This window comes from Marinicauda sp. Alg238-R41 (genome assembly GCF_947331485.1).
GTDB lineage: Bacteria > Pseudomonadota > Alphaproteobacteria > Caulobacterales > Maricaulaceae > Marinicauda > Marinicauda pacifica.
This window is the reverse complement of the sequence record NZ_CAMZOJ010000001.1, coordinates 1712827-1763586: the sequence shown is the minus strand read 5'-3', so window position 1 is coordinate 1763586 and position 50760 is coordinate 1712827. Positions and strand designations below refer to the sequence as shown.

The 50760-nt window shown below is 64.3% G+C and carries 74 protein-coding genes, 2 tRNA genes and 1 pseudogene (2 of these 77 cut by a window edge); 30 read left to right on the top strand and 47 right to left on the bottom strand.

The features are described from left to right. Together PGP17_RS08525 and PGP17_RS08520 are read right to left on the bottom strand one after the other, a co-directional pair. Window positions 1-560, bottom strand: the 5' portion of a protein-coding gene (locus tag PGP17_RS08525; protein WP_270374991.1) for a hypothetical protein. 37 nt of this gene lie to the left of the window's left edge; only the first 560 of its 597 coding nucleotides appear in the window; it begins with the start codon at window positions 558-560; its stop codon lies off the left edge, out of view. Further along, complete coding sequence (locus PGP17_RS08520; RefSeq protein ID WP_270374990.1) at window positions 557-3166, bottom strand: tape measure protein; 2610 nt, start codon at window positions 3164-3166, stop codon at window positions 557-559. The genes PGP17_RS08525 and PGP17_RS08520 overlap by 4 nt, the downstream gene beginning before the upstream one ends. A 92-nt stretch (window positions 3167-3258) precedes the next feature. On the opposite strand from PGP17_RS08520, the gene PGP17_RS08515 reads away from it, so the two are divergent. Beyond that, on the top strand, window positions 3259-3609 hold the full coding sequence (locus PGP17_RS08515; protein ID WP_270374989.1) for a hypothetical protein: 351 nt from the start codon (window positions 3259-3261) through the stop codon (window positions 3607-3609). Between the two features lie 221 nt (window positions 3610-3830). Here the strand turns inward: PGP17_RS08515 and PGP17_RS08510 are convergent, their stop codons facing one another. The 4 genes from PGP17_RS08510 to PGP17_RS08495 all read right to left on the bottom strand — a co-directional run bounded on the left by PGP17_RS08510 (window position 3831) and on the right by PGP17_RS08495 (window position 6018). After that, window positions 3831-4331, bottom strand: a complete 501-nt coding sequence (locus tag PGP17_RS08510) for a hypothetical protein (RefSeq protein WP_270374988.1) — start codon at window positions 4329-4331, stop codon at window positions 3831-3833. Beyond that, window positions 4331-4984 carry a hypothetical protein gene (locus PGP17_RS08505; protein ID WP_270374987.1) on the bottom strand — a complete coding sequence of 218 codons (654 nt, stop codon included), beginning with the start codon at window positions 4982-4984 and terminating at the stop codon, window positions 4331-4333. Before PGP17_RS08505 ends, PGP17_RS08510 begins: the two co-directional genes overlap by 1 nt. 101 nt (window positions 4985-5085) lie before the next feature. Then, a complete protein-coding gene (locus PGP17_RS08500; RefSeq protein WP_270374986.1) occupies window positions 5086-5460 on the bottom strand; it encodes a S24 family peptidase in 375 nt (124 codons plus the stop codon). A 339-nt stretch (window positions 5461-5799) separates the two neighbouring features. After that, on the bottom strand, window positions 5800-6018 hold the full coding sequence (locus PGP17_RS08495) for a hypothetical protein (RefSeq protein WP_270374985.1): 219 nt from the start codon (window positions 6016-6018) through the stop codon (window positions 5800-5802). Here PGP17_RS08495 and PGP17_RS08490 point away from each other — a divergent pair. Beyond that, the gene (locus PGP17_RS08490) at window positions 6017-6304 is read left to right on the top strand and encodes a hypothetical protein (RefSeq protein WP_270374984.1); all 288 of its coding nucleotides are present in this window, start codon (window positions 6017-6019) and stop codon (window positions 6302-6304) included. The two genes, PGP17_RS08495 and PGP17_RS08490, sit on opposite strands and share 2 nt — an antisense overlap. Before the next feature lie 4 nt (window positions 6305-6308). On the opposite strand, the gene PGP17_RS08485 is transcribed toward PGP17_RS08490, so the two are convergent. The 34 genes and pseudogenes from PGP17_RS08485 to PGP17_RS08325 all read right to left on the bottom strand — a co-directional run bounded on the left by PGP17_RS08485 (window position 6309) and on the right by PGP17_RS08325 (window position 29495). Then, window positions 6309-6443: a hypothetical protein gene (locus tag PGP17_RS08485; RefSeq protein WP_270374983.1), complete on the bottom strand. Its 135-nt coding sequence runs from the start codon at window positions 6441-6443 to the stop codon at window positions 6309-6311. Between the two features lie 20 nt (window positions 6444-6463). Then, entirely contained in the window at window positions 6464-6913 is a 450-nt protein-coding gene (locus PGP17_RS08480) for a gene transfer agent family protein (protein ID WP_270374982.1), read from the bottom strand. A 4-nt stretch (window positions 6914-6917) separates the two neighbouring features. Then, window positions 6918-7364 carry a phage tail tube protein gene (locus PGP17_RS08475; RefSeq protein ID WP_270374981.1) on the bottom strand — a complete coding sequence of 149 codons (447 nt, stop codon included), beginning with the start codon at window positions 7362-7364 and terminating at the stop codon, window positions 6918-6920. Window positions 7365-7470: 106 nt separating this feature from the next. Next, complete coding sequence (locus PGP17_RS08470) at window positions 7471-7881, bottom strand: DUF3168 domain-containing protein (protein WP_270374980.1); 411 nt, start codon at window positions 7879-7881, stop codon at window positions 7471-7473. Beyond that, entirely contained in the window at window positions 7865-8122 is a 258-nt protein-coding gene (locus PGP17_RS08465; protein WP_270374979.1) for a hypothetical protein, read from the bottom strand. Before PGP17_RS08465 ends, PGP17_RS08470 begins: the two co-directional genes overlap by 17 nt. Further along, the gene (locus tag PGP17_RS08460) at window positions 8123-8533 is read right to left on the bottom strand and encodes a hypothetical protein (protein WP_270374978.1); all 411 of its coding nucleotides are present in this window, start codon (window positions 8531-8533) and stop codon (window positions 8123-8125) included. It lies immediately after the preceding gene. Beyond that, complete coding sequence (locus PGP17_RS08455) at window positions 8533-8904, bottom strand: hypothetical protein (protein WP_270374977.1); 372 nt, start codon at window positions 8902-8904, stop codon at window positions 8533-8535. The genes PGP17_RS08460 and PGP17_RS08455 overlap by 1 nt, the downstream gene beginning before the upstream one ends. A 1-nt stretch (window position 8905) precedes the next feature. Beyond that, window positions 8906-9265 (bottom strand): DUF4054 domain-containing protein, encoded by a 360-nt coding sequence (locus PGP17_RS08450; RefSeq protein WP_270374976.1) that lies wholly within the window; start codon window positions 9263-9265, stop codon window positions 8906-8908. Continuing rightward, window positions 9265-9603, bottom strand: coding sequence for a hypothetical protein (locus tag PGP17_RS08445; RefSeq protein ID WP_270374975.1), 339 nt, complete (start codon window positions 9601-9603; stop codon window positions 9265-9267). Before PGP17_RS08445 ends, PGP17_RS08450 begins: the two co-directional genes overlap by 1 nt. A gap of 92 nt (window positions 9604-9695) precedes the next feature. After that, window positions 9696-10649 carry a DUF2184 domain-containing protein gene (locus PGP17_RS08440; protein WP_270374974.1) on the bottom strand — a complete coding sequence of 318 codons (954 nt, stop codon included), beginning with the start codon at window positions 10647-10649 and terminating at the stop codon, window positions 9696-9698. Between the two features lie 51 nt (window positions 10650-10700). Then, on the bottom strand, window positions 10701-11138 hold the full coding sequence (locus PGP17_RS08435) for a structural cement protein Gp24 (RefSeq protein ID WP_270374973.1): 438 nt from the start codon (window positions 11136-11138) through the stop codon (window positions 10701-10703). A 3-nt stretch (window positions 11139-11141) separates the two neighbouring features. Next, window positions 11142-12257 carry a DUF2213 domain-containing protein gene (locus PGP17_RS08430; protein ID WP_270374972.1) on the bottom strand — a complete coding sequence of 372 codons (1116 nt, stop codon included), beginning with the start codon at window positions 12255-12257 and terminating at the stop codon, window positions 11142-11144. A 716-nt stretch (window positions 12258-12973) separates the two neighbouring features. Beyond that, window positions 12974-13597 carry a hypothetical protein gene (locus PGP17_RS08425; RefSeq protein WP_270374971.1) on the bottom strand — a complete coding sequence of 208 codons (624 nt, stop codon included), beginning with the start codon at window positions 13595-13597 and terminating at the stop codon, window positions 12974-12976. Beyond that, on the bottom strand, window positions 13594-14175 hold the full coding sequence (locus tag PGP17_RS08420; RefSeq protein WP_270374970.1) for a hypothetical protein: 582 nt from the start codon (window positions 14173-14175) through the stop codon (window positions 13594-13596). Before PGP17_RS08420 ends, PGP17_RS08425 begins: the two co-directional genes overlap by 4 nt. Before the next feature lie 68 nt (window positions 14176-14243). Then, a complete protein-coding gene (locus tag PGP17_RS08415; protein ID WP_270374969.1) occupies window positions 14244-14774 on the bottom strand; it encodes an acyltransferase in 531 nt (176 codons plus the stop codon). Continuing rightward, window positions 14771-15376, bottom strand: coding sequence for a hypothetical protein (locus PGP17_RS08410; protein ID WP_270374968.1), 606 nt, complete (start codon window positions 15374-15376; stop codon window positions 14771-14773). The genes PGP17_RS08415 and PGP17_RS08410 overlap by 4 nt, the downstream gene beginning before the upstream one ends. Beyond that, window positions 15373-16179 (bottom strand): minor capsid protein, encoded by an 807-nt coding sequence (locus tag PGP17_RS08405; protein ID WP_270374967.1) that lies wholly within the window; start codon window positions 16177-16179, stop codon window positions 15373-15375. The genes PGP17_RS08410 and PGP17_RS08405 overlap by 4 nt, the downstream gene beginning before the upstream one ends. Window positions 16180-16181: 2 nt before the next feature. Beyond that, on the bottom strand, window positions 16182-17522 hold the full coding sequence (locus PGP17_RS08400; RefSeq protein ID WP_270374966.1) for a DUF1073 domain-containing protein: 1341 nt from the start codon (window positions 17520-17522) through the stop codon (window positions 16182-16184). After that, window positions 17523-18821 carry a DNA-packaging protein gene (locus PGP17_RS08395; protein ID WP_442915123.1) on the bottom strand — a complete coding sequence of 433 codons (1299 nt, stop codon included), beginning with the start codon at window positions 18819-18821 and terminating at the stop codon, window positions 17523-17525. It abuts the gene before it with no gap. Beyond that, window positions 18760-19293 carry a terminase small subunit gene (locus PGP17_RS08390; protein ID WP_270374964.1) on the bottom strand — a complete coding sequence of 178 codons (534 nt, stop codon included), beginning with the start codon at window positions 19291-19293 and terminating at the stop codon, window positions 18760-18762. Before PGP17_RS08390 ends, PGP17_RS08395 begins: the two co-directional genes overlap by 62 nt. A gap of 259 nt (window positions 19294-19552) precedes the next feature. Continuing rightward, window positions 19553-19825 carry a hypothetical protein gene (locus tag PGP17_RS08385; RefSeq protein ID WP_270374963.1) on the bottom strand — a complete coding sequence of 91 codons (273 nt, stop codon included), beginning with the start codon at window positions 19823-19825 and terminating at the stop codon, window positions 19553-19555. Then, window positions 19822-19995 carry a hypothetical protein gene (locus PGP17_RS08380; RefSeq protein WP_270374962.1) on the bottom strand — a complete coding sequence of 58 codons (174 nt, stop codon included), beginning with the start codon at window positions 19993-19995 and terminating at the stop codon, window positions 19822-19824. Before PGP17_RS08380 ends, PGP17_RS08385 begins: the two co-directional genes overlap by 4 nt. 288 nt (window positions 19996-20283) lie before the next feature. Further along, a tRNA-Thr gene (locus PGP17_RS08375) sits at window positions 20284-20359 on the bottom strand. Between the two features lie 569 nt (window positions 20360-20928). Next, window positions 20929-21810 (bottom strand): hypothetical protein, encoded by an 882-nt coding sequence (locus PGP17_RS08370; RefSeq protein WP_270374961.1) that lies wholly within the window; start codon window positions 21808-21810, stop codon window positions 20929-20931. A 52-nt stretch (window positions 21811-21862) separates the two neighbouring features. Beyond that, on the bottom strand, window positions 21863-22348 hold the full coding sequence (locus tag PGP17_RS08365; protein WP_270374960.1) for a hypothetical protein: 486 nt from the start codon (window positions 22346-22348) through the stop codon (window positions 21863-21865). A 526-nt stretch (window positions 22349-22874) separates the two neighbouring features. Further along, window positions 22875-23066 (bottom strand): annotated as a pseudogene (locus PGP17_RS14965) (helix-turn-helix domain-containing protein); the annotation flags it as partial. Window position 23067: 1 nt separating this feature from the next. After that, entirely contained in the window at window positions 23068-23439 is a 372-nt protein-coding gene (locus PGP17_RS08360; protein WP_270374959.1) for a hypothetical protein, read from the bottom strand. Between the two features lie 331 nt (window positions 23440-23770). After that, the gene (locus tag PGP17_RS08355; protein ID WP_270374958.1) at window positions 23771-25246 is read right to left on the bottom strand and encodes a DnaB-like helicase C-terminal domain-containing protein; all 1476 of its coding nucleotides are present in this window, start codon (window positions 25244-25246) and stop codon (window positions 23771-23773) included. 148 nt (window positions 25247-25394) lie between these two features. Continuing rightward, entirely contained in the window at window positions 25395-25970 is a 576-nt protein-coding gene (locus PGP17_RS08350) for an MT-A70 family methyltransferase (protein ID WP_270374957.1), read from the bottom strand. Then, window positions 25967-27544, bottom strand: a complete 1578-nt coding sequence (locus PGP17_RS08345; protein ID WP_270374956.1) for a GP88 family protein — start codon at window positions 27542-27544, stop codon at window positions 25967-25969. The genes PGP17_RS08350 and PGP17_RS08345 overlap by 4 nt, the downstream gene beginning before the upstream one ends. Then, window positions 27541-28044 carry a hypothetical protein gene (locus PGP17_RS08340; RefSeq protein WP_270374955.1) on the bottom strand — a complete coding sequence of 168 codons (504 nt, stop codon included), beginning with the start codon at window positions 28042-28044 and terminating at the stop codon, window positions 27541-27543. The genes PGP17_RS08345 and PGP17_RS08340 overlap by 4 nt, the downstream gene beginning before the upstream one ends. Then, a complete protein-coding gene (locus tag PGP17_RS08335; protein ID WP_270374954.1) occupies window positions 28044-28583 on the bottom strand; it encodes a hypothetical protein in 540 nt (179 codons plus the stop codon). The genes PGP17_RS08340 and PGP17_RS08335 overlap by 1 nt, the downstream gene beginning before the upstream one ends. A gap of 64 nt (window positions 28584-28647) precedes the next feature. Further along, window positions 28648-29121, bottom strand: coding sequence for a hypothetical protein (locus PGP17_RS08330; protein WP_270374953.1), 474 nt, complete (start codon window positions 29119-29121; stop codon window positions 28648-28650). Between the two features lie 137 nt (window positions 29122-29258). Next, window positions 29259-29495 carry a hypothetical protein gene (locus PGP17_RS08325; protein ID WP_270374952.1) on the bottom strand — a complete coding sequence of 79 codons (237 nt, stop codon included), beginning with the start codon at window positions 29493-29495 and terminating at the stop codon, window positions 29259-29261. A 103-nt stretch (window positions 29496-29598) separates the two neighbouring features. Between PGP17_RS08325 and PGP17_RS08320 the strand changes: the two genes are divergently transcribed. The 25 genes from PGP17_RS08320 (at window position 29599) to PGP17_RS08200 (ending at window position 42005) form a co-directional block, all read left to right on the top strand. Continuing rightward, a complete protein-coding gene (locus PGP17_RS08320; RefSeq protein WP_270374951.1) occupies window positions 29599-30219 on the top strand; it encodes an XRE family transcriptional regulator in 621 nt (206 codons plus the stop codon). Window positions 30220-30325: 106 nt separating this feature from the next. Next, window positions 30326-30589 (top strand): hypothetical protein, encoded by a 264-nt coding sequence (locus PGP17_RS08315; protein WP_270374950.1) that lies wholly within the window; start codon window positions 30326-30328, stop codon window positions 30587-30589. Then, the gene (locus PGP17_RS08310) at window positions 30589-30816 is read left to right on the top strand and encodes a hypothetical protein (RefSeq protein WP_270374949.1); all 228 of its coding nucleotides are present in this window, start codon (window positions 30589-30591) and stop codon (window positions 30814-30816) included. The genes PGP17_RS08315 and PGP17_RS08310 overlap by 1 nt, the downstream gene beginning before the upstream one ends. Next, a complete protein-coding gene (locus PGP17_RS08305) occupies window positions 30813-31124 on the top strand; it encodes a hypothetical protein (RefSeq protein ID WP_270374948.1) in 312 nt (103 codons plus the stop codon). Before PGP17_RS08310 ends, PGP17_RS08305 begins: the two co-directional genes overlap by 4 nt. Beyond that, window positions 31121-31369, top strand: coding sequence for a hypothetical protein (locus tag PGP17_RS08300; protein ID WP_270374947.1), 249 nt, complete (start codon window positions 31121-31123; stop codon window positions 31367-31369). The genes PGP17_RS08305 and PGP17_RS08300 overlap by 4 nt, the downstream gene beginning before the upstream one ends. Continuing rightward, a complete protein-coding gene (locus PGP17_RS08295) occupies window positions 31366-31668 on the top strand; it encodes a hypothetical protein (RefSeq protein ID WP_270374946.1) in 303 nt (100 codons plus the stop codon). Before PGP17_RS08300 ends, PGP17_RS08295 begins: the two co-directional genes overlap by 4 nt. Before the next feature lie 131 nt (window positions 31669-31799). Beyond that, the gene (locus PGP17_RS08290) at window positions 31800-32048 is read left to right on the top strand and encodes a hypothetical protein (RefSeq protein ID WP_270374945.1); all 249 of its coding nucleotides are present in this window, start codon (window positions 31800-31802) and stop codon (window positions 32046-32048) included. A gap of 91 nt (window positions 32049-32139) precedes the next feature. After that, a complete protein-coding gene (locus tag PGP17_RS08285) occupies window positions 32140-32556 on the top strand; it encodes a hypothetical protein (protein ID WP_270374944.1) in 417 nt (138 codons plus the stop codon). After that, complete coding sequence (locus tag PGP17_RS08280) at window positions 32553-33065, top strand: zinc-finger-containing protein (RefSeq protein WP_270374943.1); 513 nt, start codon at window positions 32553-32555, stop codon at window positions 33063-33065. The genes PGP17_RS08285 and PGP17_RS08280 overlap by 4 nt, the downstream gene beginning before the upstream one ends. Continuing rightward, window positions 33058-34254: a hypothetical protein gene (locus tag PGP17_RS08275; RefSeq protein ID WP_270374942.1), complete on the top strand. Its 1197-nt coding sequence runs from the start codon at window positions 33058-33060 to the stop codon at window positions 34252-34254. Before PGP17_RS08280 ends, PGP17_RS08275 begins: the two co-directional genes overlap by 8 nt. 3 nt (window positions 34255-34257) lie before the next feature. Beyond that, window positions 34258-34533, top strand: a complete 276-nt coding sequence (locus tag PGP17_RS08270; RefSeq protein WP_270374941.1) for a LexA family protein — start codon at window positions 34258-34260, stop codon at window positions 34531-34533. Then, window positions 34530-35519, top strand: coding sequence for a PD-(D/E)XK nuclease-like domain-containing protein (locus PGP17_RS08265; protein WP_270374940.1), 990 nt, complete (start codon window positions 34530-34532; stop codon window positions 35517-35519). Before PGP17_RS08270 ends, PGP17_RS08265 begins: the two co-directional genes overlap by 4 nt. A 24-nt stretch (window positions 35520-35543) precedes the next feature. Then, a complete protein-coding gene (locus PGP17_RS08260; protein WP_270374939.1) occupies window positions 35544-36566 on the top strand; it encodes a hypothetical protein in 1023 nt (340 codons plus the stop codon). Then, on the top strand, window positions 36563-36913 hold the full coding sequence (locus PGP17_RS08255; RefSeq protein ID WP_270374938.1) for a hypothetical protein: 351 nt from the start codon (window positions 36563-36565) through the stop codon (window positions 36911-36913). The genes PGP17_RS08260 and PGP17_RS08255 overlap by 4 nt, the downstream gene beginning before the upstream one ends. After that, window positions 36910-37131: a phosphoglycolate phosphatase gene (locus PGP17_RS08250; protein WP_270374937.1), complete on the top strand. Its 222-nt coding sequence runs from the start codon at window positions 36910-36912 to the stop codon at window positions 37129-37131. Before PGP17_RS08255 ends, PGP17_RS08250 begins: the two co-directional genes overlap by 4 nt. Then, on the top strand, window positions 37128-37379 hold the full coding sequence (locus PGP17_RS08245; RefSeq protein WP_270374936.1) for a hypothetical protein: 252 nt from the start codon (window positions 37128-37130) through the stop codon (window positions 37377-37379). The genes PGP17_RS08250 and PGP17_RS08245 overlap by 4 nt, the downstream gene beginning before the upstream one ends. Beyond that, the gene (locus PGP17_RS08240; RefSeq protein WP_270374935.1) at window positions 37376-37969 is read left to right on the top strand and encodes a J domain-containing protein; all 594 of its coding nucleotides are present in this window, start codon (window positions 37376-37378) and stop codon (window positions 37967-37969) included. The genes PGP17_RS08245 and PGP17_RS08240 overlap by 4 nt, the downstream gene beginning before the upstream one ends. Window positions 37970-38031: 62 nt before the next feature. Beyond that, window positions 38032-38628 (top strand): hypothetical protein, encoded by a 597-nt coding sequence (locus PGP17_RS08235; protein ID WP_270374934.1) that lies wholly within the window; start codon window positions 38032-38034, stop codon window positions 38626-38628. 165 nt (window positions 38629-38793) lie between these two features. Next, window positions 38794-39102, top strand: coding sequence for a hypothetical protein (locus tag PGP17_RS08230; protein ID WP_270374933.1), 309 nt, complete (start codon window positions 38794-38796; stop codon window positions 39100-39102). After that, the gene (locus PGP17_RS08225; protein WP_270374932.1) at window positions 39099-39347 is read left to right on the top strand and encodes a hypothetical protein; all 249 of its coding nucleotides are present in this window, start codon (window positions 39099-39101) and stop codon (window positions 39345-39347) included. The genes PGP17_RS08230 and PGP17_RS08225 overlap by 4 nt, the downstream gene beginning before the upstream one ends. Beyond that, window positions 39344-39703, top strand: coding sequence for a hypothetical protein (locus tag PGP17_RS08220; protein WP_270374931.1), 360 nt, complete (start codon window positions 39344-39346; stop codon window positions 39701-39703). Before PGP17_RS08225 ends, PGP17_RS08220 begins: the two co-directional genes overlap by 4 nt. Next, window positions 39700-40065, top strand: a complete 366-nt coding sequence (locus PGP17_RS08215; protein WP_270374930.1) for a hypothetical protein — start codon at window positions 39700-39702, stop codon at window positions 40063-40065. Before PGP17_RS08220 ends, PGP17_RS08215 begins: the two co-directional genes overlap by 4 nt. Next, on the top strand, window positions 40062-40625 hold the full coding sequence (locus tag PGP17_RS08210) for a hypothetical protein (protein ID WP_270374929.1): 564 nt from the start codon (window positions 40062-40064) through the stop codon (window positions 40623-40625). Before PGP17_RS08215 ends, PGP17_RS08210 begins: the two co-directional genes overlap by 4 nt. Before the next feature lie 85 nt (window positions 40626-40710). After that, on the top strand, window positions 40711-40914 hold the full coding sequence (locus PGP17_RS08205; RefSeq protein WP_270374928.1) for a hypothetical protein: 204 nt from the start codon (window positions 40711-40713) through the stop codon (window positions 40912-40914). Beyond that, on the top strand, window positions 40905-42005 hold the full coding sequence (locus PGP17_RS08200) for a tyrosine-type recombinase/integrase (RefSeq protein ID WP_270374927.1): 1101 nt from the start codon (window positions 40905-40907) through the stop codon (window positions 42003-42005). Before PGP17_RS08205 ends, PGP17_RS08200 begins: the two co-directional genes overlap by 10 nt. Before the next feature lie 69 nt (window positions 42006-42074). Here PGP17_RS08200 and PGP17_RS08195 read toward each other — a convergent pair. Continuing rightward, window positions 42075-42150 (bottom strand) — tRNA-Lys (locus PGP17_RS08195). A 331-nt stretch (window positions 42151-42481) separates the two neighbouring features. Here PGP17_RS08195 and PGP17_RS08190 point away from each other — a divergent pair. Further along, window positions 42482-43207: a PRC-barrel domain-containing protein gene (locus tag PGP17_RS08190; RefSeq protein ID WP_270374926.1), complete on the top strand. Its 726-nt coding sequence runs from the start codon at window positions 42482-42484 to the stop codon at window positions 43205-43207. A 57-nt stretch (window positions 43208-43264) separates the two neighbouring features. Here the strand turns inward: PGP17_RS08190 and tgt are convergent, their stop codons facing one another. Continuing rightward, window positions 43265-44398, bottom strand: coding sequence for a tRNA guanosine(34) transglycosylase Tgt (gene tgt / locus PGP17_RS08185; protein ID WP_270374925.1), 1134 nt, complete (start codon window positions 44396-44398; stop codon window positions 43265-43267). A 35-nt stretch (window positions 44399-44433) separates the two neighbouring features. On the opposite strand from tgt, the gene PGP17_RS08180 reads away from it, so the two are divergent. Continuing rightward, window positions 44434-45981, top strand: a complete 1548-nt coding sequence (locus tag PGP17_RS08180; RefSeq protein WP_270374924.1) for an acyl-CoA carboxylase subunit beta — start codon at window positions 44434-44436, stop codon at window positions 45979-45981. A 426-nt stretch (window positions 45982-46407) separates the two neighbouring features. On the opposite strand, the gene queA is transcribed toward PGP17_RS08180, so the two are convergent. Then, window positions 46408-47475, bottom strand: a complete 1068-nt coding sequence (gene queA, locus PGP17_RS08175) for a tRNA preQ1(34) S-adenosylmethionine ribosyltransferase-isomerase QueA (protein WP_442915142.1) — start codon at window positions 47473-47475, stop codon at window positions 46408-46410. Window positions 47476-47576: 101 nt separating this feature from the next. On the opposite strand from queA, the gene PGP17_RS08170 reads away from it, so the two are divergent. Beyond that, on the top strand, window positions 47577-48533 hold the full coding sequence (locus PGP17_RS08170; RefSeq protein ID WP_270374922.1) for an endonuclease/exonuclease/phosphatase family protein: 957 nt from the start codon (window positions 47577-47579) through the stop codon (window positions 48531-48533). 37 nt (window positions 48534-48570) lie between these two features. Here PGP17_RS08170 and PGP17_RS08165 read toward each other — a convergent pair whose 3' ends face one another. The 4 genes in view from PGP17_RS08165 to gyrA are tightly spaced (at most 27 nt apart) and all read right to left on the bottom strand, a layout consistent with a single transcriptional unit that may run on beyond the window. Next, the gene (locus PGP17_RS08165; RefSeq protein ID WP_135943441.1) at window positions 48571-49023 is read right to left on the bottom strand and encodes a peptidylprolyl isomerase; all 453 of its coding nucleotides are present in this window, start codon (window positions 49021-49023) and stop codon (window positions 48571-48573) included. Window positions 49024-49026: 3 nt separating this feature from the next. Then, window positions 49027-50061, bottom strand: a complete 1035-nt coding sequence (locus tag PGP17_RS08160) for a peptidylprolyl isomerase (RefSeq protein ID WP_270374921.1) — start codon at window positions 50059-50061, stop codon at window positions 49027-49029. Then, on the bottom strand, window positions 50058-50552 hold the full coding sequence (gene coaD / locus PGP17_RS08155) for a pantetheine-phosphate adenylyltransferase (RefSeq protein ID WP_135943439.1): 495 nt from the start codon (window positions 50550-50552) through the stop codon (window positions 50058-50060). Before coaD ends, PGP17_RS08160 begins: the two co-directional genes overlap by 4 nt. Window positions 50553-50579: 27 nt before the next feature. Beyond that, window positions 50580-50760: the 3' portion of a DNA gyrase subunit A gene (gyrA, locus tag PGP17_RS08150; protein ID WP_442915141.1), read on the bottom strand. Its footprint extends 2567 nt past the window's final position; the window shows 181 of its 2748 coding nt (coding positions 2568-2748); its start codon lies beyond the right edge, outside the window; its stop codon occupies window positions 50580-50582.

Below are 50760 nucleotides of genomic sequence, written 5' to 3'. Positions count from 1 at the left end.
CTGACGAAGCGGCGGCGGCGGGCAAAGCTCATGCCGTCGAAATCCACAAAGCCTTCGATCTTCGGCGCAGCGATCTCGACCACATCGTTATCTGCCGGGCTCACCCGCATGGGCGTGTTGAAGGCCAGCGTTGCCGTCCCGGTTCCGCTGGCAGTCACCTGAGAAGCGAGTTGATAGACGTACCGCTTGCTTGCCGTGATGATCGAGATGAAAGCCCCTTGCGGGATCACCATACCGTTCGTCACGCCATCAATGTCCAGCGACGTGCCGAGCTGCGAACCGCCCGCTACCAGCGGCGCTCCCTCGGACCCGGAAATGAGCGAGCCCTGATCGATGACCCAGCGGTGGCCGTCTCCGGTATTGTCGTTCAGCTCGGCGATCCACTTCAACGCATCAATCTGCGTCATCGCGTGCAGAGATACGTCGAACGCCCAGACCTTGCCGAGCTGGTTGATATTGCCACGCGGCAAGCCCTGGGAATCGCGGGCGCGAGACGGGCGCGGCGTCAGGCGCGGGGTCCAGTCCTCCACACACCCGGTCGGCAGGTCGATAAAGCTCATCGGCCAAGGCTCCGGGTCTGGCGCTTGCGCAGGCTGGCGAGGTCAGCGCGGTTCTGTTTGATTGCAGTCACCGATGCCTGAGCTGCCATGGGGCCGGCAATGTCGCGGACACGAAGATCGAACATCTGTCCCTCCACCGCTTCCAGCTTGATCGTGATCGGACCCATGCGGGCGGGGCGGTTGTCTGAAAGCGCTTTCAGCGCGCCGTTTGGAATGATCGTTCCCGAGGTCTTCGGGATGAACGGTTCCGGCCCCTTCTCCCCGACCATGTAGGCCGTGCCCGCCGTCACCGGCCCGCCACGCGCCTTGCCCGGTAGAGGCTTGCCGCCGCCCGCAATTGCCGCCGCAAACTTCGCCACAGTGCCGACCTTGCCCCCGCCGCCACCGGAAGCGACAGCCGCCGCCATGGCCTGTGCGGCCGCGAGACCTGCTGCCGTGATCGCCTGTCCCATCGCCGCCGCAGCCGTCGCACCGGACGTGGTGATAGCCGCACCCATTGGAGCCGCTGCAGCCGTACCCTTGGCCGCACCTTCCGCCGATGCCTTGGCAATATCAGCCGGCGCATCGAAAAACGCGTCGAAAAGCTGTTCGCCCAGCCTGCGGAACGCCTCGTCTGCAATGGTGCCGAAGCTGTTGGACAGGAAGTTCTTCAGATCCCCGGACAGGGCCGCGCGGATGCCATCGGAGAAGGATCGGGCGAACACGTCACGCATCTCGCCGTAGCGGCGGGCGGTCTCTTCCGCATTGACCTCACGGGTGGCGCGATCGCGCGCGGAATCCGCATCGAGGCCGCCCTCATCCTGATAGCGTCGAGCGCGTTCGCGAATGGCCTGCTGCGCCTCAAGCTCGCGCGTAAGATCGCGAGCGCCGGAAAGGGATGCCACGCGGATGCGATGCTCGAGGCTCGCATTTTCCAGGGCGCGTTGCTGTGCCTGTACGCGGGCGCGTTCGAGAAGGGCAATGTCGGCCATCGCCTGCGCCAGCGCCTCTTCGGTCGCGAGGCCTGCGTTTTGATAGGCGAGGATGCGCTCGCGAAGCTCCTCCTGAAGCTCAAGCTGCCGGGCCTGAGCGAAGTTCTCGCCGGTCTGTGCAGCCTCCAGCTCCGCGGCGCGCGAGAGCTCGCGGACCTCGCGCGCGATCAGCTCGGAACGCGCCTCGGCAAAGCTAGCCTGGTCGCGTTCGGCCAGCGCGCGGGCCTGAGCGCGCTCATATCCGGCCTTTTCGTAGGTCGCAGCGCGGGCCAGGGTATCGAGCTGATCCTCCAGCGCCTGTACATGATCGTGATCGGCGCGGGCCTGCGCTTCGGCCAGTTCGTTCTGGAGGCGGATGCGTTCGCGGCGGTCTTGGTTTTCGGGCGATGTCTCTGGAGTGAATGACGCACCCGCATCGTCAGCGGATTCCTCTACCCTGCGCAGCTCCTCTCGGATTTGTTCGGCCGCCTCGCGAAGGGGGCCAAGCAGCCGCAACAGGCGCTGCTGCATCGCCTCTTCGTCACCAGCGAAGTTCCCGAATATCGTTTCCCAGCCAATTCCCTCTTCGTTCAGCTGGTCCTCAATCTGCTCGACAACATCATTGCCGAGGATCAGCCGCGCCCGGTCAACGCGACCGCCCGCATATTGTGAGCGAACCCTGCTGCGATCCTGCGCGAGCCGCTCCACTTGACCTGCCAGCTCCCCGACAAGCGATAGCTGAGTGCGCAGTTCTTCCTCGGTGCTCCCAAGGTCCAGTCCGACGCGGCGAGCTCGCAGGCCCTCGGCAACATCGCGAAGTATCGCGGCTAGTCCTGTGGTGACACCTAGCTGATCGTCCACGGCCTTGAGCGCGGCCACGAACTCGTTTCCGAACGCCTGAGAGGCGCGCCCTACAGTATCGTCCAAGTCCGCAAGCTCGCCGTTGAGTTCCTGCGCAGAAGCGAGCAGCGCGTTCGCCACGATGTCCGCAGTCAGCTCACCCTTTTCCGCCATCTCGCGAAGCTCGCCGGTCGTCTTGCCAAGGCGGTCTTCGAGCACGCGCATCACGCGCGGCATGGCTTCCATCACGCTTCGCAGCTCCTCACCTCGAAGCTCGCCGGACGCGAACGCCTGAGACAGCTGGATCGTGGAAGAAGCGGCCTCCTGCTGCGTCGCACCCGAGATGATTGCTGCGGCACCAACCGAGCGTGCGATGCTTTCCATCTGACGCGCGTTGAGGTTCAGCTTCTCTTGTGCCGGCGCCAGGCGGGCGAAGATCTCGGCCATGCTCTCGAAGCCGACGCCCATTTCGGTGGCCGCGCCACGCAGCCGTTCCGTGGTCTCCGCAGCCTCCTCCGCACTGTCGCTGTAGAGGCGGATGCGAGATTCGACGAGCGTGATCTGATCAAGGGTCTGGATAAGCTCGCGCCCGCCCATGGCGGCGAAGAATGTGACGGCCGCTGCAGTCGCGAACCGCAGGCCGCCCGCAACCCCCTGCATGGCCTTCCGGCTATTGTTCTCTGTGCGGCGGGCCGAACCTTCGATGCGGCGCATGTTGCGATCAAACTTGGTCTCCGCCCGATCAAAATTTCGGACGTGATCATCGATCTTGGCTTGCAGCTCCACGACAACTTTGTCCGCTGTGAAAGCAGCCATTGGCGCACCTCATTACAAAATCTCGGGTAGTTTTTGACTTGCGCACCTGGCGCGCATGGGGCAGCGTCTGCGCCCATTGAATGGAGGCAGCGGTGCGAATACTGGTCTTGCTATTGCTCTTGGCGGCGTGTTCGGAGCCGAACCGCCCCGCCGACGGGGCCTATGTTTCGCCTGGAGAGTTCGTTGAGTGGAACTTGGTCGAACTGCACGTGGATCAGGCGAGCCGCGAAGACGGAGCCCCGTGGCGCGTTTCCGGCCGCATCATCAACGGGTCTGGTCTTGACATTGAAACGCGCATCGATTGTGCGCTGGATGAGCAACCACCCGTTGGAAGTGTCGAAATAGTCGCGGCCGATGGCAAGACTGTCCGGTGGAGTCTATCCATCCCGACCGCCCGCGACGGCATTGTCTCTTGCGGCATGGCCGAACTAGATGACGCATAAAAAGAGGCCGCCCCCGAAAGAGCGGCCTCCCCTTGACTGACCATGACATGCCCGGCCGGGCCATACCTGACCTCACCATGACCGCCATAACTTGCCGTGCCGTGCTTCGACTTACCTCACCATGACCGCCTGGCCGAGCCTCGCCTCACCGCTTCTGACCCCGCCATTCCTAGACCGCCGTGTACGACTACCTTGTATCCCGCCGTCGAACGCGGTGTAGATCAGGCCGCTTTCTGGCCTGTCGTTTTTTCGATCTTAGCAATAATCGTCTCAATTTGCGAGACGTTCACGCCAGCCATTTCGGCCGCGCCGCGATAGCGGTTCAGCCACGACCGGAGCGAGACCGCGCCCTGGCGCAACAGCTCAGACCTGTCTCCGGTGTCGTGAGGGTCAAACGACGTATATCCGCCCCCGCCTTTGCGTCCCGCCACTGGCGAGATCAACGCCGGGAACTCCCGCGTCGCTACCTTCATTCTCGTGGAGCGCGCCGAAGAAACCTGCGAAACGATACGCAAGCCGCTCGCCATCTGGCGCGCAAGATCGATGCGATATTCCCGCGCCGCCTCCGCGTCGTCCTTTCCAAAGAACCAGCCGTAGGCTTCATGGTCGGGCTGGCCGGAGAGCCAGTCCACGAACTCGCCGGGAACGAACTGATTCCGGCCCGTAGCGCCGAGATAGCCGTCGATGATGCGTTGACGATCCGCCTTTGTGAATTTCGCCATTATGCGACCCTCCGCTGGCGCTCTTCGTTCAGGACGGCCATAAGCTCCTCAGTGTCGAGATCGGCCAGCTCGGGTTCGTCCATTGCCGCCTTTTGAACCGCACGGCCCTCAGCGGTGATTTCGTCCCAGACCTCCTGAAACTCGCCCAGATCTTCACCGGCGACGGTGAAGGTGCCGAATGCGCCCCGGCCTTTCTCCTGGCGGAAGTCGCCGATGCCGCAGATGGCACCAGCATTCTGGAGCAGACTCGCCACGGCGTAAGTGCTCAGCGCCGGCATGACGAACGCGACTTCCACCTCAGCACACCAGCGTGGGAGGTAGGCCCGCGTGCGCACGTCCGGGGTCCGGTTCACATCGGAGTTCCGAACCACGTCCATTTTCAGGTACGGCTTGCCCCACACCGGAATGTAGCGCTGCGGCATAAAGATCAGCCGCTGAACGCTGGTCTTTTTCACGCCCTCGGTTTCAAGCGCCGCCGTCGCCATCGCTGACTTCACACCGGGCGCGGGGAAACACAGGAGCGTTTCGCCCTGCTCCTGGGTGTGAACGCTGGAGCGATATTCGGTTTCGGGGTCGTGCTTGATCTCGCGCCTCTGAGCGGCGGTTTTCTTGCCTCCGCCGATGAGCAAGGACCGCTTGGCCTTCGCGCTCATGGCGTTGAAATAGAGCGGCGTGGCGCCGATCAGACGGAGCTTGATCCTGCCCTGCTTGAGCGGGGAGATTTCAAGCGTTTCGGATGCCTTCTTCGCGACCATCAGGACACCGCCTTTCGGATGAGGTTCTCATCGCGGACGACGACATCGGCAACGACGATTCCAAGCACGGCGGTTTCGAACTCCTCGCGGGTGAGGAAATAGTCGCTGTACTCCTTGCGGTCGGTCATCACGTGAATGCGCCCGTCGAGGCGGCCTTCAACGCGGCGGACGACAGCCGCCCCGTTCATTTCCAGCACGTAGAGCGTCGGGTAGTGATACTGCTCGGTCGGAACCACCATCACGTAATCGCGACCCCGACGGTAAGTCGGCTCCATTGCATCGCAGAGCACCGGCTGGATGCGCAGGTTGGGATGTTGAAGGGCTCCGGCTGGCACCGGATCGGCGAAAAGGCTAGAAGGGAAGTTAGCCGACATTGCGATCTCCTCTGTAGGTCGCGTGTGGGTCAGGGCCGGGTTTGAGGTTGCCGCCTCTTGCTCGGCCCGCTATGTTTCTGACATCATCAACATGACCTCGCGAAAGTAGGTTGTCAATGTCAGAAACTAAAAAACGCAGGGGTGGGCGACCTCGGGTCAACTCCACCCCCGTGACGGTGCGCCTCCCGCCGTATCTCCTTCACGCTCTGGATCGCTACATAGAAACCATGGAGGAGCCGCGCTCGCGACCGGAGACTATCCGCACGCTTATGCTTGTTGACCTGAGTAGGCGCGGGTTCATCAAGGAATCGGATTTCGACGAGCCTGAGGACTAAACCCTCACCCGTTGATCCAGCTAAGCCGGAACCGGCCTGCAAAGCGCGTGACGAGAATGGTCTCGACGAGAAGCCGGGCCGCCTCGTCGCTAAGGTCGAGCGCGATTTCCCGGCCATCCTTGCAGACGAGAATTGACTCGCCTTCCACGCGGATTTCTTCAACATTCGGCGCGGGCCGGGACAGTCCGGCGTTCGTTTGCTCAGTCACAGGGGGATGGGTCATGGCGTTGGGCCTTTCAGATATCAAAGGGATTCTCGATCATTGGGCGGTCTGGCGCGAGATGCGCGAGAACGCGGCGAAGGTGCCGGCCCTGGAGGCTCGGATCGCCTCGCTTGAGGAGCGGCTGAACAAAGCGCCTGGGCAGGCGTGCCCGTCCTGCGGGGCATTGGAGTTCCGCACAGAGAAGACCGAGCCCCATGCGACCCTGGGCGATCTCGGAGCCAAGAATCGGCACCTCAAGTGCGCCGCGTGCGGCTACGGTGAGGTGAAGCTGGAAACGCCTAAGTAGCCTCCTAAACCCTCACCCCCGGCAACCCTTTGAGCCGTTCGAGCACGGCCCCGTATTCGTCCTCGCTCATGGGTTCCTTGTCACCGCCGTGCTTCTTGCGCAGCCGGTCGCCCATGGAAGCCAGTTCATAGAGCGACATGGAATCCACGGCGCGCGGGTCTATTCCGGCTTCGAAGAAGGACGCGCGGTACGCCGGGACGTCGACGAACCCGCCCCGGCCTTCGTCTTTCCCGGCTTATCGTCTCCCGGATCGGTGATCTCTTCCATCCCGAACATCACGGCCGCGATCACGGACTTCGCGACGGCGAGCGGCGAGCTGGGATCGCCCGGCGGGTCCAGGCGGCTGACGTCGACGTAGGTGTCGACGACCTGCCGGGCTTCGGTGGGGGCCATGCCGCCGCCGATCAGCCCGAGCCGGATGGTCTCGGCCACGTCCTCAAAGCGGAACTGCCAGCTCATGAAGCTCGACCCGAGGAGCCGCGTGGCGATCTCCCCGAGCGGGCCGCACTTGCGCTGCAGCTCTTCGATCTGGCGGGCTTTCAGGGCGAAGAAATACCCGTCCTCCCCCGAATTGCCGAACTGCAGCGCGATCTCAGCAGAGGTGTTCATGGGCCTACGAAGCCGCCGTGAACGGGAACGGGCCGGAGATGCGGATTTCGAACGACACCTGCCAGCGCCCGCCGCGCTCGCCGGTCTCTTCGAAGCTCGTCAGGATGCCGGCGCCCTGATAGTGGCCGCCGCCGTCGCCTGCGCTGAGATCGGTGAACCAGCGCACGTTCTTCTCGCCGCCGGCATCGTCCCAGTCGCGCCAGGTATCGAGTGCCTCGGTCGAGAGCGTGCCCGACCCGGACAGGGTCTTGGAGCGGGCGATCTCGTCAATGACGACCTGGCTGAGAGCATCGGGGTCGTCGCAGTCGGGAATCTGGGTCTCGCTGACCTCCACATTCGTGGACTTGGTGAGCGAGGTGATACCGCACGGGGCGGTGAAGACTTCGGACGTGGCGCCGTCTCCGAGGAGGACGGCCTGCTTGCCGAACTTGATGGAAGTCGCAATAGCCATAATGGGGGCTCCCGCTAGAGGAAGGGCGCCGTCTCCCGACGGTGCCGGTGCGCGCCTGCCCAGAGCGCGTGTTCGATGGGCGCAACCGGCTTTCGCCGGTATCCGGTTATTCCTCGGTGACGATCTGGAAGCGGATTACGGCCCGGAAGCCGTCCTCTTCGGGGTATTCGAGGATCTGTGTGCTGATCCAGTCCAGCGAGACGAGACCGAGTCCGTCCGCTAGAGGAAGATTATCCGATGCGAGCGCATCTGCGACCGCGGCGGCCAGTTCCGCGCAATCGTCCTCGCCCGGGCCCTTCGCGAAGGCGTGCAGCGTCACGTCGCTGTCAGAGCCTTGCGAGCATGAGCTTTCGTAGATGCTCGTAAGAGGGGCGCCGTAGCGGATGAAAGGCCAGGCCGCACCATCGGGCACCTGCATCCCGTAGACGCGGGCTCCGGCGATAGCAGAGACACCGGCATCGGCCCGCAGCGCCGTGACGATGGCTTGTCTCAGCGCGAGGCTATGATCCTTCGCCATCGCCCTCGCCCGTATCGTGCAGCGTCACGCGCTCAGAAGCCGCAGGAAAGGGGGCTACGGCGCCTTCGTCCGTTTCCGGGCTCGTGGCCTTCGGCTTTTTCACGCGCTTGCCCCTGCCCGCTTCCTCGGCGGCTTTGGCGCATTCTGAGGTGACGAGCACGGTTTGACCCGCTTTGTACGCCTTGAACGCGCGTGGCGCGAAGCGATGATCGAAGTCTTGCTCGAACATGAACCAGGGCATCTATCCCCTCCTGATGACGATGTTGACGGCCGATCCGACCAGAAGTTCGATCCGCCGGCGCTTGTTCTTCGCGGCGGGGCGCATGAATGGGCGTTCCGCCATCTTTGCGCTGCCAATTTCCAGCGGAAGGCTGTAGGGCGCGCTGCTTTCGGTTTCAGCGCTCACCGCGCCGGTCTTGCGGTTCGTGATCCCGCCTGCGAGCACACCCGTATCCCAGTTCGGCGGCTCGCCCGGCCGGGACGGCACATGGTTCCTGCCCTGGACAGAGCCTTGCGAGATCAGGTGCTGGGCTTCCACCCTCACCTCATCGGAGCCCGCGAAGATCGCCCGGCCTACATTCTGGATCATCTTCTGGCCGGACATGGCCTTGAGGCGCTTGGAGTGGCGCTTCTGACCTGTGATCTTGACCATCAGGCGGGCTCGGCTTTCGGGGTCGCCCAGAAGTCCCAGGCCGCCTGAGCGGAATCCTGATCGATCGGGGCCTTGATCGCGTAGCGCACGCCCCGGATCGTGATCTCGTCTTCGGTGTCGATTTCGCTGAGGCCGGACCCGTGCTGCATGACGATCACGTTGATGTCCTTCGACGGGATGCCGGCCTTCGCGCGATAGACCGCCGAGTGCTTCTTCTCCATCGCCTTCACGGCATTGTCAGCGAAGCCCGAGCTCCACCCACCCGATCCGTCTTCGGTGATCGTCGCCTTGTGCAAGGTCGCGTCGAGAAGCAGCGGAGAGAACACGCTCCCGAACACCGCCTGCAAATCACCATCCAGAAGTCCGGCCATATCAGATCGCCTTTACACCGGGATGCGAGCGCTTGAGCAGCTCGTGGAACCTGGCCCCGTAGGTGGTCGATTTCAGCGAGCCCGGCGCCGCGCTGTTGGCCTCACGCTCCAGCTCCAGCGTGTCGAGCTTGAGCTTCTTGAAGCCGGAGAGCTGAGCTTCGCGGGTCGCGCCGATCCCGTCCATTGTCAGGTCGTGAGCGCACCTCAAAAGCTCGGCTTCCGCCCGGTCGTCTTCGATCCAGGAATCGTCCACGAACCGCCGCGCCCGCGCCATCGCCGAGGTGATGACAGCATCATCGACCGCGGCGAAGGCTGGGAAGCGGGCCTTGAAGGCTGCGGCGTCCGGCTGCGTGTAGGCCATTATTCAGCCTCGGCGATCTTCTGGCGCAGCATGTCGGCTTTCCAGCCCATGAAAGGCTTCTTGCCGACCTTCGCTTCGTATTCGGTGCGCAGGGCGGTCAGGTCGTCAGCCGGCGCTTCATCCTGGCGAGGATCGAAAACCTCTGCGCCCTTCTCGCCGGCGGGTAACGCATCGCCCTTCGCCTTGATGACGACACGATCGGCCTCGCCATTCTTCGCTTCGGCTTCGCTCATCTCGAACTCGCCGGACTGGCCCGCTGCCACGGTTTTCGTCCCATGCGCGGTGATGATCGACCACGTTCCGGCTGGGCGGTTATTGGTCACGGTGTAGAGGGGCATGACAGGCTCCTTGTGCTTGCCGGGCCAGCGCCAACCGCCGGCCGGGGAAACACAAGGGCGGGCGCCGAAGCACCCGCCCTCATGCGTCTGGTTTAGCCCACGAGGCCGTCGCGATATTTGACGGCGCCCGGCAGGCGGATTTCGAGACCGCCCAGGCGGAAGTAGCCCGGAACCTCGAACGCCATCGGCCCGGTCTGCCACACGGGCAGGAAGCGCAGCGGAACCGGCAGGTGCAGCTTCAGCACCTGCGGGTCCTTGCGATACGCGACCATGCGGCCGGTGGAGCCCGAACCCGCATCCTCCAGGCCATCGCCGACCTTGATGGTCAGCGGGCGGCCCGTCATCGCGGTGTAGATGTTGTTCTGCAGGACGAACTGCAGAATCGTCATGTTCGGGTTTTCCACGCTCATCGGCTGGGAGCCGATGTAGGTGTAGCCCGTCAGCGGGAGGAGCAGCGTGTCCGCGATCTCGGTGCGGCGCGTGCCGGTGACTACCGCCGTCAAACCCTCGTTGATGTCGCGGAGGATCTGGGTCGGGGTCTTCGTAGACCACAGGCGGGAATCGCCCGTGCCATCGTTGGCCATATTCGCGGCGTTGACGTTGGCGTCGTTGTAAAGCCCGGTCCAGCCCTTGCCGGTGTCACCGTTGAAGACGATCGAGTCCACGAACTCTTCGTAGGCGCGGCGAGCGGACATGGCCCGATCCGCCGACAGGTTGATGCCGAGACGGGACGCCTTGCCGATTTCGGCCAGGGTGTAGCCGTAGCCGATGGCGGCCATCTCGATGCTGTGCGAGTGCTGGGTGCGGGTCACATCCGCGCGCGGTACGTCGCGGGCCGTGTGGTTGAACCACTTGGCCTCACCGACCTTGTCCGAAGAGTAGAACTCGACGGTATCGGCCCATTCGCCGGCCGAAGTGTCGATCGGGACAAGGTCGGTGTACTGCAGGTCCGGGTATTTGATCTGGTAGACTTGCGGCTCGATGTGAGCCGCCTGCCGGGTGACGAAGCTCAGCGCAGACTGAGCGTCCATGATTTCCATGGGCATGGTGAGTTTCCTTCTGAGGGCAAGGCGCGCTTCACAGCGGGCCGATCAGGTTTAGCGAACGCGGATGCGAACCAGGTCGCCGTCGCTGCCGGAATCCAGGAAGATCGCGTCGATGGTCTGGTTTCCGCTGGCGTCGGCTTCGAAGTTGCCGTCCGCAGCGACAGAGACCGCAGCCCCGGCCGTGACGGCATCGCCGGCCGTGACCCAGATGACGCCCGATTCCAGCACGCCCGCATTCGCAGTCAGGGCGTAGGTGTCGGCGGTGGCGTTATCGACGGTCACGTCCTTGACGGTCACGCCGACGAACAGGGCCGAAGCCGTCTCGGTGATTTCGCCATCGGCAGTGCCCTGGAACACCGCCTTGCCGAAGCCGATGCCGCCAGTGTCTTGAACCTGGCGGGTGACGACATTCGCCTGTTCCATGTTGGCGATGAGACCGGCGATAGCCGCCGACATCCCCGCCGCATAGGTGGATTGAACAACGGCCATCGGTTAGGCCTCCTTCTTCGCGGGTTGCGTGTTGTTCAGGCCGTCGAGATACGCGTCATACGCGGCCCCGCGCTGAACTTCGGGATCGCCGGAGTCCTGCTGCTGCGAATGCTCGATGGCACTGGTCAGCGGGTTTTTCGGCTTGGCGTCGGCGAGAAGATCGAAGGCCGCATCGATATAGGCGTCCGACTTGTCCTTGACCGCATCGGCGCCGCGCACGGCAGTAACCACGGCCTTGCGGATTTCCGCATCGGTGAGGCCCTTGGTTTCGACCTTGGGTGCGACCTTGCGGGCGCGGTCGATCAGATCGGCGCGTTTCTGAACGGCCGCATCCATAGCCGCGGCGTCGAGCACCTTGGCCTTGAGATCGTCGATCTCCGCGTCCTTCTTGGCGAGGTCGGCATCCTTGGCCGCGAGGGCCTTGGCGTGCTCATCTTTCGCCTCGGTGGCTTCCGTGCGGGCCGCATCGCGATCCGCTTGGAGTTTCGCGATGGCCTGGGCGCCCTGATCCGTCGTAGAGACGGAGAGGCCGTCGACAGCCACCGTTTTTAGGTTATCCGGCATGTCCGGTTCTCCTTCTACATCGCCGATTTTGAGGTCAGGACCGCCTCGCGCACGGCGAACAACCGCGAGATGGTTCATTGAGAGGGCCGTTTGCACGGCGTCATAAGCCTCCCCCTGAGGGGTAAGCCCATCCTCGAATTTCAATTCAGTGGAGTAGCCCATAGAAAGCTGCCGAGAGCCGGCTTCCACGGCCTTTATGGCGGCAGCGTCCATGAGGACCATGGGGACGCGAACGAACTCACCGTCGCGCACCACCTCGTCGCCGGTCTGGCCAACAGCGTACCGCCGCCAGTTATCGGCGGTGACTGCTTCAGGTGGGTGATCCAGCGTGACCGGGCGATGCGCGAAGCTGTGCAGGGAGTCCTTGTTGAAGACCTCGGATTCTGGACGGTAGACGCGCACCTGAGAGTCGGGCGCAAAGCGCTTTCCGGACGGGTCCACTTCCGCGCCAAGGTAGGTCTGAATGCCCGCGCGAGCTGCGCGAACTTCAGCCGCCAGGTAGCCGTCAGCGGTCTTCCGCACGCCATCCAGCGTGAGGGTGTCAAAGAGCTGCATTGTGAGGTTCCTTTAGCGCTTGGGCGCGCGCCGATTGGCCGCCTGCTGCTTGGCCGTCGCCCATCGGCAGTTCGACGGCTCATAATTCCCGTCGTTGTCTATCCGGTCCAAAGAGTATCCCCGCCCGGGCCTTGACCCCATGTCGCTCATAAACGCCTCAAAGGATCCCCATCGCGGGCAAACCGAGATTCCGCGACCGCCATAATCGCTGTATTTATGGGCGGTCTCTGTTTCGCACCGGTACTTCATATCGACCCAGGCTTTGTACTCCGGGGTCATCGTATTGTTTGAAGCGTGCCGGTGCCTCGTCCAGCTATTGCGGGCCTGAGCCGACTTCTTTGATGACACCTCAGACGCCAAGCAGCCGCAGCTTTCTGTTTTCCCACTCAAAAGGCTTGGGTACCAGACATCAACAGTCGCCCCGCATGAGCACTGACACCGCGCGAACCTTATCTTTCGCCCGGCGCGGCGTCGGGCGGGAGCCTCCCCTGTGACCGAAAGGCGGCCAAAGGCCTTCTGGCCATTTAGGAGCTGTGATAGGGGTTTGGGGACGGGTGGCATGGCCTTCTCCATGTTGCCTCTAGGGCCGGTGCTGGCGCTCCAACGCCGCATCGGTCCGCTTATTCTATCACCTTCCCAGAACAATGCGAGAACCGCGTCCCCGAGATGGAGACCGCGTCCTCGAATTTATGGGGCATGGCGCCCTCCTGATGTGATTACCGCCAGTGCTCGGCGATCCACGGATCATCCAGCTCCGGTGCCTTCTGCGGCCCGTGGAAGTAGACGATGCGTGCGTCCCCGAGCCCGTGCTCCCGAACATGGCCTTTAAAGCTGACCACCTGCCCTGGAAAAAGCGTGTCCAGAACCGCGTGCGGCAGTCTGCGAAGCCGCTCCATATCCGCTTGCGGGCGGGTGTTGTGATCGTGCTCTGTCCACACCCGTTCCCAGCCCGCCGGGACCAGCGCGACTCCGTTGCAGACCCGGGTTGGCTCATACGGGTCCAGCGGCAAGGCGATCCGATCCGCCGTGAGGCAGTATTCGGCAAGGTGATCGACATTGCCGGTCACGATGGTGTCGAGCCCCACGAGTATCATGGGCGCGCCAAGCCGGTAGGGCTCAAGGCAGTCGCCATAGCCCGGCGCCGGGTTGGTCAGCAGCTCCTGCTCAATCGGCTCGCCATACTCGCGCAAACGATCGGTAAAGACGACGAAGCGAAACGGCCCCGTCAGGTTCCGGGCAAAGCCCCTGTAGAGCTTTTCCACCCATTCGACCGTGTAGGCCCGCGACCACCGCGCAGAGCGCTCAGAAGGCTCCCAGAACAGCGTTGCGACCGTGATCATACCCTTTTCAGGTGACGCCATGTCTTTCCGGTCTTGATGTTCTGAATTGTATCGGTGGTGACGCCGAACCGATCTGCAAGAACGCGGTTCGGAACATTCAACAGAGAAAGCACCTCTTCCGCCTGCCCCCTCGTGAGCTTGGCCCAGTTTGATCTCTCGCCCCACCGGCTGTTCCCATGCGCAACCATGTCCGCGATGTTTCCCGCCCTGTCCTTCCAGCTCAGGCAAGCAGCGCCAAAGCAACCTTCATGGCCTAGCCCGCAGGCGTGCGCTGCTTCGCTGTCTGGCGAAGGTGGAGGGCCATGCGCAATCTCACAAACAATGCGATGGACCAGCTTGCCGCGGCAACCGTCCCACACGATCTGGGCATAACCGTCTTTCATTCTGGGAAATTGCCACTTCGGGCACTCATCCCACATATGAGAGAGCAAGTACTTCTGCTGATCTCCATTCATCGTGCGCCCGGAGTTAGGATCGCCGCGGCGCAGAAATCGGAGGTAATGAGCGTTACACATTCCCCGGCTTCGGCTACGGGGATTGATGCAGCCGTCAATGACGCATAAAGAAACATCAGCCATTCGGACCTCCTGATAGGTTCGGCTGGTTAGGGTCGGCGTGGTGTTACCAGCACCAAGTCGGCCCGACATTATACAGTATTTCCCGCCTCTTTGCGAGCAAATCGCATCCTTCTCTCTGCCCAATCGACCGGCACCGGAGAGAGGGCGCCGCACCGCCGCAAGAGCATTCCAGCAGGCACATTGCGATTGGCCACTGCATTTGCGGCGATGCCAGCCCCGCGGCCTACCCGGACGCCGGGCATAATTTTTGCCCCCGCACCGATGAATGCTCCATCGTCAATGATGACCGCATATCCATCGCCAGACTGTAGACGCCCGTAATCAAATCCCTCTTTCGATGCGAAAGGCCACGCGTCGTTTGACAGGAGGACCTGGGGGCAAATGTGAACGTCAGAGCCCACCAAAAAGCCTGGACCGCAAGCCACACCCGCGCCGATGACAACCCTGTCCCCATAAGTCGAACCATGAAGCATCGCGAATGGCGACACTTTGCAATCCCGGCCCAGCACGGTCCCGCCGGTGACGCTGGCGAACTGGCGAATGACCGTGCCCTCGCCTACCGTCACGCTGGCGTCCACGAAGGCGAGCGGGTGGATCACAGTAGCGCCTCCAGATCAGCCATGGGCGCGCCCGTGAAGGCACTGCCCGGCGTGGCGTTGATAACCCGCACGCCCTTGGCGTCGAGCGCCGCGACCATGCGCGCGAGGGCCGGAATGAACTGGTTCTCGTAGTGTTGCGGCAGGCCCGGCGTCTTGTGGTTGGCGTGGTAGTTGCCCGGCCGCATGTCGAAGCCGAGCAGGATGATTTCGCCAGCCCCGAACAGGTAGGCCAGGTTCACCGCCATGGCGCCGGAGCAGGCCCCGCACACGGTGTCCGGCGCTTCGGATAAAGCGCGCTCCTTGTCATGGCGCACCCGCTGGACCGGCCAGGGCAACCAGTCTTCGCGAGGATCCTGCCGCGTCACCCGGTAGCGGCTTTGATTGAGGTGCAAGCGATCCGTATTCCAGCCGAACCAGCGACCGTCCGCAGCGAACAGCACGTCCGCCCATGGCGCCAGATCGAGCCCGGCATTGTTGCAGGCGATGACGCGGCCCTTGCCCCGTATGGTCTCCGCGTCGAATCGCGTGAGCGACGGCCCGCCGCCGAGGATGAAGACCCGCTCGTCAGGCCATTCGGGCGGCGCAGACCAGAAGGCGGTCATTCGTCTTCGATCTCCAGCACTGCCGCACCCTGGCACCCGCAGTAGATGGCCATTCCCGGCTCATCACCGGCGGGCTCTCCGATCCGGTACGTCTTGCCGTCGCGCGCCTTGTGGTGCGGTCGGTAATTCTGCTTGGCCGAATGCCGCCAGCGATAGAGCGTAATCCCCGCTTCCTTCTGCCGCATCCGCGTCAGGTCCGCCGCGATCTTCTGGCTTTGATCGATCGCGATCAGACGCGCCCGGCTGTTCACCACCCCGATACGCTCGGCGATCTGCTTGGCCACCTTGCGGCGCGGTGTCTGGTTCGTGAACCCGCGCCAGACGACCTCCGCGACATCCTTGCGCGCCTGATCGTCCAGCCCTCGAATGAGCGAGGTCGTGCGCTCGAGCATGGCCTGTATGTCCGCCCGGTGCTCGATCGTGTCGATGAAGGGGAACACATCCACCTTCGCGCCCGCCTGAACCGCGGCGACCCAGCGGCGGCGGTGCCAGGCTTCGGCCCGCTCGATCCATTCTGCGACTTCCGCCGAGACTTCCACCACAATGGTCGCCGCAATGGCCTCCGCCGTGCGCAGTGTCTCCGCCATATCGTCGCTCACATCGTCGCGGGTAAGCTGGTCGATCCCGGCCGCGTACACCGCCTCGATGCGCTCATTCCAGAGTGTGCGCCAGCGTTGCGGAATGCGCCGGATGATCCGCAGGAGGTCGCGCTTCATCTCTGCCGGCATGGCGATGGGGCGTAGCGTCACCTGAGCGCGGCGCACGCCAGCGCGGCGGGCCATGCGGGCGAGGTTGTAGCGCATGGCTATTCAGCCTCGGCCGGTTCGTCTTCCTCCTCCGGCGCGGGCTCCTCCATGTCGTCAGGCTCGCTCCCGAACTCCTCCAGCGCCTGCTCAAGCCCCGGATAGTCGCCGCTCTCGACAAGCTGATTCTGCACCGCGCGAGAGAAGGCCGCATCCGGCATCACCGCCATGTTCGCGTATTTCTCGCTGGTCTCCGCGCGCATCTTCGCGATCTCAGCCAGTTCCTTGGGCTGCGGCTGCCACAGGCTCGGCCAGAGCGCGTGGATCGCTTCGTCGCGCTCGCTGGTACTTGAACGGATCAGCACCTCGTCAAGCCGCGTGAGCGGATGCGCCAGCTCCATGGACCGGCGAGCGCCTACATTGTCGTAGTAGTTGCGCATGTCGCTCTCGCCGGTCGCGTTCATACCCGACGGAGACTGGCCGAGAAGCCGCGTAACCGGAATATCCGCCGCGCCGGCCGCGACCTGGAGATACTGGCGCAGCAGGTCGGGGAAGGCGGTGAAGTTGATCGTCTTCTGCTGCCAGACCTCGCCCTGAGTCTTGCCATCCCCCTCCAGAAGCAGCTTGCCGAAGATGCTCTGGATCGTCTGAGCGTACTGAATCCGGTCGGTCAGCCGCTTGGTGCTCTCCTCCGTCGCGAGGTGTTCAGCGAGGTCGGGAATGTGGATGATGTCCACCTTCGCCTCGGGGATGAGCGCGGCTACGTGCTCCTGCGCGGAGGCTGCGTTCTGGACCGCGTCATACACGATCTGGAGGATGCTATCGCCCCAGCCATCCGGGTTCACGTCGCGGTTGATGATCGGCGCCCCGAGGAAGCGCACGACCCTGGACGGGTGAATCTGCGCGGCCTTCCCGTTATCCAGGGTGATGTTGTAATACTCGGGCTCGCCGAACCATTCACTTTCCACATCGCGGATGATCTGACCGCCGGCCGTGAGCTCGTAGCGGGTCATGACGTGGGCGTATTTCAGATCGCCGCGGCTGATGCTGTCCAGCCGGACCGGCTCGATCGGATCGTCATTGCCAATGCCCATGACCAGGCCAGCCCCGCCGTACAGGCGCGCTGCCTGCAGGGCCGCCGTCACCTTGATCGGCAGGGCCAGCCGCTTCTCTTCCTTCTCCAGCGCCTCGATCTGCGGCTTGCTCGCCTGCCAGCGGCGCCATTCGCGCGTCATGTCCTGGGGGATGATGTCCACGATCTTGCGCGACATCCAATCGCTGCGGTGCATCGCGTCCAGCTGCTGACGATTGAGCAGGTTGAGAGCGAACTCGTTGCCGGTGCGCTTGTCTTTCGCGCCGCCGAGGCCGGTGACGAGATTGCGGAGCCTGTCGAGAAATAGCATCTACACGACCCCCAGCATGCCGTAGGTGTAGCTATCAAGCATGAGTTCGGAGAGCGCCCACACAGCCGCATCGAGACGGTCGGGGCTTCCGTCGCCCATGTATCCGTCCCGCGTCATCGCGACCATCTGATCCTCCAGGGCGGCGAGACCGCCAACATGCTTGATGCGCTTCTGCTCGTAGAGGGAGGCCACCGGCTCAGCCCGCACGGCCTTGCCTCGGCTGGCGACGACTTCCTTGTACGCGGCCTTCCGGTCGATCGTTCTGATGACGTGCTCGACCATCGCCCCGCCATAGTTGCGCTCGGCAATGATCCGGTCGGCACTGAACTCGTGATAGGCGTCGACCGCCAGGCGGCCCCATCCGGCCGGCGAGAGGTCGCAGGTGCGATCCGCGAGGATATAGCCCAGACCGTCCACACCCTTGCCCGCGACTACGATTCCCACGCTGTCTGCGCGCTCGGTGTCCTCTCCCCCGGTGCCAGATGGGTCTATCGAGACCACAATCCGGCTCATCGTCGGTAGCTGGCCTTGCAAGCGCGCCTGCTCGATCATGTCCCGCGTCCACAGAGCACCGGGTACGTCATCGAGGATTTCCGCGTTCAGCTCCTGACGGCCAAGGCGCGTGCCCTCATACCGGGTCCGCAGGCGCTCCAGGAACTGCGCCGGCAGGTTGCCCGCATTGTCGAATGTCGACCCCTTGGTCACGACCGTTGAGGGATCGGCGACAATCTCGCGCAGCACCGGGATAGGCCGCGGCGTCGTCGTCACGAATACGCGCGGGTCCTGCCCGGACCGCATCGTGAATTGCAGCATGTCCCACGTCTCGCGGGCGTATCGGTACTTCGCCAGCTCATCCATCCAGGCGGTGTCGAACTCCGGGCCGCGAAGCTGGTTCGGCTCGGTCCCGTTGTACCCCAGGGCAATCGCCCCGTTCGGCCAGGTCACGCGCACGGGTTTGAACCGGACATGCGGGCGCTCACCCGGCGGATGGATCGCAAGAAGGCGCGCGACCATCACTTCCTCCAGGTCCTTCTGCGTCTCCGCGATCAGGGCGACGCTGCGTGCGCCATCGGCCACGCGCTCACGCACCCATTGGGCGCCGGCTTCCGTCTTCCCGAATCCGCGACCGGCGAGCGCTAGCCATGTCGACCAGTCGCCCTCCGGTGCGATCTGGTTGGGACGCGCCCAGAACCTCCACAGATACTTGAGCTCATCGGGCGCGAACCCTGCGAGAACCTCAGCTCTTTGTTTTGGCCCCAGCGAGGCTATCGAGGCGGCGATTGATTTCTGCAAGTGCATCCTCATCGCCCTTCGGGCTCATCGACCCGTCCGGGCTTGTGTGTTCGTGCGCAGCCTTGTCGGCCAAGCCCAGATCACGCGCGATGATGTTGGCGTTCAGAAGGTCCGCAGCCGCTCCCGTGAACTTCTGCGAGTAGATGATCTCTTCGGCCTCGCGTTGGACGTCAGACAAATCGGGACGCGATTTCTTCCATTCGCCCCATGTTTCCCGGCTGATATCGATGAACAGGCACAGGCCTGTCAGCGTCATCGCGCGCATCTTGGGAAGATTCTCGACCGTCACCACGCCCTGGAATGCGAACGCCTTTGCCTCATAGAGCGGGTTGCTGTCGGTCCAGTGGAAATACTCATAGCAGGCGGCCCTCAAAGCATCCGCCGTCTCGAACTTCGGCTTAGCGCCGGCACTGCTGCGCACCTCCCAGAAGCGGTTCCCGGGAAGGAAGCGGCCTGTCTCTTCGTCGCGGTCAGCCATTCTGCTACCCTATCCCTGCGGCGGCTTCGATTGCCTCGCGCTTTGCCCGGTCCCAATATGACCAGAAGAAGTGATGCGCCCGGTTCTTGTCCGTCTCCGAAGCGCCGCCCTTGTGAAAGCGTCGACGGTGGAGCGCGATGCGTCGGCGGGTGTCGTGAGAGACGAGCTTCCAGTGATCGCCGCATATCCATTCATCGTGAGCCCGCCCGGTCGTGCGCCCGCAGAACGGAACGGCACACTGCGCGCGAGCCATCGGCCCCTACTCCGCCGCCTGCATCTTCGATCCCGGCATCCACAGAGGAAGCACCGGAGCCTCACCGCGCCACTGCGCCTCCACGGCTTCGGTCGCGCGGATGATCGCCGCTTCCAGTTCCCAGAGCCGGGAGTGCAGGAGCACGAGCTGGACGGTCACAGCCTTGTTCAGATCCTCGGGGTCAGTGAGGACCGCGTGTGATACGCCGCGCATGTCCCGAGCCTGGCGGTGCAGTTCCTTGAGAGGTTTCAGCGCGTGCGCGCGCTCCGCCGGTGTCATGATCCCACCGGCCGGCGCGGCTCACGCTGTCGATCAACGGAGAAGGCAGACGCCTTATTGATGGCTTGCAGCAACTCGGCGCGCGCTTGCTCAGACGCGACGGCATGGCGCTGGATCGCGGCTTCCGCCTCCTCGCGCGCGATCTCACGCACTCTCTGTTCTGTGAGCATGGGCTTCTCCATGGGCTCGCGATTGAATGGACGGAATGATCGAGACCCGGCCGGCGCGCGCTTCGGGGGGACGGAGCACGCGACGCGCAGCGCCAGCCGGGCCGATCGCGGACACGGTGTTTCAATACCCGCTGGCGTGAGCCGGCTTGTGTGTCCGCGTTTGGTGTGAGGGACCGGCTCGCAGCTCGGTGCGTAAATTCGCTCTAGGGCGTTGGAGGTGCGTGTCTGCGGCCGGTGTTTGGCTTCATCCGCGCGAAAGCAAATTCGAGCGCGAAAGTTTGGTTTGAATGGCGCCGCAGCGAGGAATCGAACCCCGGACCCGCTGCTTACAAGGCAGCCGCTCTTCCATCTGAGCTACTACGGCGAAATGGCGGCTGGCTAGGCCGCCTCCCCTAATCCGCCACCGTACCCTTCATTTCGTGCTCGGGGTTCGGTTCACGGCATCCGCCCGAGGGGGTCGCGGGCGCCCGGTGTTTGAATGCAAAACGCCCCCGACCGAAATCGAGGGCGCTGCTGTGACGGCAAACTGGTTATCGAGACCGCAGGCAGCTCGGAATTACGTCTCTGCTACCCTTGGCGAGAATCCGGCCCGTTCGGGCTTCCGGCCAGTCCGCACCCTCTTGCTTCGCAGCGCCATGCGCCGCCGTCACTCTGTTCGCCGCTATGCAGCATGTTTGGTCGGGTTTATTTTGAGACGCTGACCCGAAGTTCGTCTGGTCCGGGGCGCCACCCCGTCTCGCCTATAGCGACCCGTGGTATTTTGCGTCTCCACGGCCGACGATCTGGGTGCCCGCATTACCGGGCGGAAGCATGGCCGGCTCCTTCGCAGGAAAACTCTCTACCGAATTCGAGAATAACCGTTTTGGTTATGCGGTCAACCGATTCTGCCAACATGACGATCCGAATCACAATTTCGCGGGGGGAGTCAAGCGCCTATTTTCTCGATGCCGGGTCCAGACGAAGAACCACGACCTGTTGCAAGCGCTCGTAAGGGTATGCCTGGACAAGCAAATCCAGAGCCCCGATCAGGGCCTCGCGCACGCTGGAATGATGCAGCTTTTTCATCCGCGCATACTCGGCCGGGGCCAAAGCCTCGCCGACAACCGCGTCCAGGACGGCAAAGCGGGACCTGGTCATCCCCTTGGAGCGAGCGATGCGCTGACGCTCCTGTTGCGCGCTCAGCCTCGCATCCTCTCCCGCGCCGGGACGCAGGCTTTTGTCCACGTACACGCCCAGCTCCCCGCCTCCGCCGGTCAGACCGTGGGCGGTGTCGTAATCCCGGCTCCAGAGCCGACCGGCCCGGTAGCGAAGATCAGCGCGCAAGGGATCAGCGCCCAGGGCCGAGCGCCGGCTGCGGCGCATGCGCTCAAGCGGGTGGCTGGCGTCGAATTCACCCCACACGTCGGCCTGCTTGGGATTCGTGTTCGTCCGCACCCGCACCCGTTCGATGGGCCGCCGGTCCAGGTCCTCGACCTCGCGCAGCTCCCGGACCCGCTGCCGGTCGTCGCGCCGCTGGCCGGAGCGTCCCTTCACCCCATGGTGTTTGGCCCATTCGAGATAGCGCAGCGGCAGGGTCGCCGCGCCGATCGCAGAGACCGGGGCCGGGAGGGAGAAGGCCAACGCCAGCTCCCGGGCGGAGACACTGCACTCGCACCCGTCCTCGTCGAGATAGCCGATGCGGACGTCCCGCGCGGGCAGGCGCTCCGGCTCGCTCGCCGTGACCGGGCTCGGCCAGGCGCCCTCGCTCCAGAGCTCAAACGGGGTCTGAGCGTGCAACCGCGAAGAGGACGCGCCCGGTTCCGGGGTCTCGATCATCCGCGCCGGGTCCCAGAGCCCGCGAGACCGCAGGGCTTGCGCCGCATGCCGGCTAAAGTGTTTCATCCTTCGCCTCTGCGATTGCCAGCCATTCCTTCGCACGCCGGACCTGGGCGTGGCGCGTGCGCAATTCAGACTCGATCGTGGATTTGAGCTGGCCCGGAGAGGGCATCCACTTCTCGGTTGAGTTCCGCCAGCGCCGGCACGCTTCGAGCAAAAGATCGGCGGGGACGTCCCCCAGATCCTCAAGCCAGTCGCGCCACCAGCGTTTGCCGATCTCCCCATCAAGCGGACGAGCCTGCGGATATCGGGACGCGAGCGCTTCGATCTCCGAGAATATCTCCGCGTCAGTAGGGCCGCTCAGGAGCTGCGAGCAGGCTTTGTTGAGGCGGACCCTCATGTCCGGATCCGCCCTCAACGCCTGAATCTGCAAAGCCTCCTCGCTCCGCAAAAACCTCGACAGCCGCTCGGCGTCGGCCTTCATCGATTTCGCCCGTTCGAGTGCGCTGGGCCGGGCCGGTTGAACCGCGGTCGTCATAGTTTCCCTCCAGGGTTTTATCAATGTTTCGGGGACTCAGCAGGAAGTCGAAGTTGCCTTTGAAGTCGGTCTTGTCGCCACGAAGGAAGGGCGACGCGGCCATCTTCACGCACGCCTCTTCCCAGCCCTCGCGTCCGACCTGCTCGATACGGGCTCGAATCTGACGCTTTCGGTCTGCTGAAATCTTGTCGCGGACATTGGCGAAGCCATAGGGCACGCATCTCTCGCGCCAGATTCGTACAGCGAAATCGACATCGGTCTCTGCCGGCTCGCTGGCCAGAAGAGGGGGCTGTTCGGTCGATTTCCCATGTTCCTCGTTAGAGGAACTCTTAGGTTCAATATGACTGGTTAGATTGACAGGTTCTTGGTGGGTATCTTTTACCCCACCCTCGGGTAATCCTTCCCCCACCCCCCCGGTATTTTTTACGGGGGGTGGGGTAGCCTGTTCCGAAATCGACAAGTGGAACACATCCGAGCTTCGTGACCCGTCCTCACGATACCGCTCCTCTCGACGGAGCAGCCCGGCCTCCTGCATTGCCTGGATCGCTGTCCGAACAGTCTTGACGCTTTTCGCGCCAGCGTCTCGCAATAGCGTTCTCTGTGACGGGTAGGCCCGCCCGTGCTCGTCAGCGTAGTTCGCGATCGCAACCAGGACAGCACGCTGGGTTGGCGACTCGACGGGCGCACGCAGCGCCCAGAATAGTGCGTTGATGCTCATATCAAAGACCCTCGGTCGAAAAAGCTTCTAGAGGAAACACGGGATCGGCAGCCGCCTCGGCCGGCTGACCTTCATGTTCGTTGAGAACTTCGATCCAGTCCTGCACCCAACGGACCTCAAGGCGGAATGCCAGGCTCGAACCGTCACCCAGAAATCGCCTGTTGATGATGCAAAGCTCGTGAAGACGCGATAGCGCGAAGCGGATATCGCCCTCGGTGACTAGACCGCCGCAGGCGGCGCGCAACCGTTCGAGAAGCGAAGTCCAGACGACAATGAACTCCTCTCCGGCCGGCAAATCCGCAACCAGGCGGAGAAGAATCGCTTTTTCCAGGGGCGTACACCCATCTTCCGCCCATGCAGCGCGGGTGGCCATGTAGACTGTCGTCGCTGGGCTCGCATGCGCGGACGTCGCGTAGATTCCGAATGTCTGGGGAATAAATGTCATTTAGGCTCTCCGTGAATCTTGAGAAAGCCCGGCACCACGACGCCAAACGGGTGACCGGGCAACAGCGGGTTGGCGTACCGGCGATTCACGGAAACCGGCCCTCCTCGCGGAGGCCCACTGCGCCCGGCCATAAGAAAACCGCGCTTTTCGGGCGCGGTTTGAGCGCCGTGAATCGTTCGGGACGCCAATCCCGGCCGCACGTGTGCGTGCGACAACCGATCCATAGCGTATTCTATGCTTCGAGAAAAGAGGCAGCTCGTCAAAACGGCTCTCCCTCATACGCCGACACCGGCGGGCTCTGCTCGCTGTCTAGGCTCACGCCGGGGATGTCTTTGATCGCGCAGGACGGGGCGTTGTAGGCGAACCTGTCGGTCCCCTCTTCGCCCTGCCGGACCTTGCCGGAAATAATCTCGATGCGCCCGGCAACGGCCATGAGCTCGTCGTGCCAGTCGCGCCATTTGCTGGAGATATCCCCGCCAGACTCCAGCTTCTGGGGCTCGTTCTTCCGCAGCCAGTATTCTTCGCGGTAGGGAAAGACGATCACGTCCGCGTGTTCTTCGATCGCCCCGGATTCCTTGACGTCGCCTTGTTGCGGGCGCTTGTTCTCCCGGGACTTGTTGCCGCGATTAAGCTGGCTGAGGAGCGCGACCACGCACCCGAGCTGTCCGCCCATTTCCTTGGCGGTCCACGCCACCCGGCCCATCGCATCGGCTTTGGTTTGCCCGCGCTCCATTTCCAGGCGCACGAGCCCGATGTAGTCGATGACCAGAAAATCGAGCCCGGCCATCCTCGCCTTGGCCTGGCGCGCGTGGGCTCGGATTTCGGAGATCGAGAGCCCGCGCTGACAGTCGAGAAGCAGGTACGGGTCCAGACCCGCGAGCGAGCGCTCCGCCTCCTCGAAAGCCTCGCGCTCGTTCGCGTTGAAAATGCCCTTGCGCATCCGCGTGATGTCGAGATTGCGATCGCGGCTCTGCGCGTCCAGCGCGATCAGCCGGTCCATCTTCTGAACCGCCGTCATCTCGCCCGACCAGGAATAGGCGAAGCCGCCGGCGCGCGCGACATTGTACGCGATGTTGTCGGCCAGCGCGGTCTTGCCCATGCCGGAATCCCCGGCGATGACGAGCAAGTCCCCGGCAGACAGCCCGCCGAGGCGGTCATCGAGGGCGCGCAGCCCCGTTTTCAGGCCCCCGCCACCGGTGCCGGCCTCGCGCTCGGCCGCGCGCTCCCGGATCCTCGTGAGCCCTTCGGTGACGGTCACGAAATCCACCTGCGCGCCCAGGTCGCGGATCTGCGAGAACTGGGTCTCGTAGGAGTCCACAAGGTCGTCGAATTTTATGCGCGTGTCGTAGGCCTCCTTGGCCAGCGACTGCCCGAAGTCCGAAAGCGAGCGCCTGTAGGAGAGCTCGTAGACGGTTCGAGCATACTCGGGCCCAGCCCGCGGGTCCGGGGCTTCGCGCATCAGGTCCGCGAGATAGATTGCGCCTCCAAGCTCCTCGAGTCCCTCGTCGTCATCGAACTGGTTCTTCAAGGTCACCGCATCGGCGATCTTACCCTCGGCGATGCGTGCGGCCGCGGCCTTGTACATCCGCGCGTGGACGGCCTCGTAGAAGTGCTCGGGTTTGAGCCAAGAAGAGACGTCTTCGTAAATCTCGTTCTCATAAAGAAGCGCGCCGAGAAATGCCTGCTCGGCTTCTATGTTTACCCCCGGCACTTCGTGCTCTCTGGTTTCACTCATTATAGATTTCCCCCCTCATCGAATTTGCCGACCTCATGGCCCCGGCTTGACCAGCCTGTTCCCGCTTGGCGCGAAATCGGGTCCGGGATTCGCGCTTGCACAACCGGGGCCATAAGCCGTTCAAGTCGAAGGCGTTCTTCGCGCGGGTTCATGCGGCCTCTCCCTCGTTGAACTTGCCGGATTCGTCTCCCCATCCCGTCCAGCCGGGCCGGTTCTCGCGGGAGAAGAGGCTAAGCCTGGCGATCATGCGCGGTGTGTGAGCCTCGACGATCCGGTAGAACTCCTCGGGTTTGCGCGAGTGCTCGCGTGCGACGCCCGCGAAATGCGAGGGAAATGGCTTGTGCTTGGGATTTCCGATTTTCCCGAGCAGAACCGGCTCATGAAGAGTCCGTGCCCGGTATCCGGTCCCCATCTTGGGCTTCCCGCTGGGCCAGAGCTTTTGCCAGACAAGCTCGGTAACGGGTTCGAAATCCCAAGCCTCGCAGACCTTGGTGGCCGCACCCGTCGCCATCGCCCATCCGGGGCACCAGAGGAGAAGCAAACAGTCCCCGCGCGCCAATCGACCGACCGGCAGAGCCTTGATTTCCTCTAGGCTCATTGTCTCGTAGTGGGCAGCCGCGCCCTTGGTCTGACCCTTCTGCGAACGCGTCTTGAACCGCCAAGGCGGGTCTGCCTCGATGAGGTCGAAGCCGAAAAGGGGGAGATTGCCGAAGGGCCAGGTCACGATGACGCCTGCCTGCGCTCGAAGGCCCAGCGCTTGCGGCCGATCTCCCGGCTCCGCTCTTTGTCCGGCCGGGGCGCGGACACCGCATAGCCTTGCTGGATCTCCATGGGCGTGGCGCCGGCCGCATACCCCGGCGGGCATTGCGTGGGCTCGTTCTGTTCAAGCCATTGCGCGACGAGGTCCGTGTCAGGGTCTGCCAGGAGCGCGGGCTCACTCGGCTTCGCAGCCTCCGGTTCAGGCTTGTCGAGACCGAGATCGTGAATCCTCTTGATGACCGCGCGCCGGGTCGTCCCGCCCAAGGCCGAGCTGATCGTCGCGGCGTCGCAATCGTTCTCGCGCATGATCCGCAAGGTCTCGTCGCGCTCGGGAGTCCATGGCTCGGCGGCTTGATCCGTGATAACCGTCTCGCCCCCGCGCTCGGCCTCCGCTTCCTCGGCAGGGCTTGGCTCGGCACGCTTGACCGGCCCGGAGGTCTTGATGCCGTGGCGAACGAAGACGATCCTCTCCTCGCGCTCCCAGCACCATGCGCAGGAGCCGCAGCTGGCATCCTCGCTCAGTTGGGCCGGGCAAATCAGCTCGCGCGGCCCCGGATCCTCGAAATCGTCCTGGACGCGGGTCTCGTACCCGCTCAGGCGGATCGCAAACCTGTCGGGGAAGGCTTCGCGCACAGCCTGGACCGCGAACCCGATCCTGCGCTCTCGCTGGTCCGAAGAGCGCGGATCATACGCGGTATAGCCAAAGCAGCGCAGTTGGGGATGACGCTTGAGAAGCCGGCACCAGAGGAGAACATAGCCGACGTTGTAGAAGTCGCCGAGGACATGCAGCCGGACGACGAAGCCCTGCGGATGCTCTCTCGCTTTCTCCGCGACCTCGGCCTCAAGCCGGGACTCGAGCGCGGGGTCCGCGATGTGCCGCCGCGCCCAGTGCATGGCGTTTCCATAGCAGTCGCCCCAGTGCTCGCACGAGCGCGGGCAGGTCCGGCGTTCCTCGAGGGTGAGGGTGAAGACCTTCATGCCCCGCCAGCGGCCTTTGCCGATGACGTGCCCGATCTTGCGGCTGTTCTTCCCGTCGACGAGAAGGCGCGGGCTCACGCTCGCGTGGACCGCGTTCTGGAAAAGCGGGCGTCCCTCGACAACGGCGGGGTGATCGTCCGCGAGTCCCGTGTATCTGCCGGGCTCGATCTTGTGACCTCGAAAGCGCCGGTGCGTCGTGCTTTTCAGGTCGATTGATTGAGCAGCCGGGCGCTTCACAGGGTCGGGCGCCGCACTCTCTCCCACGGCAGCGCGCACGTCCTTGCTGGCTTGCGAGTGAGAAAGGCCCGCGCGCCGTGCCGTGAGAAGGGACTGGTAGGCCGCCTCCTCACTCTTCGACCATCCCAGCTCCACCGCCAGGGCCTTGGGGTCCGGCGCGTTGAGAAGAACGCAGCGGCGGGCACTCGCGAGCGGCTTTCCCGCCTTGCCGGGTTTGGACGGCGCGGTACGCACGAACTCGGGATCCAGGTTCCAGGCGCGTGCGGCAGCCGCGATCGCGCGCTTCAAGGTCTCGTCGGTCCAGAATGGGAATGTCGATGTCATGCCGCCGCGCTCCTCTTGGGTAGCCAGACGCGGTTGAAAGCGTCGGGGAATTGATACTGGACGGTGATCAGCCAGACCCCGCAGGCGTCGGCCTCGTCGCCATTGGCGGGGTCGAAGCCCCAGCGTCTGGCGTGCATGCAGGCCTCGTCGGGTTTCGGCTTCTTGCCGCCGCGCCCGTAGATCAGCTTCTTGAGCTTGTTCGTGTCGGCCTCGACGGCGGCAATCCGCCGGCGGTGTGCGACCATCTCGATTACGCCTGCGATCCCGTAGAGGAGGCGTGCGGTCCGTAGGTGGAGACACGAGGGATTGACCGGCCGTTCAAAGGCGATCAGGTCGACGTCTTCGAGCTGGCGCTCAAGCCACGCGTCGTAAAGCGTGAGGGCGAGCCCGAAGTCGTCCCCGCATTTGGGCAGACCGAAGGAGTAAGAGGCGACCGGACCTTCCGGTCGCCCCTTGCAAACCCCGGTCCTCGAGCTGGATTGATCGAGGGCGAGGAGCATCACGCAGGCTCCGGCGTTTTCTCGCGGGAGCCGTCCTTGGCGCCTGCCTTCTTCATCTCCTTGGCAACTTCCGGCATGGCTTCGGCGCGGGCCGCCTGGCCAGACGCGTAGCCGTCCATGAACGCTTGATGGAATTCGGCCGGGCAATGATCGGGCGGGCTGCCTTCTTTGCCCATCATCCCCGCCGTCGCGCCTTCGGACCGCCAGTCCATGCGGTCGATGTCATCGGCCGACTTGTCCTCGAACATCTCCGCGGTCGTGCCGGTCGGCAGAGCGAGGAAGCGCGCGTAGCGGTGGAGGCGGTCAAAGTACCCGCGAACGTCCTTGTGCGTTGTGTCCGCCAGCTTCACGACCGCGTCCAACTCGCCGAGTTCGATGCCCTCGTGCTTGAGCTTCTTCCGGTAGCGCTTGCGCTCCTCCTTGATGACGTTGAGCCGGTCGTCGATCTCTCGCAGACCAGTCACCGCTTGCAGGAACGTGTCGCGGTTCACGTTGGAGCCCGGATCGGACTCCTGGGTTTTCGTGGCATCCTTTGCCATCGTCTTCTCCTCTCGATAATGCCGCGGGGGTATGCCGGCGCGGCCCCGGCTTCGTGGCTGCTGGTCAGCCGCGTTCGGATTGCGCCATCTGTTCGCTGAGCGTCGCGATCGCCGCCATCCAGGCCGCGAGACCGCGCTGGGCCTTGGCGAAGAGCTTTGCCTTCTCGTTCGGGCTCAGCTCGACGCCGCTTTCGCTGTCCGGCGATGTCGACTGGATGAAGGCATGCTGGAGATCGCTGGCGGTGAAGTCCGCCTCGCTGATCGCATGGAGAAGCGAGGTCGCCGCCTCAGCCTTGTGAAGCCGCGCCGCGAAGCCGCTGATGACGGGCTTGCCGCAGTACGCCTCGAGCGCGATCACATCTGCGATCTTGAGGCTGGCCGGGTGGTTCGGGTTCGCCGCGTCTTTGAGGAGCGTGTTGCTTACGCTGGTGACCCCCGCGGTCAGAACCTCCTCTACGCCCTGAGCGACGGAGCCGCCCCCGGCGCACTCCCTGAAAAGGTCGGCGGTGAGTTTGGCGAGCTGTCTCTGGCTGATCATGCGGGTTCTCCGGTGTTCGCGTGTTCGGCGGATGTTCCGTCTTCGTGTCCGCTGGCGGGTCCGGCTTCTGCGGCCTAGGCTCACGGACATTCAAAAGCCCCGCATTCAGACGGGGCCGGGAATGGTGATGATGATGGTCAGGGTGAATGCGCCGGCTCCGAGCCGGGCTTGTCGAACTTCGTGTAGTCGATGGCGTAGAAGTCGTTGGGCGTTACCCGCCCCTGGGTCTTCTCGAAGATCATCGCCTTGTCCTCGGCGCTCGGATCGGAGCGCCCGGTGCGCCAGCGCCAGACCGTTTGCGCGGTCCTGCCGAAATGCTTCGACGCCAGCGCGTCCGTCATCTCGCGCTCGTCCATCCATTCTTGTAGCGTCACCGCACCCTCCACTTAATCGAATCGGTTTAGCTATAACCGAAACTGTAATAGTCAATCAAGTGGGTGCGGCGCATAACCGCTTCGGTCAACGAAGGGATCGAAGATGAGCCGCATATCCGAGCGCCGCCGCGAGTTGGGCATGACGCAGAAGCAGCTCGCCGCGGAGATCGGCGTCGATACCGTCAGCGTCAGCCGCTACGAGAACGACGACCGGAAGCTGAACCTCATTCTCCTGCGCAAGATCGCGAAGGCGCTGCGTTGCCCTGTCTCGTCACTGCTGGACGAAGACGATATCGGCGCGAACCCTGCCGAGGTCAGCGCTGTCCCGGAGTTCGACATTCGTGCGGCCGCCGGCGGTGGCGCGGTCAATGAGACCGAGCAAGCTGTCGACTTCTGGATGTTCAGCCCCACCCAGCTCGACCACTACGGAATCCGGGGCCGGGACGTGGCCATGATCCGCGTGACCGGGGACAGCATGGAGCCGAGCCTGCGCTCGGGATCGCGCGTCATCATCGACCGATCGGACACAGACATCTCCACGCCCGGCATCTTCTGCGTCTGGGATGGATACGGGCTCGTGATCAAGCGGGTCGAGCGTGAGTTCGGGTCCAACCCTTCCAGGGTGCGGGTCATGTCCGACAACAGCCAGCACAGCGCCTACTCGGTGCCGGAGGAGGATCTCCGCGTGATAGGCCGGGCGGCCTTGGAAATAAGGCGCCTGTAACCGCTCCTGTCAGAAAATTACCGATCCGGTTATTTTCTGGGTTTACTTCATAACCGTTCCTGTAATACCTTGCTCTCAACGGTAACCCCGATGGGAGTGACAGGACATGCAGGAACCCCGGCAACAAGCCGACGCGCTCAGCCCCGCCGCCAAGGCCGCGCTGCGCACTGCCCCGGCAAAAGGCATCGGGCTCAACACGGGTCTCGATTGCCAGTTCACCCGCGATAGCGCCGACGCGCTCGACGAACTCGAAGCGGCGGGTCTGGTTTGCCAGACGCTGTCTCTGGGTCCGATCCAGCACCACGCGTTCACGCCCGCGGGCTTGGCCGTTCGCGCATTCCTCCTCCAGACGACGCGGAGGGTTGGGTGATGGCTGACAAGGCCCCCGACATGAGCGGACCTGCCTTTCCCGCAACATGGGATCAGTGGAGCAACGCCGACGGCGGCATGTCCCTGCGCGATTGGTTCGCGGGTCAGGCTTTGGCGGGAATTTGTGGCGACGGGATTCCCGGCTCGCATCATGCCCCGCGGGAAACGGCCCGAGACGCCTACGCCTACGCCGACGCCATGCTCAAAGCACGCGAGGCCGGCCAATGACCGCCCCCGCTCGCATCGAACACTTCCGCGAACTCCACAGCGGCTACCCGCTCGGGTGCAAGCAGAGCTACCGGGCTGCGGCTTGGTCGGCCCTGCAGACCGCGAGGATGTGGCAGGCCCGAGGCGATACCCGCTGGACCCTGCACTGGATGCAGAGGCTGCGCCGCGCGCGTGCCCTCGCTCTCTCCGCCAAGTGGGGAAAGCCCGGCCTCAGCTATCTCGGCGCCAGCCGCTTCGACGCCCAGGCCCCGATGCTGGGATCCCGTGAACTCGGCGTCGGCTCGTACTCGGGAGGGCTCCACGCATGAGCGACCTCACCCAACAGATTGCTCTCCGGCTCACTGAACTGCGCGATACAGCGCGGGCCATCGGCCCCCTCTGCGGCAAGCCCCTCGTCGAGTGCGATGGCGAACGCTGGGAGGCTTTCGTCTCATTCAGCGCGGTCGGAATGGTCAAGCCGCTGGCCATCGTTGCCGGGGCCGAAGATCCCATCGCCGCGATCGACAGCGCGATTGCCGTCGCCCGGCGCCGGACTGAGGGAGCGGCAGCATGAGCGCGCCCACCCCGACCCCCACGGCTCTCCAGCAGATCGCGGCCATCCTCGACCGGATCGACCGGGACACGCCCGATGCCCGCGCCAGCGTCCTCGCCCTTGGCCGCTGCGGCGACGAGGACCGGCGCGAGCATCTGGAGAGCATCCGCGACATCGCGCGGGCTCAGCAGGTTCGCTGGCAGAAGATCGAGCGCGAGGTCTCTCAGGCGCTAGAGGCCGACAAGGTCATCGCCGTCACGCGAGAGGGCAAGCCGATCTCCTGCGCTCACGAGCCCGATCCGCCGCCCGCGCGAAGTTGACCGACCCCTGAATCCCGCCGCGCGCACGCCACCCCCTGCGAAGCGCGCGGCGGCTGGCAGGCGGGCCCGCCCGCTCAGAAACCGGCCCCGGCCCGCCTGCCCCTTTTCAAACCTGAGAGGAGAAGCCTCGCATGGACACGATAAACACCCCGGAAGAGCGCATGAAGCGCGCGATCAATGTCCACAAGTCGGACATGACCGAGATCGCCGAGCACATCACCGATCACCAGCGCGGCCAGATCGACGCGATCACCGCCGCCGCGCGCATCCGCAACCGCATCGCCACCGCCCGCGAGAGCCTCGCCGCCATCGAGCGCGAAGCCGCGAGGGCCCTGGGCATTCCCAGCGAGGAATTCAGCGCGTGCGAGGCGGCCGAGTGATGTCCAGCCTTCTCACCCCGCGCGGCTGGCGCTTCGTCGGATACGCGGCGCTGACCGCTGCGGGCCTGTTCATCTTTCTGAGGCTGACGTCATGACTGATCACGCAGATATTATCGCAAGTCTGGAGAAGGCGACGGGGCCGGGTGTGCTTCTAGATGCTCTTGTCGCGAAAGCCACTGGTTGGGTTCAGAAATGGAAATACGATGGCGTGTTTTGCATGGACGTCCCCGCCGGTTGGGTAAGGTTTGATGGCGTCCCGCGAGCCTGCCCGCCCGAATACACCGCATCCCTCGACGCGGCCATTGCTCTTGTAGAGCGGGTGCTGCCGGGGTGGAGCTGGGGCGTTTCGCGCAGCGATGAGCCGGGCGAAAATGGGGCTCCAAGCGAAGAGCGTTATTATGCGGACGTTTTTGCTCCCGGCGCGGAGTACGCTGCTGATCACGCCACGGCCCCCTTAGCACTTCTCTGCGCCGCCTTTGACGCTCTCCAAGCGCAGGTGGCGTCATGACTTCCCCCAGCACCATCCAGCTCCCGCCCTGCATCCACTGCCGCAAATCCAGCCGCCGGACGAACGGCGCGGAGATATACCCGAACCGTCCCGATCTGGCGGAGCGCGTGGCCTACAAGTGCGATCCCTGCGGGGCCTATGTCGGCGCCGACAGCGAAGGCCGCCCCGTCGGCTATCCGGCAAACGCCCAGCTCCGCGCGGCCCGCAAATCCCTGATCGCCGAAGTGATCGAACCCTTGTGGAAGGGCGCGGTCGAGGCCGGGGCGTACACGCCGGAAAATGACCAGGCGAAGACCGCGATCCAGATGGCCGCGCGCAACCGCATCTATCGCTTCCTAGGCTGGATCATGGGCCTGACCGCCTATGAGGCACAGGTCGCCCGCTTCGATCTTGAGGACTGCCGGCGCGCCTACTGGCTGCTCTCGAAGACCACCTACCCCGAAATCCGCAAGTGGGCGAAGGCCCGCGAAACCAAGGCTCAGAACGAGAAGGAGACAACCCATGTCTGACGCCGCCGCGACTAAAGAGAAGCCGTCCTCCGCGGGCACGATGCTCGCCCGGGTCTTCGACAACCCGGCCCTGCCGCTCAAGGACAAGGCCGCATGGAAGGACCTGCTCGTCGAGATCAAGACCGAGGCCGAGAGCCTGCCGAAGACCCTGGAGACGACCAAGGATCGGGAGACGATCAAGGCCGCCGCCTACAAGGTCCGGCGCACGAAGACCGCGATTGACGACGCAGGCAAGGAGATGAACCGGGAGCTGCGCGAGAAGATCAACGCGGTCGATGCCGACCGGCGCGTGATCCGCGACACGCTCGAAGGGCTGGCCGCCGATATCCGGGAGCCCCTCACAGCCTGGGAAGAGGCGGAGAAGGCGCGCGAGGCCAAGGCCGACCAGATCGAGGCCGATCTCAAGAGCGCAAGCGTCATCACCGCCGACCTCACCGCCGCAGACCTGGAGACCCGGCTCGAGACCGTCCGGGCTCTGGAGATCGAAGAGACCATCTTCGGCAAGCGAAAGCCCCAGGCCGACGATCTGCGCGACCGGACCCTGCAGGTACTCGAGTCCGCCCTCCAGCGCGCCAAGACCGCGGAGGCCGAGGCACTGGAGCTGGCCGAACTTCGCCGCAAGGAAGAGGAGCGCCAGCGGCAGGAAGAGGCGGCACGGGCCGAGCAAGAGCGAAAGGCCCGCGAGGAGGCAGAAGCCAGCCGGCGGGTGGACACGGTGATCGCGCACATGCGCGAGATCGGCGAAGGCCGGATCGACGGTCAGACCCAGCCCATCGGCCTCCTCGAGTACGAACTCGAGAGCAAGGTCGTCATCGACGAGACCTTCGGGTCCAGGCGGGCCGAGGCCGAGGCCGTGCGAGCGGAAACGCGCGCGAAGCTCAAGGTGCTGGCCGCCGACGCCGAAGCCAAGCGCAAGGCGCAGGAAGAAGCCGACCGGGAAGCGGCAGCGGAGAAAGCCCGCGCGGACGAGCGCGCGAGGATCGACGCCGAACGCCGCCGCAAGGAGGAGGATGACGCCAAAGCCAAGGCCGATGAAGAGCGCCGGGCTCAGGACCAGAAGCACCGGGATTCGGTCATGGGCCGCGCGGTCGCAGCTCTGGTCGAGCGTGGGCTCGAACCCTCCGACGCGTCCACCGCCGTTGCCGCCATCGCTGACGGCGCGATCCCGGCAGTGAAGATCGAGTTCTGAGCCATGACAACGTCCTTGACCCCTCGAGAGCGCAGCGTCCTCGCGATCCTCCAGCACAGGATCGATGAGACCGCCATCTGCCCGACCTTCGTGGAAATGCGAGACGCCCTCGGCCTGAAGTCCCCGAGCGGAGTCCACGCCGCCCTCCAGTCCCTGCAGGAGAAGAAGTGGATACGCCGGGACCGGCACCGCCAGGGGGTCGAGATCCTTCAACGCCTGCCCGAGGCCGCGCTCGCGCAGGCGCTCCGGGAAATCGAAAAAGGAGCCAAAGCGTCATGACCATCATCATCGATAAGCCCGGCATCTATGACGGCATCGACATGGAGACCTATCACGGCCAACTCACCGTCGGCCCGTCGATCTCGTCCTCCGGGCTGCGCAAGCTCGACTCCACGACGCCGGCGCATTTCTGGGTCGACAGCTACATGAACCCGCATCGCGACCCGGTCGACACGACCGCGCTTCGCATGGGCAAGGCCGCACATACCGCGATCCTCGGGGATGAAGTCTTCGAGGAAGTGTTTGCGGTCGCGCCCTACAAGCTCGCGAAGAATGTGAACGAAAACGCATACGGCGAGCGCCCGGACAAAGGCGAGGAACCGGCCTGGCGCGCAGGCGAAAAGCAGGACTGGTGGAAAGAGCGCGTGGAGAACGGCCCGATCCCGCTGACGCAGGACGAGTTCGCCACGATCCGCGCCATGGCCGAAACGCTCCGCTCCTACCCCCTCGTCAAGTCGGGGATCCTCGAGGGCGAGGTCGAGAAGTCGCTTGTCTGGACCGACGAGGAGACCGGCGTCTGGCTCAAGGCCCGCCCCGACACTCTCCCGAAGTCCGGCTTCATCGCTGACTACAAGACTGTCCGCAGCGCACACCCGCGCGACCTGCAGAAGGCCATTGCCGAGCACGGCTACCATATCCAGCTCGCGCTCGTCATGGAGGGCCTCGTCTCCTTGGGCGTTGTCCCGGCCGAGAGCCTGAACGATCTGAGCGTGGTTCTGATCTGCCAGGAGAAAGAACCGCCCTACGCGGTCAACCACGTCGAGATCGACTTTGACTGGCTCTATCGCGGCGGCCAGGTGATCCGCAGGAGCGTGCGCACCTTCGCGCAATGCGTCGCCTCCGGTGAGTGGCCGGCCTACGAGCCGCCGACGCAAGCGATGAAGGCGCCCTTCTGGCAGGCCAAGCAGTACCAGGAGGACGAGGAGTCCGGGCGTTTGCCCAAGCCCTCGCGCGCCTTCGAGGGCCTGCGCTCTCAGGCCGCTTAATCCACACCCTCACGGAGAAAATCTATGACCAGCCAATCGCTGACTGTCGCCGAAGAAAACGAAATGGACCTGCGCGAGGGCGAAGACCGCCCCAGCCAGATTGCCGAGCGCATGCATGGCAACACCCGTCGGGGAATCTCCCTTGAGACACTGCCCGAGGCCGTCGAGTTCGCAAAGCTCATGTGCCAGGCCGAACAAGCGGTTCCAGCCGCATTCCGGCGAAAGCCGGGCTTGTGCCTCGCCGTGACAATGCAGGCTATTCGCTGGGGCTTCGACCCGTTCGGCGTCGCACAGAACGCCTATATCGTGAATGATAAGGTTGCCTACGAGGCCAAGCTGATCGTCGCCGCGATCAATGCGAACGCTCCGCTCGATGAGCCATTGAACTACAAGTACGAGGGCAAGGACGAAAGCCGGACTTGCGCGGCGATCGGCCAGATCATCACGCGTTCCGGCCGGGTGGTAGAGCGCCGGTATGAAAGCCCACCGAAGAGCGAGATTAAGCCGCAGAACTCGCCCCTCTGGAAGACTGACCCGGACATGCAGCTGGCGTACTACGCGGCGCGCGCGTTCGCCCGGCGATACTTCCCCGACATCATGCTCGGCGTCGTCGGAAAGGACGAGAGCGCCGATATGGGCAGCGTCATCAATGCTCGCGAGCGCGAGTCCTTGGAAGAGCGCCTTAAGAAGGCTGCGCCTGCGAAGCTGCCATACGCCAACGCCGCCCAGGCGAACGAGGACGAGGACGCAGACCGCGACGACACCTCGCAGACCCAGGAGCCGGACTCGCCCGCCCACCTGATGATCGGCGAGGCCGAGGCGTTCGACAGCGCGACCGACCTTGCCGAATGGAGCGAGTCCCTGCGCCAGAGCGAGGACTTCAAGGCCCTGAGCCAGGACGAGCGCAAGACCGTGGACAACGCGATCGCGCGCAAGTCCCTCGCGCTCATGGAGGCGGCCGGCGAGGCGGAGACCTCCGAGGCCGGCGAGACCGGAGACGGTGACGACGCCGGCGAGGAAACCTTCCCCGGAGACCTGACCTCATGAGCCAGCATCACCTTGCCAAGCCTTGCATGGGCTACCCGACGCGCACCGCCGCGGTCAAAGCCCTCAGCGAGCAGGGCATGTCCTCGGACATGATCGCTCACAAGACCGGGCTCGATACCCGGACCGTCGCGGCCCTGCGCCAGAACCTCGTTCGCCAGCGCGAACGCCGGGCCAAGGCTCTGGAGCGCCTTCTCAGCGAGGAGACCTTGATGTTCATCGAGGCCGCTGCGGAGACCCGCGGCGTGAACCCCGGCGCTCTGGCGATGTGGATCATCGATACCGTCGCGCGCGAAGAGATCATCGACGCGGTCCTCGACGACCAGCCAGCCCGGGAGAAGGTCGCATGATGCACTTTCGCCCAGGACAGACGGCTTTCACGCGAGAGCATTGCACCCGCGAGGCCGCCCAGGCGCTGCGAGAGCGCATCGAGCGCTACTGGAACGAGCGGGGCTACGAGGTCCGGGTCGATCTGGTCGAGGCGGGGTTCAACCCGGCCATGCGGTCGGCGCGAACGGATGTGCGGTCCGACATGCTGAATGCTTTGCCGCGGAGGCTCGCGTCATGAGGGCCGGGCACAGCGAACACACTTGGCGGCGCACGGTCGATCACGGCCCGAGCGGGAGCCTGATCGAAGACACCGGATGGGTGTTCCTCGCCGGGCGCGACATCGCGGCAGAGCGCAAGCGCCTGACCCTTGAAGGCTTCACCCGCGCTAGCGCGCAAAAGCCTCGGTTCCGGAAGATCTACGCCGACGTCGACGGCCGCCGCTTCACGCGGGACGTCCAACTGAGAACGGAGGCTCCACTGCCATGACCGAAGCATATCCGCTCCATTGGCCACCGGGCCGCCCGCGCACGAAGCGCCAGCATCGGTCCCGTTTCGACGTGACTTTTGCCCGCGCCCGTGACGAGATGCTGGAACAGGTTCGCCTGTTGGGCGCCCGTCTCCCGGTGCTGTCCACAAACGTGATCCTGCGCCGCGATGGCCTGCCCTATGCCAACCAGCCGGAGCCCGACGATACGGGCGTGGCGGTCTACTTTGAGCACGCGGGAAAGCAGATGTGCTTTTCCTGCGACCGATGGGACCGGGTGCGAGACAATATCCGCGCCATCGGCAGAACGATAGAGGCCATGCGCGGGATTGAGCGGTGGGGAACCGGCGACATGGTCGCTGCGGCATTCTCCGGGTTTCAGGCGATGCCACCGCCAAGCGGTCCGGCAGTGGCCGCGCCGCCACCCTGGTACGAGGTTCTAGGCGTCGATCCGCGCGCCTCTCTGGCTGATTGCCGAGCGGCATACCGGGCAAAGACGAAGACCGCACACCCTGACACCCCTACCGGATCACCGGATGCCTTCGCGCGCCTTCAAGAGGCGTGGGAGAGGGCTCAGAAATCCGCGACATGAGAAAGCGCACTGACGCCAGCGGGTCTGGCGCATGGACGGCACGGCAACAAAGGACAAGACCGATGGATAAGAGAGAGAAGTCGAGCCGCTTCTATGCGGCGAGCCACGCCAGCCGCGACGAGCTAATCGAGGTCCACGACACGAAAACAGGACGGGTCGCGTGCAGGGCGCATCCCGCTTATGCGGAAAAGATCGCCGAAGCTTTGAATACCGAGGGTCTGGCTCTCATGCCGGGGGTGGGGGTGGGGGAGCTGGAGTGGGAGGGCGAGCGCGCGGAGGTTGGGCTGCCAGGCTGGAGCTATTCGACGCACCATTTCGCGGAACTGGGCAAGTGGGGCGCTTTCTGTTGGCTCGACGGCAGTATGTATGTGCTCGGCTCAGACGATTGGACTGAGCAGGCGAACTTTGATGCCGAACACGAAGCCCGGTCCGCCTGCCAGCGCGATCTATATCAGCGCCTCTCCTCCCTCCAACCAGCAGGTGAGCTGGTAGAGGCTGCGCGGGAGAGTGCTCGACTTGCCTACATGCAAGCTTATCAGGACGCCTGCGAAGATGCGGGCCGTCCGTACTGCCGAGAGGCCGCGACCGAAGGCTGGGGACAATATGCCGAGAGCACCGCAGCTCTCTCCACAATCAAAGGGCGAGCCGATGCTGAATAGGATTTGCTCTTGGTGCAACTACCAATGGCCTCGCTGGGTTGGCCCGCGCTGCCCTAGGTGCGGGCGTGATTGAAAGGTTAAATCATGACTAACTCACAGACCGGGGATAGCTCCCCGCGTGTTGATGTGGAGCGGGCCATGGACATTATAGCTATGCATTCTCTCATGGGGGCCGACACTTCGCTTGATGAAGCGATGAATAAGCTGCGCAACACCCTCGACCACATCACCACCCTTGAAGCCGAGAACGCACGGCTGCGGGCTGAACGGATCGATGCAGTCCAAGCGGCGCGGTATCATGAAGCCAAGTCCGCCAAGCTGCGGGCTGTAGTGGATGCTGCGCGGGCGCTTCGAGACGCCACCAAGCGGCACATCGAGGAGAACATTTCGCCCATTCAGGCCGCAGCTGAGGGCGGCTGGCTTTGTGACCAGATGTTCGACGCCCTCTCCGCTCTCGAAGGAGACCAGTCATGAATGACGGCGAGTTCTATTGCGAAGCCGAGAGCGCCACAGAACGCTTTCGAGGGATGGCCCTCTCGCGCAAGTCGTATCGTGAACTCGGCCTGCGCAACCTCGGCGGCGAGTATGGCATCTTCATTTGCTCAGAGCGCAAGGATGATAGCCGCGCCGGGTTCGATGTGCTGGCAAAGGCCGCCGGACCCGACGAGGCTGAGCGCATCGTGAAGGCCCTGTCCGCTCTCGACCAGGGGGAAGGATGATGGGCCTGCGAAGCTGGCTAAAGCGCCGCATTGAGAAGTGCGAGCATGCCGATCTGCTCGACCGGTACGGTGGCACTCAGGGTTGCCCGTGGTGCCGTCAGACGATGCAGCGATACCCCGACACGCGCATGGTCACGTTCGACGGCGATCCGATGCTAGACGAAATCACCTGTGGAAATTGCGGCGGGTCTTCCTTGTGGCGCTTCGAAATCGGCATGGTTTTTGTCTGCGTGGGCGAGGCGCCAAAACCCTCGGCTCAGTCCGGTTTCAAACCTGACCCATTTATCGAGCGTGTGATCGCCAGTGCGCAGAAGCACATTGCGGACCACCCCCGCCAAGGGAGACTAGACCCGTGAGCGCGCGCCGTCCCTACCGCGAAATCACGCACCTTGACCCGGAGGAAACCTTCGATCTGCCGGGACCGCGTGTACTCCCCCTGGTGAGAATCCGCATCGGCCGAGCCGGAGACCGCTGGTACTCGGTCGCGGACGCCAGCCATGCGACCGGCGGATTCGGCGGGCCTCTCGGCTACTACCCCCACGATCCCGACTTCGGCGCGGACACGAGCCGGGAGGACGCGATCTACTCGGCAATCGAGCAAGCGCGCCGGCATCTCGGCTGGGCACCGAAGGAGACGGTCAAGCACCGCGCCTGGCTGGACGAGCTGGAGGAGCGTGAGGTCCGGCAGGGGAACTTGTTCGCGGGGGTGGGACGATGACCGCTCTGCTCACATACGGACAGACCCCCGTGCCCTACACGGCTTCATGGACGGGCGAGGAACGCATGTTTGTCGGTCCGTGCGAGCACGCGGGCGACCGCCAAGCCCTGTGTCAGGAGCAGTCCCGCGGGCAAGGCCGGCCGGAGTTCGGCAAGCCGCACATGGTCAGGCAGCGCGAGGTCATCGCGCGCGGGCTCTGCGATCTCTGCGCACGCCCGCTGAAGACGCGGACAAAGGTTTCGCTCTCGCACGCTCGGGTTCGCGCTAACGGCGCCGAGGGACCTGCAGTCATGCAGGTAGAGCCTCTTCTTCACCGCGAATGCGCGGCCGAGAGCTGCCGGTATTGCCCGAGCCTGAAAAAGGACATCCGCGCAGGCACGCTCTTTATCCGCCAGGTCACACGCTACCGGGTCCAGTTCGCGGTCATGGACCCTCGTTACGCCGAGCACTACGGCTGCGATGTTCCTGAAGGGATCAATCCGGTCGGCCATGCCAAAGTCGAACTACTCAGCTGGCGAGACCGGGATACCGACTGGCTGATGAGGGCGGCCGCGGAATGACCACCGCCCGCGTCATCCACGCCTGGCCCCGCCAGATGCGCGCTGAGACGCTCTGATGGGTATCCGCGTCGCCATACCCCCGCGCATGCTCACGCGGCCCCAGGCGGGCGCGTACATGGGCCGTAGCGGACAATGGCTGGCCGATCATGAGGCCGAGCTGCGCGCCGAGGGCTTCCCGGCTCCGCATCCGGTGCTTGGTCTGTATGACCGCAAGGCGATTGACGATTGGCTGGACGCCACCGGCGGGCGTAAGGTCTACGCCTCCGCAGAAGCGGAAGAATGGAACTGACCGTGAGGCCCAGAATGGACCGCCGTCGACCTCGGCACATGATCGAGCGCCCGAAGGGATCGGGTCGCTACTACTGGCAGCCGTCGAAGTCTGCGAAGGCTGCCGGCTTCCAACCGCGTCCGCTCGGCAGCGATCTCAGCGCGGCGGTGGCAGAGGCCGAGCGCCTGAACCGGCAATGGGATGACTGGCGTACCGGGCGTGAGGGCGGCGGCGTCGATCACGGGACGCTGAAATGGGTGGCGCTGGAGTTCAAACGCTCGCGCTACTGGCCATCACATCCGAAGACAGCAACCGATTACGAATGGCTGATCCGAGAATGGCTTGCTTTTCACGAGGCCAAAGGAAACGCGAAGCGCCACCTATCCGGGGTCACCGGCGCCAAAATCGACGATTGGTGGCTGGAGCTGGAAAGAGAGAGCCTGCACAAGGCGGCCAAGATGATGACCATGCTGCGCCAGCTGCTGAACTTTGCGGTAAGCCGGCAGGTGATCGCGTCAAACCCGATGGACGGCCTCCGGTTCAAGACTCCTCCCGCTCGCCAGCATGTCTGGAAAGAAGCGGAACTGACCGCATTCCTCGAGACCGCTGCCGACATGGATATGCGATCGGTGGGTCTTGCAGTCCTGCTCGGTGCCAACACCGCCCAACGTCAGGCGGATATATTCAAGCTCACCTGGTCCAAAGTCGACGGCGGGAGGCTTTGGGTGCGGCAGGGAAAGGGGCAACGCACCGTCGACGTCCGTCAGACGAAGGTCGTCCAAGCGGCCCTGGCTGCAACCTCACGCACCGGGCTCTTGGTATGCCCTGGCCCGGACGGCGGGATGTGGAAGCAGAAGCCGTTTAACGATGCCTTCCGGGCCATCCGTGAGAAGACCGAGATGCGGCAGGATCTGCAGTTCCGCGATCTGCGGAGAACGTGTGTGGTCTGGCTGGGGGAAGCGGGCGCCGAAATACCCGAAATTTGCGGTGTCACGGGCCACAGCCTGGAGAGCGCAACCCGGATTTTGGAGGTTTATCTACCTCGATCGGCGAAGATGGCAGCGTCGGGAATTGCAAAATTGGACGCGGCCAGAAGCACAAAAACAGAATGAAAGTTGGAATCGCCACTGGCGGAAAGTTGGAAAGATACAAGCGGCGCTGGACTAACCGCTTGAAAGAAATGGTGAGCCGGCAGGGGTTCGAACCCTGGACCTACTGATTAAAAGTCAGTTGCTCTACCAGCTGAGCTACCGGCTCTCCCTCAAGGAGGCGCGGAACCTATCGGCGGTCCTGACGGTGGTCAAGGCAGGAATGTAGCGTGTTTCAGCGGCCCTCATAAGCGGTGAAAAAGGGACCAACGGCCGAGCCGCTGCGGGTGCGGCCGGTCGCAAGATCGATTTGCAAACAGCACATATTTTGTATTTATTTTCAGATATTTAATAGAATATTTCATGCCAGGCAGAAGCCAGAAGTTCAGATTTCCGGAACACGAACCGCCCGCCGTGAATTTATTGGACACCGGCGGGGCAATAGACCCGCCACTGTCCAGAGCAGCCTTTCTCTGTAAGCAAATCCCAGGAGATTCGCCATGAAACGCTCCATTCTTCTCTCTTCCGTCTTCGCCCTCGCCCTGGCACCGGCCGCAATGGCCCAGGACGCCGAGACCCGCTTCAGCGACGACCACGACTACGTGGACGCCGACGTCGATACCGCAAACGGCGAGGACCTCGGCACCGTCGAACGCGTTCGCTTCGCCAACGCGCAGCAGACCGAGATCGATGCCTACGTCATCGAGACCGGTGGTTTCCTCGAGATTGGCGGGCGCGAGATTCTCGTCAACGCCGACGATGCCGAATGGGCGGGCGATGCCGACAACCCCGTACTTGTGCTCGACTACACGGGCACGCAAATTGCCTCCCTGCCGACCTTCGATGAAAGCCGTGTCTCGGACTACTGGCTTTCGGACCGGGAAATGGCCGTGACCGAAGATCGGGCCAATCATCCCGACACCCGCACCACGACCACTGCGGAGGTCGAGGCTGACTGGTCAACCGACGTCGCATCGGCTGCCTGGGATGTAGAAGACTGGACCGACAGCACGGTCTATCTCTCCAGTGGCGACCAGCTTGGTGTCGTTACCGACGTGCGCAATGACAACGATGGTGTCGCTGCGCTGCTGGTCGAAACCGAAACCGGCTACGATGCGCTCGAGGGCGAGATCGAAGTTCAGATTGAGGATATTGTGGCAATCCGTGAAAACGGGGCACGTAATGAAGTGCGCGTCCACAACGCTGTGGCCACGAACTACCGCTAGGCAATCTGAACGATCGGCCGGTTTTCCGGCTCATCGAGAGAACAAGGACCGGGCGGATCAATCCGCCCGGTCTTTTTCGTTCGACTGCCAGCATTCCAGGAACCGGCGCCGGAAAGCCTCGAACTCGCCTTCGGCAATGGCTGCGCGCATGCGCGCCATCAGGTCTTCGTAATAGGCGATATTGTGCCAGGACAGCAGCATCGAGCCGAGATATTCCCCGGCCCGCACCAGATGGTGGATATAGGCCCGCGAATAGTCGCGGCTGGCCGGACACGCGATGGCCTCGTTCAAAGGCCTCTCGTCTTCGGCAAAGCGCGCATTCTTCAGATTGACCGGGCCGTAATCGGACCAGGCCTGGCCGTGGCGGCCCGACCGGGTGGGCATCACGCAGTCAAACATGTCGACCCCGCGGGCCACGGACTCCACCAGATCGATCGGCTTGCCCACCCCCATCAGATAGCGCGGCCGGTCGAGCGGCAGGACCGGCGTGGTAAAGTCGAGCACCTCGCACATGGCCTCGAAGCCCTCCCCCACGGCCAGCCCGCCAATGGCATAGCCATCGAAGCCGATCTCCATCAGACCTTCGGCCGAGCGCCGGCGCAGGTCTTCAAACGTGGAGCCCTGCACGATGCCGAACAGAGTCTGGCTCTCGCGCGCCCCGAACGCGGCCTTGGAGCGCTTGGCCCAGCGCAGCGACATCTCCATCGAGCGTTCCGCCTCGTCGCGCGGCGACGGAAAGGCGGTACATTCGTCCAGCTGCATCGAGATATCCGCGCCCAGAAGATCGGCCTGGATCTCGATGGAGCGTTCGGGCGTCAGCGAATGGGTCGAGCCGTCGATATGGCTCTTGAAGGTCACGCCCTCCTCGCTCATCTGGCGCAGTTTCGACAGGGACCAGACCTGAAACCCGCCGGAATCGGTCAGGATCGGTCCGCTCCAGCGCATGAAGCGATGAAGGCCGCCCAGCCGGTGAACCCGCTCCGCGCCCGGACGCAGCATGAGGTGATAGGTATTGCCCAGGATGATGTCGGCGCCCGCCTCTCTGACCTGTTCGGGGTAGAGCGCCTTGACCGTCGCGACCGTTCCGACCGGCATGAAGGCGGGCGTCCTGATATCGCCGCGCGGGGTCTGGATGCGGCCGGTCCGCGCAGCCCCATCGACAGCGGCGATTTCGAACGGAAAATGGGTCATGGACGAGTCTTTGTGTCGCGGAAGATGAGAAGTCGATGAGCTGGAAAGACGAAATCGAGCAATTGCGCAAGCGCCAGGCGCTGGCCAAAGGCATGGGCGGGCCGGAAAAACTCACGCGCCAGCGCGAAGCGGGGCGGCTGAATGTACGCGAACGCCTCGATCTCCTGCTCGATTCGGGCAGCTTTCGCGAAGTCGGTTCGATCACCGGACGCGCCGAGTATGACGATGAAGGCAACCTCATCGACTTCACCCCGGCCAACTGCCTGTTCGGACGCGGCGAGATCGACGGACGCACCATTGCCGTGGTCGCCGACGACTTTACGGTGCGCGGCGGGGCGGCGGATGCCGCCATCATCGAGAAGCAGATCCAGGCCGAGAAGATGGCCGGGGAGCTGCGCCTGCCCCTCATCCGCCTGATCGAGGGCACGGGCGGCGGCGGCTCGGTCAAATCCATTCTCGACATGGGCGCCACCTATATCCCCTTTAATCCGGGCTGGGACCAGGTGGTCGCCAATCTGGAACGCGTGCCCGTGGTGTCCCTGCTGCTCGGTCCCGTTGCCGGCCTGGGCGCCGCACGCGCTGTCTCCAGCCATTATTCGGTGATGGTCAAGGGCAGCTCGCAAATGTTCATCGCCGGCCCGCCCGTCGTGGCCGGCATCGGCGAGCAGGTCACCAAGGAGGAGCTGGGCGGAGCGGACCTCCAGCTGGCCGCAGGCGCGGTCGACGACGCCTATGCCAGTGAGGCGGACGCCATGGCGGCGGCGAAATGGTTCCTCTCCTACCTGCCCAACTCGATCCACGACCTGCCGCCACGGCGCGAGACGGGCGACGATCCGGGCCGGCGCGATCCCGCGCTCAGCGACATCGTCCCGCGCGACAAGAGATACGCCTATGACATGCACCAGATTCTGCGCAGCGTGACCGACCAGGGCTCCCTGTTCGAGATGGGCCGCAATTTCGGTCAGTCGGTCATCACCGCCTTTGCGCGCCTCGACGGCTGGCCCGTCGCCGTGCTCGCCAGCAATCCGAAAGTCTATGGCGGCGGCTGGACGGCGGAAGCCGCGCAGAAGATCACCCGCTTTGTCGATCTGGCCGAAACCTTCCGCCTGCCGGTCGTCCATCTGGTCGACGTGCCCGGCTTCGTGATCGGCACCCGCGCCGAGCGCGCCGGCACGCTGCGCCATGGCGCGCGCGCCCTGTCGGCCATCTACCAGGCGAGCGTGCCCTGGTGCACCATCGTCATCCGCAAGGCGTTCGGCGTCGCCGGCGCGGCGATGATGGACCATACCCGCTTCCGCTACCGCTATGCCTGGCCGTCCGGCGACTGGGGCTCGCTGCCGCTGGAAGGCGGGGTGGAGGCCGCCTTCAAGGCGGCGCTGGCCGGATCGGACGATCCTGAAACCATGAAGGCGGACCTTAACCGGCAGATGAAGAGCTTCTCCTCGCCCTTCAAGACCGCCGAGCGCTTCTGGGCCGAGGAGATCATCGATCCGGCCGAAACCCGCGAAAAGCTGACCGAATTCGCCAGCCTCGCCGCCCCCTTGCGGGAGCCGAGGACGAAGGCGCCGAGGTATCGGCCCTAGCCAGGTTTCACACGCCCGTGAAATCCTCGTCCGCATAGCGGACCCCGGACCGGGTGGAGATTGGATGTGAGCCCGTCATCCGACCCTTCGAGGCTCGCTTTGCTCGCACCTCCCGCACTCGGGGCCCCGGCGCTCCCCGACGAAAGTCGAGGCCCAGGAGAGGACAGGGTGCCGTCCCTGGATGACGGCGTTCCACGATCTCTGGATCCCCAGTCAAGCCGGGAAGCGCTGGCACTCCCCACCCCCTCCCTCATGCTGAGGTGGCTGCGCAGCAGCCCTCGAAGCATCGGATGGCAGACTCATACCTCTCCCAGAGGCCCCGGCTCTCCCCACCGGTCGGCCGGGGTTTCAGCAAATTATAATTTCTGAAATCCCGGGCCGCGCAGCGGACCCGGGACCGCGACGACCCCTACGGCTCCAAGCCCCCTACTCCGCCCGCCAGATCAAACTCGAATCGCCATAGCTGAAGAAGCGGTAGCCCTGTGCGATCGCGTAGGCGTAGGCGGCCTGCATCGTGTCGAGCCCGGCGAGCGCGCTGACCAGCATGAACAGCGTCGATTTGGGCAGGTGGAAATTCGTCATCAGCCCGTCGACCAGCTTGAAGCGGTAGCCCGGCGTGATGAAGATCGCCGTCTCCGCCGAACCGGCCCGGATCGTCCCGTCCTCCCCGGCTGCGCTTTCCAGCGTGCGCAGCGAGGTCGTCCCGACTGCGATGATCCGTCCGCCCGCGGCCCGGGTCTCCGCGATGGCCTGTGCGGCCTCCTCGCCGATCTCGTACCATTCCGAATGCATGGTGTGCTCGGCGACATTCTCGGTCTTCACCGGCAGGAAGGTGCCGGCGCCCACATGCAGGGTCACCTGCGCGCTCTTCACGCCGCGCAGGCGCAGCGCCTCCATCAAGCGGTCGGTGAAATGCAGCCCCGCCGTCGGCGCCGCCACCGATCCGGTCTTGTCCGGAGCCGCATAGATGGTCTGGTAGTCTTCGAGATCGGCGGCATCCGGCTTGCGCTTGGACGCGATATAGGGCGGCAGCGGAGGTGCGCCGGCCTCCACGATCGCGCGGTCGAGCGCAGGGCCGGCCCGGTCAAAGCGCAACGTCACCTCGCCGCCATCCGTCTTACCCTCGACCACGGCGCCCAGGCCGCCTTCGAAGGCCAGCGTATCGCCTTCGCGCAACCGCTTGGCCGGGCGGGCAAAGGCGCGCCACACCGCTTCGCTCTCGCGCTTGTGCAGATTGATCTCGATATGGGCAGGACCGCCTCCCCCGACCGCCCGGGCCGGACGCACCCCCTCCAGCGCCGCCGGAATGACGCGCGTATCGTTGAAGACCAGCAAATCGCCCGGCATGAGCAGCTCGGGCAGGTCCAGCACGCCGCGATCGGACAGCGCACCGTCGGCGCCCACATGAAGCAGCCTCGCGCTGTCGCGCGGCCGGGCGGGCCGCAGCGCGATCCGGTCTTCGGGCAGGTCGAAATCGAAATCGGAAAGATTCATCGCACGCAGGAACTCGCTGGCCATCTTCCTGCCGTATAGGTCAAGCCTATGGGCGCGGCCAGCCATTCGCCGCACTCACCTTCCACGAAGAGATAGTCGCCGTGTCCCGGGTAAAGACCCTCATCCTTGCCGGGCTCATCGCCCTGCCTGCCCTCGCCTTCGCCGCGCGACTGGCCGGGCTGGTCTCGATCCGCGCGGATATCGTCGCGATGCTCTGGCCGCTCTTCGTTGCAGCGGGTCTTGTCACACTCGCCGGCTTGAGCCTGCTCCGCTCGCCGCGCTGGTGGCCCGCCAGGATCACGGCCCTTGTTCTGGCAATTGGCCTGATCGCCGCGGCAACCCCCTGGGCATGGCTGCGGACGAGCTCGCAGTCTCTTCCCGAGAGCCAGGCTCCGGCCGAGGCTCCGGCCGAGGCATTGCGGCTGGTCACACTGAATGTCTGGGCCGGCAACACCGATCCGGACGCGGCCGGGCGGTTCCTCGCCGACGGCGATTTCGACGTGATCGCGCTTCAGGAAGTGAGCAGCGCAGCCGCGCGGACACTGGACCGGATCGAAACGAGCCATCCAAACCAGGTCGGCTGTCGCTGGCGCGTCCGCCTGTTGACCCGCCTGCCCGTCAACGATGCAGGCTGCGTGGACGAGGAGGTTCTTCCTGCAGCCTGGTTATCGACCACGCTGCAAGGCGAGCCGGTGACGATCGTGGCCGTTCATCTCGCTCGTCCGGTCAATGAATCCCGCCATCGCCGCCAGGTGGAGGGGCTGGCCGCCTGGCTGGCGGCGCGGCCCGAACACAATCTTGTCCTGATGGGGGATTTCAACGTGTCTCAGGGAAGCGTTCTGATGCGCGACCTGGAGGCAGAGCTCGCCCCGCTGGAACGCGTCACGATCGCCCGGCGTACCTGGCCGTCCCGGCATCTCAGCCCGGTTCCGGTGATCGGGATCGACCATGTCTGGCTCGGTCCGGGCCTCTGCGCCGGCGCCGTGCGGGTGGGGCCGCACGTCGGCTCCGATCACCGCCCTGTCATGGCGGCAGTCCACGCTTGCAAGGGTTGGTAAACGAAAAACCCCGGCGCGAGCGCCGGGGTTTTGAGTGCTAGACCATTTCGGCCTTGACGATCTTGCCGGGATTGCGCGGCGGCTCGCCCTTGGGCAGCTGGTCGACGTGTTCCATGCCCTCTTCGACTTCGCCCCAGACCGTGTACTGGTTGTCGAGATAGGGGACGGCATCCAGGCAGATGAAGAACTGGCAGTCGGCCGAATCCGGATCGGCCGTCCGCGCCATCGACATGGTGCCGCGCACATGCGGTTCGCTGGAAAACTCCGCCGGGATTTTCTGGCCGGAGCCGCCGGTGCCCGTGCCTTTCGGGCAGCCGCCCTGGGCCACGAAGCCGTCGATGACACGGTGGAAGGCGAGGCCGTCATAGAACCCCTCCTCGACCAGCTCGGTGATGCGCTCCACGTGCTTGGGCGCCAGATCCGGGCGCAGCTTGATCGTGACCTTTCCGGTCTCGAGCGTGAAGACGAGTTTCTTTTCTGTATCGGCCAAGGGTTACTCCGTAGGGTCTTGAATGCGCACCGGAACCTCGATGTCGCAAATGTCGGGAAGCTCGCCGTTATTCGCCAGGGCAACGGCGTCGAGATAGGCTTGGAACGTGTCTGAGGTGGTATCCATCACTTCGATCGTCAGGCGTTGGCCAGCGTCGAGTTCGGTCGCAGGCACGATATTGCGGATATAATCCGGCTCGAAATAGGGATCGTCAGACAGGCTGCCAACCGGCAGGGCCTGAACGATATCCAGTCCGGCGCGGGTATAGCCCCAGGGCGTGTATTGCGTGTCCAGATGGCGCGCATCGTCGCGCACGATATAGAATTGAGCGCGGGCGGAGTTCGGATCTGCTGTCCGGGCCATGGCCGCCGTGCCCGGACAATGCAGAAGCCAGCTTTCCACCTGTCCGTCGGCACGGATGGCGGCCTGGGCGATCGGCTGCGTCCCCGCCGGCATGCCCATCCAGAAGCCCGCCATCGCTTCGGCGCTGCCTCTGCGCGGATTGACGCGGCGCTGCTGCACCTCCGTGATCTCCATCTCTGGCCCGCGCATGATCGTGAACTCGGCCTCCAGCGGCGGCAGGTCCGGCGCGGCGGTCGGATCGCTGAGCGCGCCGCCGCCCTGAGCCATGAAGCCGTCGATCACCCGGTGCCAGACCTTCATGCGGAACCAGTCCATCCGCGCGAGCTCTTCCATGCGGTCCACGTGGTTCGGCGCGAATTCCGGCGCGGTCTCGACATAGATCGGGCCGCGTCCGGTCTCGATCACCAGCAGGCGGGCAGGATCCACGGTGCGCCAGTCACCGGGCGCGGACGCCGCGATGATGTCCTCGCCTGGCGCCGGTTCGGGCGCGGGCTCCGCGCCGGCATCCCGGGACGGCGCGCCTTCGGCCGTTTCGCTCGCAGTCTCCTGCGTCACAGTGCTTTCAGAGGCGTCACTCCGGGCGCCGGACTCCGCGCCATCGTCGGCGCAGGCGCTTGCGGTCAGGGCGAAGACCACTGCCAGAGCGGTCAGGGAAGATCGCGGAAACGAACTCATTTGGGATATTTCTCCATCAGACGGTCCCGGACGAGCGGAGGCACGAAGGCATCGATCGCGCCGCCCAGCTTGGCAATTTCCTTGACCAGGCGCGACGCCACAGCCTGGTGGCGCGGGTCGGCCATCAGGAAGACGGTCTCGATCTCGGCGTTCAGGCGCTGGTTCATTCCGACCATCTGGAATTCGTACTCGAAGTCGGACACCGCGCGCAGACCCCGGATGATCGAGTTGGCCCCCACCTCTTCGGCAAAATGCATGAGGAGCCCCTCGAACGGGCGGACCTCGATCTCGGTCGATCTCTTCACGCCATTGGCCAGCTCGCGCGCCATGTCCACGCGCTCGTCCAGGCTGAACAGCGGACCCTTGCCCTCATTGATCGCGACGCCGATCACCAGCTTGTCGTAGAGCTTCACCGCCCGGCCGATAATGTCCAGATGGCCATTGGTGAGCGGGTCGAACGTGCCCGGGTAGAGCGCGATGCGTTCCTTCATGGGCACGCCTTCCTTCGCAAAAGCCAGTTAAAGCCCGCCAGCCTCCGGCGGGGTGCCGCCATCGCCTTCGGCGCTGATTTCCGGTTCGCCGTCCTCGCCGTCATCATTCTCCGCAACACGCACGACGGAGACGACCTTCTCGCCTTCGGAAAGGCGAATCAAGCGCACACCCTTCGTCGCACGCGCGGCGATGCGCACCGTCTCGACC

What these genes read in the sequence shown, in the direction of transcription:
- PGP17_RS08475 (WP_270374981.1), bottom strand. Translation starts at nt 7,364, where the DNA reads ATGGCTATTGCGACTTCCATCAAGTTCGGCAAGCAGGCCGTCCTCCTC.
- PGP17_RS08180 (WP_270374924.1), top strand. Translation starts at nt 44,434, where the DNA reads ATGAGCTGGAAAGACGAAATCGAGCAATTGCGCAAGCGCCAGGCGCTG.
- PGP17_RS08300 (WP_270374947.1), top strand. Translation starts at nt 31,121, where the DNA reads ATGAGCGACCTCACCCAACAGATTGCTCTCCGGCTCACTGAACTGCGC.
- PGP17_RS08485 (WP_270374983.1), bottom strand. Translation starts at nt 6,443, where the DNA reads ATGTCGCTCTATGAACTGGCTTCCATGGGCGACCGGCTGCGCAAGAAG.
- PGP17_RS08335 (WP_270374954.1), bottom strand. Translation starts at nt 28,583, where the DNA reads ATGGCAAAGGATGCCACGAAAACCCAGGAGTCCGATCCGGGCTCCAAC.
- PGP17_RS08270 (WP_270374941.1), top strand. Translation starts at nt 34,258, where the DNA reads ATGACAACGTCCTTGACCCCTCGAGAGCGCAGCGTCCTCGCGATCCTC.
- queA (WP_442915142.1), bottom strand. Translation starts at nt 47,475, where the DNA reads ATGAATCTTTCCGATTTCGATTTCGACCTGCCCGAAGACCGGATCGCG.
- PGP17_RS08495 (WP_270374985.1), bottom strand. Translation starts at nt 6,018, where the DNA reads ATGACCCATCCCCCTGTGACTGAGCAAACGAACGCCGGACTGTCCCGG.
- PGP17_RS08230 (WP_270374933.1), top strand. Translation starts at nt 38,794, where the DNA reads ATGGGGGCCGACACTTCGCTTGATGAAGCGATGAATAAGCTGCGCAAC.
- PGP17_RS08520 (WP_270374990.1), bottom strand. Translation starts at nt 3,166, where the DNA reads ATGGCTGCTTTCACAGCGGACAAAGTTGTCGTGGAGCTGCAAGCCAAG.
- PGP17_RS08470 (WP_270374980.1), bottom strand. Translation starts at nt 7,881, where the DNA reads ATGGCGAAGGATCATAGCCTCGCGCTGAGACAAGCCATCGTCACGGCG.
- PGP17_RS08510 (WP_270374988.1), bottom strand. Translation starts at nt 4,331, where the DNA reads ATGGCGAAATTCACAAAGGCGGATCGTCAACGCATCATCGACGGCTAT.
- PGP17_RS08235 (WP_270374934.1), top strand. Translation starts at nt 38,032, where the DNA reads ATGGATAAGAGAGAGAAGTCGAGCCGCTTCTATGCGGCGAGCCACGCC.
- PGP17_RS08450 (WP_270374976.1), bottom strand. Translation starts at nt 9,265, where the DNA reads ATGGCCTACACGCAGCCGGACGCCGCAGCCTTCAAGGCCCGCTTCCCA.
- PGP17_RS08500 (WP_270374986.1), bottom strand. Translation starts at nt 5,460, where the DNA reads ATGTCGGCTAACTTCCCTTCTAGCCTTTTCGCCGATCCGGTGCCAGCC.
- PGP17_RS08340 (WP_270374955.1), bottom strand. Translation starts at nt 28,044, where the DNA reads ATGCTCCTCGCCCTCGATCAATCCAGCTCGAGGACCGGGGTTTGCAAG.
- PGP17_RS08295 (WP_270374946.1), top strand. Translation starts at nt 31,366, where the DNA reads ATGAGCGCGCCCACCCCGACCCCCACGGCTCTCCAGCAGATCGCGGCC.
- PGP17_RS08275 (WP_270374942.1), top strand. Translation starts at nt 33,058, where the DNA reads ATGTCTGACGCCGCCGCGACTAAAGAGAAGCCGTCCTCCGCGGGCACG.
- PGP17_RS08315 (WP_270374950.1), top strand. Translation starts at nt 30,326, where the DNA reads ATGCAGGAACCCCGGCAACAAGCCGACGCGCTCAGCCCCGCCGCCAAG.
- PGP17_RS08320 (WP_270374951.1), top strand. Translation starts at nt 29,599, where the DNA reads ATGAGCCGCATATCCGAGCGCCGCCGCGAGTTGGGCATGACGCAGAAG.
- PGP17_RS08465 (WP_270374979.1), bottom strand. Translation starts at nt 8,122, where the DNA reads ATGCCCTGGTTCATGTTCGAGCAAGACTTCGATCATCGCTTCGCGCCA.
- PGP17_RS08395 (WP_442915123.1), bottom strand. Translation starts at nt 18,821, where the DNA reads ATGCACTTGCAGAAATCAATCGCCGCCTCGATAGCCTCGCTGGGGCCA.
- PGP17_RS08385 (WP_270374963.1), bottom strand. Translation starts at nt 19,825, where the DNA reads ATGACACCGGCGGAGCGCGCGCACGCGCTGAAACCTCTCAAGGAACTG.
- PGP17_RS08355 (WP_270374958.1), bottom strand. Translation starts at nt 25,246, where the DNA reads ATGAGTGAAACCAGAGAGCACGAAGTGCCGGGGGTAAACATAGAAGCC.
- PGP17_RS08370 (WP_270374961.1), bottom strand. Translation starts at nt 21,810, where the DNA reads ATGATCGAGACCCCGGAACCGGGCGCGTCCTCTTCGCGGTTGCACGCT.
- PGP17_RS08205 (WP_270374928.1), top strand. Translation starts at nt 40,711, where the DNA reads ATGCTCACGCGGCCCCAGGCGGGCGCGTACATGGGCCGTAGCGGACAA.
- PGP17_RS08260 (WP_270374939.1), top strand. Translation starts at nt 35,544, where the DNA reads ATGACCAGCCAATCGCTGACTGTCGCCGAAGAAAACGAAATGGACCTG.
- PGP17_RS08490 (WP_270374984.1), top strand. Translation starts at nt 6,017, where the DNA reads ATGGCGTTGGGCCTTTCAGATATCAAAGGGATTCTCGATCATTGGGCG.
- PGP17_RS08430 (WP_270374972.1), bottom strand. Translation starts at nt 12,257, where the DNA reads ATGCAGCTCTTTGACACCCTCACGCTGGATGGCGTGCGGAAGACCGCT.
- PGP17_RS08480 (WP_270374982.1), bottom strand. Translation starts at nt 6,913, where the DNA reads ATGAACACCTCTGCTGAGATCGCGCTGCAGTTCGGCAATTCGGGGGAG.
- PGP17_RS08225 (WP_270374932.1), top strand. Translation starts at nt 39,099, where the DNA reads ATGAATGACGGCGAGTTCTATTGCGAAGCCGAGAGCGCCACAGAACGC.
- PGP17_RS08360 (WP_270374959.1), bottom strand. Translation starts at nt 23,439, where the DNA reads ATGGCCACCCGCGCTGCATGGGCGGAAGATGGGTGTACGCCCCTGGAA.
- PGP17_RS08405 (WP_270374967.1), bottom strand. Translation starts at nt 16,179, where the DNA reads ATGCGCTACAACCTCGCCCGCATGGCCCGCCGCGCTGGCGTGCGCCGC.
- PGP17_RS08345 (WP_270374956.1), bottom strand. Translation starts at nt 27,544, where the DNA reads ATGACATCGACATTCCCATTCTGGACCGACGAGACCTTGAAGCGCGCG.
- PGP17_RS08445 (WP_270374975.1), bottom strand. Translation starts at nt 9,603, where the DNA reads ATGCCCCTCTACACCGTGACCAATAACCGCCCAGCCGGAACGTGGTCG.
- PGP17_RS08290 (WP_270374945.1), top strand. Translation starts at nt 31,800, where the DNA reads ATGGACACGATAAACACCCCGGAAGAGCGCATGAAGCGCGCGATCAAT.
- PGP17_RS08190 (WP_270374926.1), top strand. Translation starts at nt 42,482, where the DNA reads ATGAAACGCTCCATTCTTCTCTCTTCCGTCTTCGCCCTCGCCCTGGCA.
- PGP17_RS08305 (WP_270374948.1), top strand. Translation starts at nt 30,813, where the DNA reads ATGACCGCCCCCGCTCGCATCGAACACTTCCGCGAACTCCACAGCGGC.
- tgt (WP_270374925.1), bottom strand. Translation starts at nt 44,398, where the DNA reads ATGACCCATTTTCCGTTCGAAATCGCCGCTGTCGATGGGGCTGCGCGG.
- PGP17_RS08220 (WP_270374931.1), top strand. Translation starts at nt 39,344, where the DNA reads ATGATGGGCCTGCGAAGCTGGCTAAAGCGCCGCATTGAGAAGTGCGAG.
- PGP17_RS08460 (WP_270374978.1), bottom strand. Translation starts at nt 8,533, where the DNA reads ATGGTCAAGATCACAGGTCAGAAGCGCCACTCCAAGCGCCTCAAGGCC.
- PGP17_RS08420 (WP_270374970.1), bottom strand. Translation starts at nt 14,175, where the DNA reads ATGGCTGATGTTTCTTTATGCGTCATTGACGGCTGCATCAATCCCCGT.
- PGP17_RS08255 (WP_270374938.1), top strand. Translation starts at nt 36,563, where the DNA reads ATGAGCCAGCATCACCTTGCCAAGCCTTGCATGGGCTACCCGACGCGC.
- PGP17_RS08390 (WP_270374964.1), bottom strand. Translation starts at nt 19,293, where the DNA reads ATGGCTGACCGCGACGAAGAGACAGGCCGCTTCCTTCCCGGGAACCGC.
- PGP17_RS08240 (WP_270374935.1), top strand. Translation starts at nt 37,376, where the DNA reads ATGACCGAAGCATATCCGCTCCATTGGCCACCGGGCCGCCCGCGCACG.
- PGP17_RS08505 (WP_270374987.1), bottom strand. Translation starts at nt 4,984, where the DNA reads ATGAGCGCGAAGGCCAAGCGGTCCTTGCTCATCGGCGGAGGCAAGAAA.
- PGP17_RS08400 (WP_270374966.1), bottom strand. Translation starts at nt 17,522, where the DNA reads ATGCTATTTCTCGACAGGCTCCGCAATCTCGTCACCGGCCTCGGCGGC.
- PGP17_RS08440 (WP_270374974.1), bottom strand. Translation starts at nt 10,649, where the DNA reads ATGCCCATGGAAATCATGGACGCTCAGTCTGCGCTGAGCTTCGTCACC.
- PGP17_RS08250 (WP_270374937.1), top strand. Translation starts at nt 36,910, where the DNA reads ATGATGCACTTTCGCCCAGGACAGACGGCTTTCACGCGAGAGCATTGC.
- PGP17_RS08200 (WP_270374927.1), top strand. Translation starts at nt 40,905, where the DNA reads ATGGAACTGACCGTGAGGCCCAGAATGGACCGCCGTCGACCTCGGCAC.
- PGP17_RS08265 (WP_270374940.1), top strand. Translation starts at nt 34,530, where the DNA reads ATGACCATCATCATCGATAAGCCCGGCATCTATGACGGCATCGACATG.
- PGP17_RS08410 (WP_270374968.1), bottom strand. Translation starts at nt 15,376, where the DNA reads ATGACCGCCTTCTGGTCTGCGCCGCCCGAATGGCCTGACGAGCGGGTC.
- PGP17_RS08425 (WP_270374971.1), bottom strand. Translation starts at nt 13,597, where the DNA reads ATGATCACGGTCGCAACGCTGTTCTGGGAGCCTTCTGAGCGCTCTGCG.
- PGP17_RS08330 (WP_270374953.1), bottom strand. Translation starts at nt 29,121, where the DNA reads ATGATCAGCCAGAGACAGCTCGCCAAACTCACCGCCGACCTTTTCAGG.
- PGP17_RS08160 (WP_270374921.1), bottom strand. Translation starts at nt 50,061, where the DNA reads ATGAGTTCGTTTCCGCGATCTTCCCTGACCGCTCTGGCAGTGGTCTTC.
- PGP17_RS08435 (WP_270374973.1), bottom strand. Translation starts at nt 11,138, where the DNA reads ATGGCCGTTGTTCAATCCACCTATGCGGCGGGGATGTCGGCGGCTATC.
- coaD (WP_135943439.1), bottom strand. Translation starts at nt 50,552, where the DNA reads ATGAAGGAACGCATCGCGCTCTACCCGGGCACGTTCGACCCGCTCACC.
- PGP17_RS08210 (WP_270374929.1), top strand. Translation starts at nt 40,062, where the DNA reads ATGACCGCTCTGCTCACATACGGACAGACCCCCGTGCCCTACACGGCT.
- PGP17_RS08310 (WP_270374949.1), top strand. Translation starts at nt 30,589, where the DNA reads ATGGCTGACAAGGCCCCCGACATGAGCGGACCTGCCTTTCCCGCAACA.
- PGP17_RS08280 (WP_270374943.1), top strand. Translation starts at nt 32,553, where the DNA reads ATGACTTCCCCCAGCACCATCCAGCTCCCGCCCTGCATCCACTGCCGC.
- PGP17_RS08285 (WP_270374944.1), top strand. Translation starts at nt 32,140, where the DNA reads ATGACTGATCACGCAGATATTATCGCAAGTCTGGAGAAGGCGACGGGG.
- PGP17_RS08380 (WP_270374962.1), bottom strand. Translation starts at nt 19,995, where the DNA reads ATGCTCACAGAACAGAGAGTGCGTGAGATCGCGCGCGAGGAGGCGGAA.
- PGP17_RS08245 (WP_270374936.1), top strand. Translation starts at nt 37,128, where the DNA reads ATGAGGGCCGGGCACAGCGAACACACTTGGCGGCGCACGGTCGATCAC.
- PGP17_RS08365 (WP_270374960.1), bottom strand. Translation starts at nt 22,348, where the DNA reads ATGACGACCGCGGTTCAACCGGCCCGGCCCAGCGCACTCGAACGGGCG.
- PGP17_RS08455 (WP_270374977.1), bottom strand. Translation starts at nt 8,904, where the DNA reads ATGGCCGGACTTCTGGATGGTGATTTGCAGGCGGTGTTCGGGAGCGTG.